Origin of the sequence: Arthrobacter sp. NPDC093125 (assembly GCF_044754225.1) — a bacterium.
Taxonomy (GTDB): Bacteria; Actinomycetota; Actinomycetes; order Actinomycetales; family Micrococcaceae; genus Arthrobacter.
Map to the genome: position 1 here is coordinate 1 of NZ_JBIVOQ010000019.1, position 56,662 is coordinate 56,662.

The window sequence follows — 56,662 nt, forward strand, 5'->3', positions numbered from 1 at the left end:
CGGGCGTAGGAGACGAACGAGCCCGAGGAAGGACGGTGCAGGACGAGTTCGCCCAGGGCGCGCAGGATCAGGAACGCGAAGAACCCGCACACTGCATAGGCGATGACGAGGGAGGGGCCCGCGGCGTTCAGGCGGCCGCCGGCACCCAGGAACAGGCCGGTACCGATGGCACCGCCAATCGCGATCATCTGGATCTGCCGCGGCTTCAGGCTCTTGTGATAGCCCTTATCCTCCGCGTGAAGAAGGGACTCGGTGGCATGCGCCTGGGCGGGGACCGTATGGTCCGTGATGGCCGACTGTGTTGCGGCGCCCTGTTGGGGATTGGACATGGGGGATCCTTTGGTTTCCTGTTGGGGGAAGGAATCTTGCTATTTGCTGAGGTTGGCCAGGCGCTCGGGGCTGAGGAGCTCCTGGAGCTGCTCGGCCGTGAGGAGGCCGTGCTCGAGGACGAGCTCGGCGACGCCCCGGCCGGTGGCGAGGGCTTCCTGGGCGATGGCCGTGGCGGTGGCGTAACCCAGATGCGGGTTCAGCGCGGTGACCAGGCCGATGGACTGTTCCACCGTGAGGCGGAGCCGTTCGGTGTTGGCGGTAATGCCCCGGACGCACCGTGCAGTGAGGGTACGGCAGGCGGCCTCGAGGTGGGAAATGCTCTTGTGCAGGCTGTGCACGATGATGGGCTCGAAGGCGTTGAGCTGCAGCTGCCCGGCTTCGGCGGCCATGGTGATGGTGACGTCGTTGCCGATGACTTCGTAGGCCACCTGGCTGACCACTTCCGGGATCACCGGGTTGATCTTGCCGGGCATGATGGACGATCCTGACTGGACGGCAGGAAGGTTGATCTCGCCGAGTCCGGCGCGGGGTCCGGAGGAGAGCAGGCGGAGGTCGTTGCAGATCTTGGAGAGTTTGACGGCCACGCGCTTGAGCACGCCCGAGAGGTGGACGAACGCGCCCACGTCCTGGGTGGCTTCGATGAGGTCGAAAGCGGTCACGAGCGGCAACCCGGTGATCTCGGCCAGGTGCCGGCAGGCGGTTTCGGCGTAGCCGGCGGGGGCGTTCAGGCCGGTGCCAATGGCGGTGGCGCCGAGGTTGATCTCGTGGATGAGCAGGTCCGCCTCTGCCAGCCGCAGCCGGTCCTCGCCGATAGTCACCGCATAGGTGCCGAATTCCTGGCCCAGGGTCATGGGGACGGCGTCCTGGAGCTGGGTGCGCCCCATCTTCACTACCGTGCGGAACTCCAGCGCCTTATCGGCGAAGGCGTCCTCCAGCTCAGTCAGGGCCTTGAGGAGTTCCCGCGCGGCGAAGATGGTGCCGAGTTTCACCGCAGTGGGGTAGACGTCGTTGGTGGACTGGCTGAGGTTCACGTGGTCGTTGGGGTGCAGCCGCGCGTAATCGCCCTTGAGGTGGCCCAGGATTTCCAGGGCACGGTTGGCGATGACCTCGTTGGCATTCATGTTCGACGACGTTCCGGCGCCGCCCTGGATGACGTCCACGACGAACTGCTCATGGAGCTGGCCGTCCAGAACATCCTTGCAGGCCTGTTCGATGGCGGCGGCGCGCTCGGCGTCGAGCAGCCCGAGCTCCAGGTTGGTGCGGGCGGCGGCCATCTTCACGGCGGCCAGGCCGCGGACCAGGTGCACGTTGGTGGAGAGCGGCTGTCCTGTGATGGGGAAGTTCTCCACCGCGCGGAGCGTGTGCACGCCCCAGTAAGCGCCCACAGGGACGTCGCGGTCGCCGAGCAGGTCATGCTCGGAGCGCATGCCGGACAGGGATTGGGCGTCCGGCAGGGTTTGGGTTTCGGTCATGTGGTGCAGTCCTTAGTTGGCGTCGTTGACAGGGACAGAAGGAAGGAAATCAGCGGCCTGGAGAAGGCCCACGGGTTTGCCGCCGCCCAGGACCGCGCCGGTGGCGATGCCCGCGAGGGGCGCGGTGTCGACGTCGAGCGCTTCCAGGGCGCGGACGGTGACCGGCATGCGCGCGCGGTCGCCGCCGTCGGAAATCTTAATAACGACGGCGCGGCCGTCCGGCAGTCCCACGGCCTGGACGCCCTCAAAGCCGTCCTTCGCCAGCAGGCCGGGCATGCGGCGCATGAGCTCGGTGACATCGCGGCCTTCGCCGGCAACCATCGCCGGGTGGCGCCGCATGGCGTGCGCGACGGCGGCTTCCGGGCTCATCGGGGCGGCTGAGCGGCTGTCGTGGATGCTGATGTTGTCTTCCAGAGGCTCAGCCGCGGCGAGCCTGCCGAAGGCGCGGGCCATTCCTACCAGCGTCAGGGCGAAGAGCGGAGTGCCGCAGCCGTCGGTACTGATGCCGGCCGGCTCCTCGCCGGTCAGCTCCGCCACGGTTTCCGCGACTAGCTGCTGCAGGGGGTGCGACGGGTCCAGGTAGCCCTGCACCGGCCAGCCGTTGATGATGCAGGTGGCGGCCATGGCGGCGTGCTTGCCGGAGCAGTTCTGGGTGATCTGGGTGGCCCGGCCGCCGGCGCGCAGCCATTCTTCGCGCTCCAGGACGCCGTAGGGCAGGTCGGTGCTGTTCTCGAGCGCAGTGTCCGTGAGCCCGTGCATTTCAAGAATCCGGGCAGCGCCGTCGCGGTGTTCCGCAGCGCCCGAATGGCTCGCAGCGGTAAGGGCCAGCAGGTCAGCCGGAAGGTCCAGCCCGGCCCGGACCAGTGCCACGGCCTGCAGCGGCTTGAGCGAGGACCTCGGATAGAACGCCGCCTGCGGCTCGCCGGCGGAAAACAGGATACCGCCGTCCGGCGCCGTGGCGATGAGCGATCCGTAGTGGATGCTTTCCACGAGGCCGTCACGGGTCTGAACGGCAAGCGGTTCGTGCCGCGGGAGCCGTGCGGCGGAAGCGCTGGCTTCGCTTTCGGCGTGCACGGCACCGGCAGGCGCGGTCAACGGAGGGCTTGCGGGCATGGCGGGGGAGGGCATGGAGTCCTTGGGTGATGGGTTGCTGCTGGCGTTTACTGCTTGAGAATGGAGTCGAGGGCGTCCGCGACCGCGCGGAGGTGGGCGCTCATGGCGGTGCTGGCATCAGGGGCCGAGCCGGATTCGATGGCATCAAGGATGCGCTGGTGTTCCTCGTTCGAGGCGTGCTGGCGGTCCTCCGTGACCAGGTTCAGGGTTTCGGACTGGTGTGTCAGGGCGTCGCGGATGTCAGCGACGACGCTCTCGAAGACCTTGTTGCCGCTGGCACGCGCGATCGCCGCGTGGAAGCCGGAATCGAGCACCACCCAGGCTTCGGGGTCGGTCTCGACGACCATCGAGGCCACCATGGCGCGCAGGATGTCCAGGTCTTCGGCAGTACGGCGTTCGGCCGCCAGTCCGGCGGCCGGGACCTCGATGTGCGGGCGTGCCTCATTTAGATCGCGCGCCGAGAATTGGCCAAGAACGAGGTCGTTTGCCACATGGTCAGCGACGACGAAAGTGCCGCGGCCGGTGCGGGTCACGGTCAGGCCCAGGGCGTTGCAGGAGCGGAGAGCCTCGCGGATCACGGAGCGGCTGACCCCGTACTCCTGTGCGAGGGCAGCCTCGGAGTTGAGCTTGTCGCCGACTGCCAGCTTGCCGGATTCGATGGCGCCTCGGATGGCGTTGAAGACAGCCTCGGCGGCGCTGAGGCGGGCGAGCGGCGAAGGAGTTGCTCCTTGCTGTCCGGCTGTCCGGCTGTCTGACAGGTTCACGGTTAAAAATATGGCACGGGTCACAGGGTGTGTCAACTTCTGCCGGCGAATGCCAGGACGGTGAACTTTTGGTTTATGAGCCGCCGGGAGCTACGCGCTGCCACCACTGCCCGATACCCTCCTGCCATGGAGGAATATTCAGAGGAACTTGTCCAGCTTGCCTTCACGGCCCTTGATCACGCCATCGGTTCCGTCGTCTCATCGGGCGCGGACCTCGTACCTTTTGTTATTCGGGAGAAGGGCGATCAACGGGATCTGCAGCGCTACCTCGCCGGACAGCTTCAAGAAAGCGTCGCCGCAGCCCGGCAATCGGTCCGCGAAGAGCCCGTTCCTGACCGGGTGGCCGTTGCCTGGGATGGTTTTGTGACCACGGAGGACGGGCGGCAGGAGGCTGTCTTTGTTGAATCCTACGAACAAGGCACGCCCGCCGGTTTCATTTTGGCCCAGCGTTATCAGCGGGCCGGGTTCCTCAAGAAGAAGCGGGAATCGCTGGGGAACCCTGCCCTGGTAGAGAAGAATACGGCGCCGCTCTTTTGATGTGATGGCGCCCACCGCTGGGGGGGTGCGGTCCGACCAGCGGCCGGACAGAACCTCCGGGGACCCTCGTTGGCAGCGAGATTCAGGTCTTTCGGCGAACCACAGACAGCGGCACCGGTACGTACGTTCCGTTCTTCTTTGCCTGGCTTCCTGCATGGAAGCGTACGATGGGGATTGAAGGTGGGAACGGCACGATCGTACCGGCAAGAGGAGCGGAAATGGCTCAAGAGTTTCCCCTGCAGCTAGCTGAGAAGGTCCGCGCCCGCAGGACCTCGCTGAAACTAAACCAGCAGGACGTGGCGGATATGGCCGGGGTCTCGGAGCGCTTTGTCCGGTTCGTGGAGCAGGGCAAGCCGAGCATCCAGCTCGACTCGCTGCTGGCTGTGCTGGAAACGCTTGGCCTCGAGCTCAAGCTCGCCACCCGGTCCCGGGAAGCCGCCCACGCGCTGGTGCCCCACGCGCTGGTGCCCCAGCCGCCGTCGGCTGTCCAGCAAAGGGGCGCAGCGGAAGACAGTAAAGGCGTCCCAGGGGATGACCTGCCATGAGGCACCGCGTCGCCGACATCTACAAGCGGGGCGTCCTGGCAGCGCGGCTGGAACGGCACGACGGCGGCACGAAGTTCAGCTATCTGCCGGCGTACCTGCAGAGCGGCCGCCCCGCCGTCGCCAGTTCATTGCCGCTGTCACCGGAACCGATGCTATCGGGGGCCGGAGCCGCCCCGCCGTACTTCACCGGGCTGCTCCCGGAGGGGCGCCGGCTGAACGCCCTGCGCCGGTCCATCAAGACCAGCGCCGATGATGACCTTTCCCTGCTGATCGCCGCGGGCGGCAACCCGGTGGGGGACGTGCAGATTGTGGGCCACGGCGAACTGCTGGACCCGGAGGAGCACGCCGTCGAGGTGGACCCCCGCAAGCCCGTGGACTTCGACGAGCTGCTGGGGGACTCGGGCCTGATCGATCCGGTGGCGCTCGCGGGCGTACAGGACAAGCTGTCCGCGGGGATGATCTCCATGCCCGTGGCCAGTGCCGGCCGGCGGTTCATCCTCAAACTCAATGCCCCGGAATTTCCTCACGTGGTGGAGAACGAGTTCATCATGTTCCGGTATGCGGCCAAGCTGCGGATTCCGATGAGCCGCGTGCAGCTGATGCGGGACGTCGCGGGCCGGCCGGGGCTGCTCGTGGAGCGGTTCGACCGGGTGCCGCTGGGGGACGGCACGGCAGGCGATGGTGACCGCGTGGCCCGGCTCGCCGTCGAGGACGGGGCCCAAGTGCTGAAGCTGTACCCGGCCGACAAGTACAACGTGGGGTTCGGAACCGTCTGCCGTGCGCTGGCAGAGTACTGCGCCGCTCCGCTCCCTGCGCTGCGGAACCTGGCCATTCAGGTGGCCTTCGCATGGCTGAGCGGCAACGGCGACCTGCACGCGAAGAACGTGTCCATGGTGCAGCAGCCGCACGGCGAATGGTCTGTCGCGCCGGTGTATGACATCCCCTCCACAGTGGTTTACGGGGACAAGACGCTCGCCCTGACACTCGGCGGCAAGCGCAGCGGCATCTCCCGGAAGCATTTCCTGGGCTGGGCCGCCGGCCTGGGGCTGCCCGAACGCACGGCGGCCCAGGCGGTGGAGCTCGCGCTGAAAGCGGCCGGACCGCTGCTCGCGGACCTGGAGGCCGGCACGGCGTTCGCACCAACAAACGACGACGGCGGCTCGCCCTTCCCGGACATGGTCACCAGGGCGTGGGTCAAGGAGCTCAGGCACCGGCGGAGGCTGCTGGAGGGGTAAGCCGCCCACACGGTTGAGCCGCCCACGCATGTGAACCACGCCGTGCGGAGGGCTGCCCACGCAGGCGGCCCCGCCGTCGTCCTCTTCAGGTGGATTAAAGGTGCTGGATGCCGGCCCGCTGCATGGCGTCTTTGTAGATATCCACGCTCTTGGTGAGGAGCTCTTCCTGCTTGGCCTCGGAAACAGCAAAGGCCCGCCCGCCGAGCGCGCTGGCCTTATAAATTTTGATGCCGCTGTTCTTCAGCGAGGAGTGGTACGTCTTCTCGAAGAGGGTCAGGAAGGTGGAGGCATCCGTGCCGTGGGCGATGATGGCCGAGACCCGCTTGTTGATTTTCAGGAACTGACGGAAGGGGCGCAGCCCGTCGGTTTTTTCCTGAACGCTCAGCGCGGACGGCATGTCCGGGTCGCGCACCCAGGGGTAGGCGTTCCACGGCATGACGTAGCGGGGGTCGAGCTCCGCAAGCTCATAAATCTGCGTGGCCCGGCGCGCGGCTTCGTCGTCATTGAAGTGGGACACGAACCCCGACTCGGTGCCCTTCCCTGGGCTGACGTGCAGGCTCACAATCCGGCACTCGTCCTCGTCGTGGATCGGGTCGATGTAGGGAACGACGGATCCCGGCTTCTTTTCCATGAGTTCGTCGCACAGCTGCGTTACTGCAGCGATGTTCGGTTCCTGTAGCAGGGCCTTTTTTTCGTCCCAGTCAATCGTCACGATCTCTCCCTCTGCAGCAAGGCGTCCAAAATCAGGCGTCTTGTTCCACTGTACGCTTTTGCCGGTTGGGGTGCGCGGGGAGATTCCTCCCGCTGCTTCTGCAGGCGGTCTGTCAGTGCCCGCTGAGCTTGCCGGCGAGGCGTTCGCGCATCTGGAGGCTGGCCTCGTTAAGTCCGATTATTTTCACGTTCTTGCCGTGGTGGTGGTACTTCTCGGTGATCGCATCCAGAACGGCGATCGTGGAGGCGTCCCAGAGGTGGGAGGCGTGCATGTCGATGATGACGTGCTCCGGGTCCAGCGCATAGTCGAACTGGGTGTAGAGGTCGTTGGACGAGGCGAAGAAGAGTTCGCCGTCCACCACGTAGATGGCCGTTTCCTGCCCGTTGAGTACCTTGACGGTGCGCTTGACGGTGACGAAGTGTGCCACGCGCCGGGCGAAGAGGTCCATGGCGACCAGGACGCCGACGCCGACGCCGATGGCCAGGTTGTGGGTGGCGACGGTGACGGTCACAGTGGCGGCCATGACGATGGTTTCGCTTTTGGGCATCATCTTCAGTGTCCGGGGGTGGATGCTGTGCCAGTCGAAGGTGGCCCAGGAAACGAAGATCATCACGGCGACCAGTGCCGCCATGGGGATCACCGATACGAGGTCGCCGAGGGCGACGACGAGGATGAGGAGGAAGACGCCGGCGAGGAAGGTGGAGATCCGGGTGCGGGCGCCGGAGGCTTTGACGTTGATCATGGTCTGGCCGATCATCGCGCAGCCGCCCATGCCGCCGGTGAAGCCGGTAACGATGTTGGCCACGCCCTGGCCCCAGGCTTCCCGGGACTTGTGCGAGCGGGTGTCGGTGACGTCGTCGACAAGCTTGGCGGTCATCAGGGACTCCAGGAGTCCGACGAAGGCCATGGCTAGCGCGAACGGGAAGAGCACCTGCAGGGTCTCGAGAGTGAACGGGACGTTCGGCATAAACAGCGATGGCAGTGACTCCGGCAGGTCACCCTTGTCGCCGACCGTGGGGACCGCGATGGCGGCGAACACCGTGAGCAGGGTCAGGGCGACGATGGCGACCAGCGGCGCCGGTACAGCATTCGTCAGCTTGGGCAGGCCGAACACGATCACGAGGGCCAGGCCCACCAGCGGGTAGACCAGCCACGGGACGTTAATCAGTTCGGGGACCTGGGACATGAAGATCAGGATGGCCAGGGCGTTGACGAAGCCCACCATGACGGAGCGCGGGATGAACCGCATCAGTTTCGCGACCCCGGAGACACCAAGGATGATCTGGAAAATCCCGGCCAGGATGACCGCGGCGATGAGATAGTCGACGCCGTGTGACTTCACCAGCGGGGCGATGACGAGGGCGACGGCGCCGGTGGCCGCGGAAATCATGGCAGGGCGGCCGCCGACGAAGGCGATGGTGACGGCCATCGTGAAGGAGGCGAACAGGCCAAGCCGAGGGTCCACACCGGCGATGATGGAAAAGGCGATGGCCTCCGGGATCAGGGCCAGCGCGACCACCAACCCTGCCAGGACCTCAGTCTTCAACCGGCGCGGTGACATCAAGGTGCCCCGCACGGACTGCAGTTGTTCGGGAGTGTAGGCAGGGGCGTCCGCGGCGGTTTTGACGGCCATTGCTGGCTCCGTTCATGGTCAGGAAGGCGCGCGACTGCGCCTTCGCAATTTGAAGAATGAGGGGGCGCAGCGCTGCACGAGCGATGTGGGGCGCCGGAAGACTCCCGACCACCAGCGTTAATCGTACCGGAGGGGCCCGGAGGTTCTTGTGCTCCTCCGGGCCCCTCCCGGGACCGGTACCTGTGTGTCTGCGGCTCAGTGAGCCTGTGCCGGGTTCAGCTTCAGCCGCCGCAGCAGCTGGGCGTTGAGGGCGACGACGATCGTGGAGGCGGACATCAGCACCGCGCCCGCCGCCGGTGAGAGCACGACGCCGGCGAAGGCCAGGACGCCGGCGGCCAGCGGGACGGCGAGGACGTTGTAGCCCGTGGCCCAGATCAGGTTCTGCCACATCTTCCGGTAGCTGGCCCGGGACAGGTCCACCATGGAGAGCACAGCCCGCGGATCATTGCCCGCCAGCACCACTCCGGCCGACTCCATCGCGACGTCGGTCCCCGCACCAATGGCGATGCCCACCTCTGCCCGGGCCAGGGCGGGGGAGTCGTTGACGCCGTCGCCGACCATGGCCACTTTGAGGCCGCGGTGCTGCAGCTCGGTCACTTTCTTGTCCTTGTCCGCGGGCAGGACTTCGGCGAAGACCTCGTCGATGTTCAGTTCGTCCGCGACCGCCTGGGCCACCTGCCGGGCGTCGCCGGTGACCATGGCGACCTTGATGCCGCGGTGCTGCAGGGCCGCCACGGCCTGGCGGGATTCCGGCCGGATGGCATCTTCGAGGCTGACGGCGCCGAGCACCTGACCGTCGGCCAGGACGTGGAGCACCGCCGCGCCGCGTTCCCGCCAAGCCTTTGTGGTCCCCGCCAGCGCAGGAGGCTCGCTGATGGCCAGCTCCCGCAGCAGTGCCGGTCCGCCGACCTGCAGGGTCCGGCCGTCAACCCTTGCGCGGACGCCCCTGCCGGTCATCGAGGTGAAGTCCGATGCGTGAGGGATATGCAGGTCCTGCGCCTTGGCGGCGCGGACGATGGCTCGCGCAACAGGATGTTCGCTGTCCGATTCGACGGCAGCGGCGAGGGCGAGCAACTCCTCGCGGCTCATGCCGTCGACGGCGGCGGCGTCCTTCAGTTCCGGTTCACCCTTGGTGAGGGTGCCAGTTTTGTCGAACAGCACGACGTCGACGGTGCGCATGCGCTCCAGCGCCATCCGGTTCTTGATCAGTACGCCGGCGCGGGCTGCGCGCTCAGTTGAGATCGCGATAACGAGCGGGATGGCCAGGCCGAGGGCGTGCGGGCAGGCGATGACCAGGACGGTGACGGTGCGGGTCACGGCCTCGGGGACACTGCCCAAGAGGGTCCAGGCGATAAACGTCAGGACGCCCACCCCCGCGGCGAAGTAGAAGAGGAACGCAGCGGCCCGGTCTGCAAGGGCCTGTGCTCTTGAGGACGAGGCCTGGGCCTCTGCAACCAGACGCTGGATGCCCGCCAGCGCGGTGTCATCCCCGACGGCGGTGATCCGGACCCGAACCGTATTGTCCGTTGCCACCGTACCCGCGATAACCGGGTCACCGTCGGAACGGAGCACCGTCTTGGATTCCCCGGTGATCATGGACTCGTCAAACTCGGCCTGACCCTCGGTTACGGTGCCGTCCGCCGGCATCCGCGCCCCGGAGCGGACCAGCACCACGTCCCCGGCCCGAAGCTCGGAGACGCTGACCGTTTCGGTGCCGGAGCCGGTAATCCGCTCGGCCTCGTCCGGCAGCAGCGCGGCGAGGGCATCAAGGGCACCCTGCGCGGAGCCGAGGGCCCGCATTTCCAGCCAGTGGCCCAGGAGCATGATGGCCACGAGCAGGGCGAGTTCCCACCAGAAGTCCAGGTCGAAGCCGCCGATGCCCAGACTGGTCACCCAGGACGCGATGAACGCGACCGTGATGGCCATGCCGATCAGCAGCATCATGCCGGGGCGCCGCGCCTTAAGTTCATTCAGGCCGCCCTGGAGGAACGGCTGGCCCCCGTATAGGAAGATCACCGTGCCGAAGACGGGCGGAATCCATGATGACCCCGGAAACTGAGGCGGGGCGTAGCCAAGCAGATGCCCGAACATGGGGCTGAAGTAGACGACGGGCACCGACAGGGCCAGCGTTAGCCAGAACCTGTCCTTGAACATGGCCGTGCTGTGCCCGGCCTGTTGGCCGTGCTTGTGCACAACGTGGTCGTCATCCACGTCATGACCGGCATGCGCACCGTGACCCTGAACCAGTGCCGGTGCCTGTGTGGTCTCCGCTGTGTCGGACAATCCGGCCGCGTGTTCGCCGTGGCCGTGTTCCCCGTGGATGCGTCCACCGGAAGATGTGGCCATCGGCAGATCAAATCGCTTCTGTGAGTCACGCATGTCAGTTCCATTCCACGTAAACGGGTAGGTGCGCTGGGGTTGAACGGCTGTGACGGGGACAGGTCCCCTGGACATACCACTTCACTGACAACACCAAAAATATACCCCCAGGGGGTATTTCCGTCAAGGGGTGCTGGAGGCCCTGGTGGGCAGCGTTGGGTAGTAGCCGGGGCTTTGTTGCGCGTCTGTGGAGGTGGCCGTGACGGTGCGATCAGAAGGCGCGGCAGAGACCCTGTGCGGCTGGAATGGGCAGCCGCTGGAACAGCCAATGGTGGGGAGGAGCGAGCAATGGAGGGGAGTACCTAAAGGCGGGACGCAGGTCCGGCGCTGCGGTTTTCGTCCATAACCGGATGGTCTGACAAGCCTCGATGGGAAGACAGTGCACCGTTTAGCGCCATGACGGCCTGCCGAGTGTCGTCGGAGACCAGGTCTGCGTTTACGGCGCTGGCCGCTTTGACCCCTGAAGCGGCAGCTGTGATTACCTGCGCCTCTGGGTCCGTGATGTTGCCCGCCGCCCATACTCCGGCTACGGCCGTTCCGCCGCTTTCGTCCGTTTTCAGGTACTGGTTGGAGGGGCCGTCCTCCTGCTGCAGGCCGAGGGACTGCAGCAGGGGAGAGTCTGTGACTGGCTTCGGGCTGACCACCAAGGCCTCGCAAGGGATCACGCGCCCCGAATCCAAAGTGACGCCGGTGAGCGCGTCCCCCATGATGCGAAGGCCTTTCACCCCGCCCTCAACGATCCTTATGGACCGGGCAGCGAGCTGTTCGCGCTCCAAAGCGCTTGGCTCAGGCATGGTGTGCTGGAAAAGAGTGATGTTCTGACTCCACTGCCGAAACAACAGCGCCTCCTGCACTGCTTCCGGTTCTGTGGCCAAAACGCCTACGGCCCGATCGCGAAGTTCCCAGCCATGGCAGTACGGGCAATGCACCACGTCCCGGCCCCACCGCTCCTTGATCCCGGCAACGTCCGGCAGCTCGTCGCCGAAGCCGGAAGCGATCAGTAGCCGGCGTGCGCTAAGCGCCCGCCCATCCTGCAGATGCACCGTGAATGCGCCCGCATGGCCGCTCGCCGCGACCGCCGTGCCTTCTGCAAGCCCCCCGCCGCGAGCCCGGAGTTCCTCCCGACCTTCGGCAAGCAATTCCAGCGGTGACGTTCCCTCGCGGGAGAGGAATCCATGAACTGCGGACGACGCAGCGTTGCGGGGACTTCCGGCGTCGACGACCAGCACTGAGCGACGTGCGGTGGCGAGAGTGACAGCTGCACTCAACCCTGCTGCTCCGCCGCCGACAACGACCACGTCATAGATGTGCGGCTGATTCTCGGACATATGCACTCCAGCGTTTTCGCCCCAGGAACCGCAAAGCCTTTACGGCCGCGCCTTTCCTGATCGGGGACGATTCATGGACGGATTCTGCATACCGCCGGATCTACATCATAAGCAGGCTTAGTACTGCGTGCAAAAGGGTGCAGCGGACATACCCTGGCAGGGCTCAGCTCTACGGGACTCAGCTGGCTGCCCGGCGCCGGCGGACTTCGATCTGGCCGTCATTCACCCGTGCTTCGTAGCTTGGCTGCCGATTGCTTGCGGGGCCCCGGACTATGCCGCCGTCCTCGAGCCGGAACGTGCTGCCGTGCCAGGGACAGATGACGCAGCCGCCGTCGATCTTTCCCTCTTCCAGAGGGCCGCCCATGTGGCTGCAGACACTGTCCAATGCCAGGATGCTGGAGCCTGTCCGGTACACCAGGACGGTGACCTTGCCGGCGCTTACCTTCCGGTGCTCGCCGTCGGCGAGTTCGGACTCAGCCAGGACAGGCGTCCACTCCTTCGGCCCGATCCTGCCGGCCGTTTTGTTGATGTTGACCGCGTTGCTGTAACTGAGATGGCCGCCCAGGAAACCGCCAAACATGAGGATGCCGAAACCCGCCAGCCCCAAGGCTTTCCCCACAGAGCGGCTGCCCGTGGCCCGTGCAACTGCCGAGGACGTAAAGAGGCACAGCGCCGTGCTGTTCGCGACCGCATGAACCGTGCCCACCCGCCGCGCTTTCCCCGTCGTGTCTGACCAGTCATTGAGCCCGGAGGCGGCTGTCGGAATGGCAGTCGCAATTCCCACCGCCACCAGGAGGTCGGCAGCCGGCTCGGAAGCCTTCCCGCCTATGGTGTCCAGCACGGTCGACATGCTCCAGGCTCCAATAGGCAAGTCAGTCATGATCGGATGCAGGGGATGGCCGATGGGCGTGCCGCTCAACAGGTTGCGGACGAATTGCGGCTGTACCGCCCATCCCACGGCCTTCGAAACGGAGGATGCGACCCCGTCGAAGCGGTCGAACCGTTCAATGGCATCCACTAACGCGAGCAACGGGTTCATGGCGGACTCCTTCGTCCCAGTCGTCAGGAAGTACAGCGTTAAATTCAGTTGTTGTGCGGGGAAGCAAACAGGGCCGGCCGCAATAGGCGGCCAGCCCTGTCAGGACGGCGGTTACCGGTGGGCGTAGGTGAGGCAGTCGGCGTTGTCGCGGCCTGGGCCTACGTGTACTTCGGGGGCTCCGCACATGAGGTGGTCGTTGTGGACGCACTCGGTGCGCTGGCAGGCTCCAACGTCTGCGAGGACCTTGGGGAGTCCGCCGTGGGAGCCGGTGTCGATGAAGGTGGCGCAGTGGGCGTGGTTTTCGTCGCCGCCGACGGTGATGGCGGCTGCGTTGCAGTTGGTGTGGTCGTTGAAGGAACAGTTCGTTACGCTGCAGTCTGCGACGTGCGTTGTCATGGGAGATTCCTCCTGGTCCCGGCCGCCCGGACGGGCAGCGCCTTGCGTCCACGGTATGCCGGTCCGCGCCGATCAAAAAGACCCAATCGTGTGCCCTAATTCTGCTTAGGGCCACCTTCTCCCGGCACTCCTTCCCGCAGGTACCAGTTATCCCGCGAGCAGGCTGCTGGCTTCCTGGCGGGTGGTTCCGGAGGATTCGATGTGGGCGAGTTCGGCGGGGATTTCCCGGCCTTTCTTGCGCATCGCGGTGGCCCAGAGCCGGCCGGCCCGGTAGGAGGAGCGGACCAGGGGGCCGGACATGACGCCGAGGAAGCCGATCTCGTCCGCTTCCTGCTGCAGTTCCACGAATTCCTGCGGCTTGACCCAGCGGTCCACCGGCAGGTGCCGTTCGGAGGGGCGCAGGTACTGGGTGATGGTGATCAGGTCACAGCCGGCCTCGTGCAGGTCCCGGAGGGCCTCGGAGATTTCCCCGCGGGTTTCGCCCATGCCCAGGATCAGGTTGGACTTGGTGACCATGCCCAGGTTCCGTCCCTGGGTGATGACGTCCAGGGAGCGTTCGTAGCGGAACGCGGGGCGGATGCGCTTGAAGATCCGCGGCACGGTCTCGACGTTGTGGGCGAACACCTCGGGTGCGGAGTCGCAGATCGCGGCAATGTGCTCGGGCTTGCCGGAGAAGTCCGGGATCAGCAGTTCGACGCCGGTGCCCGGGTTCAGCTCGTGGATCTTGCGGACCGTTTCGGCGTAGAGCCAGACGCCCTCGTCGGCGAGGTCGTCGCGGGCCACGCCGGTGACGGTAGCGTAGCGCAGCTGCATCGCCTGCACGGAGCGGGCCACCTTGGTCGGTTCGAACACGTCCACCGGGGAGGGCTTGCCGGTGTCGATCTGGCAGAAGTCACAGCGCCGGGTGCATTCGGAGCCGCCGATCAGGAAGGTGGCTTCCTTGTCTTCCCAGCACTCGAAGATGTTCGGGCAGCCGGCTTCCTCGCAGACGGTGTGCAGGCCTTCCTTCTTCACCAGGTTCTTGAGCTGGACGAACTCCGGGCCCATCTGGACCTTGGCCTTGATCCATTCCGGCTTGCGCTCCACCGGGGTGGCCGCATTGCGCTGCTCGATACGCAGCATCTTCCGGCCTTCTGGTGCCAGTGTCACAGGAGAACTCCTTCGAGGGTGAAATGCTTTTTCTTGTTTAGGCACGGCAACAGCCGCAGGGGGCGGCGGGCTTCGGCTAGCACGCGACGACGTTGACGGCGAGGCCGCCCATGGCGGTTTCCTTGTATTTGGAGCTCATGTCCTTGCCGGTCTCGCGCATGGTGATGATGACCTCGTCCAGGGAGACGCGGTGGGTGCCGTCACCCCAGAGCGCCATTTTCGCGGCGTTGATGGCCTTCGCCGCGGCGATCGCGTTCCGCTCGATGCAGGGCACCTGCACCAGGCCCCCGATCGGGTCACAGGTCAGGCCCAGGTTGTGCTCCATCGCGATCTCCGCGGCGTTCTCCACCTGCGCCGGGGACCCGCCCATCACCTCGGCCAGGCCCGCGGCGGCCATCGACGACGCCGACCCGACCTCGCCCTGGCACCCGACCTCCGCACCCGAAATGGACGCCTGCTCCTTGTACAGCACCCCGACCGCGCCGGCCGCGAGCAGGAACCGCACCACCACATCATCCCGGTCGGCCTGGCTGGCCCGGTCCATGCCCGGGGCATAATGCAGCGCGTAGTACAGCACCGCAGGAATGATCCCGGCCGCCCCGTTCGTCGGGGCCGTCACCACCCGCCCGCCCGAGGCGTTCTCCTCGTTCACCGCCAACGCGACCAGGTTCACCCACTCCTGCCAGTACATCGGGTCCCGGCCCTTGTCCTCCTTCAGCAGCCGCTCATGCCAGTCCGGAGCCCGGCGGCGGACCTTCAGCCCGCCCGGCAGCAGCCCCTCCCGCTGCAGGCTGGCCTGCACACAGGCCTCCATCACCGCGTAAATGTGCAGCAGCCCCGCCCGGATCTCCTCCTCGGACCGGGAGGCACGCTCATTGAGAAACATGATCTCGCTGATCGAGAGCCCCAGGGCCCGGCAGTGCTCCAGCAGCTCCACCGCGGTCCGGAACGGCAGCGGCAGCTCCTTCTTGGACTCCTCCAGCTCCTGCTGCGCCGCGTCCTCCTCACCCTCCCGGACAATGAACCCGCCACCGACGGAGAAGAACGTCGCCTTATGGATTTCGTCCCCGGCCGCGTCGGAGACGGTAAACGTCATCCCGTTCGTGTGCCGGGGCAGCACCGTCAGCGGCCGCAGCACCATATCCTCCACCCCATACGGCAACGGCACCCCGCCCCCGTCACCCGCGCCCGCCAGGCGCAGCGTCCCGGTCTCCGCGATCGACGCCAGCCGGGACTCCACCTCCTCCGGCAGGATCAGCTCAGGATGAAAGCCCTCCAACCCCAACAGGATCGCCGTCATCGTCCCGTGCCCGTGCCCCGTCGCGGCCAACGACCCATACAGATCCACCCGCAACGACGCCACCCGCTCCAGCACGCCCGAAGCCCTCAGCTCCTCCGCGAACACCGCAGCAGCCCGCATCGGCCCCACAGTATGCGAACTCGACGGGCCAATCCCGATTGAGAAAAGGTCAAAGACACCAACAGCCATGCGCTTGGTTCCTAACTAGATGATTGTTGTGGTCGGGTTTGGGGCGGTGCGGCCCCCTCCGGGGGCCGCACCATGGTGACGTACGCGGCCCCAACGGGCCAAAAGAGGCAGTTAGCCGAGGTTGGTCATGCCCGGGTAGAGCGGGTGCGCGGCGGCGAGAGCCTCGACGCGGGCGCGCAGGCCCGAAAGGTCGGCACCGGCGTCGGCGGTCAAAGCCTCGGCGATGATGTCCGCGACCTCTGCGAACGCGGCTTCGCCGAAGCCGCGAGTGGCGAGCGCCGGGGTGCCGATGCGGAGCCCGGAGGTGACCATCGGCGGGCGCGGATCAAACGGCACGGCGTTGCGGTTGACCGTGATGTCGATCGAGGCGAGGCGGTCCTCGGCCTGCTGGCCGTCGAGCTCACAGTGGCGGAGGTCCACGAGGACGAGGTGCACGTCGGTTCCGCCGGAGACCACGGAGATGCCCTTGGCGGTGACGTCCGGCTGGACCAGGCGTTCGGCCAGGATCCGGGCGCCGGCGAGCACGCGCTCCTGGCGCTCCTTGAACTCTGCCGAGGCCGCGATCTTGAATGCCACGGCTTTGCCGGCGATGACATGCTCCAGCGGTCCGCCCTGCTGGCCGGGGAACACGGCCGAGTTGATCTTCTTGGCGATGTCGGCGTCGTTGGTCAGGATGATCCCGCCGCGCGGACCGGCAAGGGTCTTGTGCGTGGTGGAGGTGGTGACGTGCGCGTGCGGCACGGGGGACGGGTGCAGCCCCGCAGCAACCAGACCGGCGAAGTGCGCCATGTCCACCATCAGGTACGCACCGACCGATTCGGCGATGCGGCGGAACTCGGCGAAGTCGAGCTGGCGGGCGTAGGCGGACCAGCCGGCAACGATCAGCTGCGGCTTGTGCTCCTGGGCCAGGCGCTCCACCTCGGCCATGTCGATCCGGTGGTCCTCCTCGCGGACCTGGTACGGGATCACGTTGTAGAGGCGGCCGGAGAAGTTGATCCGCATGCCGTGCGTCAGGTGCCCCCCGTGGGCCAGGTTCAGGCCCATGATGGTGTCCCCCGGCTTGATCAGCGCATGCATCACCGAGGCATTGGCCTGGGCGCCCGAGTGCGGCTGGACGTTGGCGAATTGGGCACCGAACAGGGCCTTCACCCGGTCGATTGCAAGCTGCTCGACGACGTCCACGTGCTCGCAGCCGCCGTAGTAGCGCTTGCCCGGGTAACCCTCGGCATACTTGTTCGTCAGCACCGAACCCTGTGCCTGCATCACGGCGGCAGCGGTGTGGTTCTCGGACGCGATCATCTCCAGGCCGTCGCGCTGGCGGGTGAGTTCGGCGTCGATCTTCGCCGCGATCTCCGGATCCAGCTCGCTAAGCTCAGCGTTGAGGCTGGGGGAGACGACCTGCTGGAAGGCCATTGTCTCTATGCCTGCGGCACGGGCGGCGCTCACAGCTCGCCGCCGTTCTTGGACGCGTATTCCTCGGCCGAGAGCAGTGGGCCCTCGGACTCGACGGCAACCTTGAAGAGCCATCCTGCACCGTACGGGTCGTTGTTGATGACCGCCGGATCGGAAACAACAGCGTCGTTGATTTCTGTGATCTCGCCCGTCACCGGGGAGTACAGGTCAGAGACCGACTTGGTGGACTCCACCTCGCCGCAGGTCTCCCCGGCGGTGACAGCGGAGCCAACCTCGGGAAGGTCCACGTAAACAATGTCACCGAGGGCATCAGTGGCAACAGCCGAAATACCGATGGTCGCCGGTCCGGATCCGTCAGCAGCAACCCATTCGTGCTCAGCGGAGTACTTCAGTTCAGAAACAACTTTGCTCATGTGATCTTTTCCTTTTACGTTCGAAATCGTGTGGTTGCGTACAGGGCTGCTGAGCGCATGCCCCGATTGGCCTAACAGCTACTTGGCGCGCTTGTAGAACGGGAGGGCCACCACTTCGAAAGCTTCCGCTTTGCCGCGGAGGTCTACCTCCAGGACGGTGCCGATTTCGGAGAGGGCGACGTCGACATAGGCCATAGCGACCGGGTAGCCCAAGGTGGGGCTGGGCTGGCCGGAGGTCACTTCGCCGACGACGTTGCCGTCCTTGAGTACGGGGTAGTGGCCGCGGGCGGCGCGGCGGCCCAAGCCCTTGAGGCCAACGAGCTTGCGGCCCGAGGTGGAACCGGCTCCGGCTTCCTTTTTGGCGGCCAGAGCGGCCTTTCCGACGAAGTCGCCTTCCTTGGAGAGTGCGACGACGGGACCCAGGCCGGCAGCGAACGGGTCGCCTTCGAGCGACAGTTCGTTGCCGTACAGCGGCATGCCTGCTTCGAGGCGGAGCGAGTCGCGGCAGGCCAGGCCGGCCGGGATGAGCCCGTGCGCAGCGCCCAGGTCCAGCAGCGCTTCCCACAAACCGGGGGCATCGGCATTGGGCACGTAGATCTCGAAGCCGTCTTCGCCGGTGTAGCCGGTGCGGGCCAACAGCAGGGTCTGGCCATTGATTTCCACCTCCACCGCAGCGTAGTACTTAAGGCCGGTGACCAGCTCGTGCTGCCCGGCCGGGACCAGGCCCAACAGGATGGCCTCGGCGTTGGGTCCCTGGACAGCGATCAGGGAGGTCTCGGCGGAGACATCGTCCACGACGACGTCGAATCCTGCTGCCCGCTCGGCCAAAGCTGCGGCGACCGTGACGGCGTTGCCCGCGTTCGGCACCACAAGATACTTTTCATCGCTCCGGCGGTACGAAATCAGGTCGTCGATGATGCCGCCGTCCTCGTTGCAGATCAGCGAGTACTTGGCCTTGCCGACGGCAATCGAAGACAGTTTTCCGGCCAGTGCGTAGTCCAGGAACGCTCCGGCGTCCGGCCCGGTCACCCAGACTTCACCCATGTGGGAAAGGTCGAAGAGGCCGGCGGACTTGCGGACGGCGTGGTGCTCGGCCAGCTCAGAGGTGTATTTGAGCGGCATCTGCCAGCCACCGAAGTCGGTGAAGGAGGCGCCGGCCTTTTTGTGCTCGTCATAGAGTGCGGTGTAGTTCTCAGTCATGGGAAGTCCTTAGTTTTCGAATGCTTCGATTGGCGGGCAGGAGCAGACCAGGTTCCGGTCGCCGGCTGCGCCGTCGATGCGGCCCACGGGCGGGAAGTACTTGTCCTGCTTGAGCGAGGACACCGGGAAGGCGGCCTGCTCGCGCGAGTAGGAGCTGTCCCAGTCAGAACTTACGACGGCGGCAGCGGTGTGCGGTGCGTTGCGGAGCGGACTGTTCTCCACGGTGAAGTCGCCGGCAGCGACCTGTTCGATCTCGGCGTGGATAGTGATCATTGCGTCGATGAAACGGTCGATCTCGGCCAGGTCCTCGGACTCGGTCGGCTCCACCATCAGGGTCCCGGCCACCGGGAACGCCAGGGTGGGGGCGTGGAAACCGTAGTCGATCAGGCGCTTGGCCACGTCCTCGGCGGTGACGCCGGTCCGTGCGGTGAGTTCGCGCAGGTCCAGGATGCACTCGTGGGCCACGAGGCCGCCCTCACCGGTGTAGAGCACCGGGAAGAACTCGTTCAGGCGGGAGGCGACGTAGTTTGCGGCGAGCAGCGCGGACTTGGTGGCCTCGGTCAGGCCCTCGCCGCCCATGAGCTTTACATAGGCCCAGGAAATCGGCAGCACACCGGCGGAGCCGTAGCGCGAAGCACTGATCGCAACGCCGTGACCGGCCTCGTGTGCTGCCTTGTTCGCGTCACCGGGCATGAACGGCGCCAGGTGGGCCTTGGCCGCGACCGGGCCAACGCCGGGTCCCCCGCCGCCGTGCGGGATGCAGAAGGTCTTGTGCAGGTTCAGGTGGGACACGTCCCCGCCGAACTTGCCCGGCTGCGCCAGCCCGACCAGGGCGTTCAGGTTCGCACCGTCAACGTAGACCTGGCCCCCGGCGGCATGAACTGCGTCGCAGACCTCGCGGACGTCGGCGTCGTACACGCCATGGGTGGAGGGGTAGGTGATCATGATGCAGGACAGCGCGTCCTTGTTGGCCTCGATCTTGGCGTACAGGTCCGCGTGGTCGATGGTGCCGTCGGCGGCGGTGGCCACCACGACGACCTTCATCCCGGCCAGCACGGCGGAGGCAGCGTTCGTGCCGTGCGCCGAGGCAGGGATCAGGCAGATGTTCCGCTGCCCCTCCCCGCGGGAGCGGTGGTAGCCGCGGATCGCCAGCAGGCCCGCCAGTTCGCCCTGGGAGCCGGCGTTGGGCTGGATGGAGACCTGGTCGTAGCCGGTGATCTCGGTCAGCTGCGCCTCCAGGTCCGCGATCAGCTCACGCCAGCCCTCGGTCTGGGAATCCGGCGCGAACGGGTGGATCGAGGCGAATTCCGGCCACGAGATCGCTTCCATCTCGGCGGTAGCGTTCAGCTTCATGGTGCACGAGCCCAGCGGAATCATGGTGCGGTCCAGTGCCAGGTCCCGGTCCGAAAGCCTGCGGATGTAGCGCAGCAGCTGCGTCTCGGAGCGGTGCGTGTTGAACACCGGGTGCTGCAGGTAACCGGAGGTGCGGAGGACAGACTCGGGCAGGTCAAAGCCTGCTGCGTCACGCACGGGACCGGCACCAAAGGCGACGGCAACGGCGGACAGTGTCGCCGCCGTCGTCGTTTCATCAACGGAGACGCCCACAGTGTCCTCGTCGATGAGGCGCAGGTTGATGCCGCGGGCTTCCGCTGCCGTGATGACCTTCCGGGCCTTGCCCGGGACGCGCACGGTGAGGGTGTCGAAGAAGGACTCGGCGACCAGTTCGCGGCCGGCTGTTTTCAGTGCGGCTGCCAAAACACGCGTGTTGTTGTGGACCGTTTCGGCAATCGCCTTCAGGCCGTCGGGGCCATGGTAGACGGCGTAGAAGGAGGACACGATGGCCAACAGCGCCTGCGCGGTGCAGATGTTGGAGGTGGCCTTCTCGCGCCGGATGTGCTGCTCGCGGGTCTGCAGTGCCAGCCGGTAAGCGGTGGCGCCGGCGTTGTCCTTGGAGACGCCGACGATGCGGCCGGGGAGTGTGCGCTCCATGCCGGTCCGCACGGCCATGTAGGCGGCGTGCGGTCCGCCGAAGAACAGGGGCACGCCGAGGCGCTGGGTGGAACCGACGGCGATGTCCGCGCCCTGCTCGCCCGGAGGCGTGATCAGGGTCAGCGCGAGGAGATCGGCAGCAACGGTGACGAGCGCGCCCCGTTCCTTGGCGGCGGCGATCACGGCTGACTGGTCCCAGACCCGGCCGGAAACGCCCGGCTGCTGCAGGACGACGCCGTTGATGTCGCCGTCGGGCAGTCCCTTGGACAGATCGGCGACCTCGACCTCGAAGCCGAGCGCCTCGGCGCGGCCCAGCACGATGGCGATGGTCTGGGGAAGGCAATCGGCGTCCAGGACCGTCTTGCCGTCCTTGGCGTCCTTATTTTTGTTGGCCCTGCGCATCAGCAGCACCGCTTCAGCCACGGCGGTGGCTTCATCGAGCAGCGAGGCGTTGGCCACGGGCAGGGCGGTCAGGTCCTGGACCATAGTCTGGAAGTTCAGCAGCGCCTCGAGGCGGCCCTGGGAAATTTCGGGCTGGTACGGCGTGTAGGCCGTGTACCAGGCCGGGGACTCCAGGATGTTGCGGCGGATCACCGGCGGCGTCACGGTGTCGTAGTAGCCCTGCCCGATCATCTGGACCGCAGTCTTGTTCTTCGCTGCCAGCCGGCGGAGCTCAGCGAGGACCTCGACCTCGCTGAGCGCGGCGGTGAGCTGCAGGGGGTTCTCTTGGCGGATGGAGGCCGGAACGGCGGTTTCAACGAGGCCATCGACCGTGTCGTAGCCGATGCTCTTGAGCATGATGTCGACGTCAGCCTGGCGCCGGGCACCGATATGCCGGTCAGCGAAAGTTGACGGAAGCGATTGAATCGTCATGAGGAACTCCAGGTCTGGCCGGCCTGAGGGGCACGGCATGGGTTGGGTTCCTCCCCGCTCTGTATTGGACCTGAGAGATTCCGCGGACATGGTCTTCCGCTTGCACCGTCGGTGAGCCAGGACGTTGCCTGACTACTTTCCAGAGTTGCCTCGCCGCAGCGGTACTTGGGCCTGAGAGATTCCTGGGGAGGATTTGCTCCTACGGCGCCTGCCCGGTGAATGACTGGGAGGACTCTCCCGCCACGGCTCGAAAGGCTATAAAAATGTGGGTGATTCGGCTCACAACTTACAGGAAAACTCCTTGCAGGCCAAATTGGGGCCGCGGCGCCGGTTCTTCAAGCGCTCGTTGTGAAGGCAGCCAGGGCGCCTGAACCAGGGCGCCTGAAAAGGGGTCGGTTTGACTTTTGCGCGTGACCAAGACCACACTGAACCGGTGGCTCGCGGGGCTCGAACCGGCTCAGCTAATCTTGGGCGGTACGCCCCCAGACAGCCCGATCTGCGAGATTTGAGATGGTGACGGCAGAGCCAGCCACCATCGCACGCATGATTCTTATCCCCTACACAACTGAAAAATGCTTACGACCTGCGGCGGGAGAGTCCTGCCGGTACATTCAGCAGGGCGCCGTAGGAGCAAATCCTCCCCAGGAAACTCTCAGGCCCCCGTACCGCCGCGGCGAGGCAACTCTGGAAAGCAGCCGGGCTGGTACCGGCTCACCGACGGTGCAAGCGGAAGACCATGTCCGCGGAATCTCTCAGGTCCAAGACAGAGCGGGGAGGAACCGAATCCTTGTGGCAATCGGATGCCACTTGAACGATGGAGTTCCTTATGACGATTCATCCCCCTGCTTCCTCGACCGGCGAGGCTCCCCGCCTCGAGCGGCAGCTGAGCAACCGGCACATCCAGCTGATCGCAATCGGCGGTGCCATCGGCACGGGCCTGTTCATGGGCTCCGGCAAGACCATCTCGGCTGCCGGTCCGTCCGTCATCTTCGTCTACATGATCATCGGCTTCATGCTTTTCTTCGTCATGCGCGCCATGGGCGAGCTGCTGTTGAGCAACCTGAACTACAAGTCCTTCAGCGACTTCGCCGCTGACCTGCTGGGCCCATGGGCCGGGTTCTTTACCGGATGGACGTACTGGTTCTGCTGGGTGATCACAGGAATTGCCGATGTGATTGCCATCGCGGGGTACTCCCGGGAACTCTGGCCCGGACTGCCGCTCTGGATCCCGGGCCTGGCCACAGTCGCCATCCTGCTGCTGCTGAATCTCACCACTGTCAAGGCATTCGGTGAAACAGAGTTCTGGTTCGCCCTCATCAAAATCATCGCCATCGCTGCCCTGATCATCGTGGGCATGTTCATGATCTTCAGCGGGTTCCAGAGCGACGCCGGCACGGCCAGCTTCACCAACCTGTGGAGCCACGGGGGCTTCTTCCCCAACGAATTCATGGGCTTCGTGGCCGGTTTCCAGATCGCCGTGTTCGCCTTCGTGGGTATCGAGCTCGTGGGCACAACGGCCGCCGAAGCGAAGAACCCGGAGAGGAACCTTCCCAAGGCCATCAACTCCATTCCGATTCGCGTGCTGCTCTTCTACGTGGGCGCCCTGATCATCCTGATGTCCGTCACGCCCTGGACCCAGTTCGCCGCCGGGCACAGCCCCTTCATCGCCATGTTCTCGCTGGCCGGACTCGGAGCCGCTGCCACGGTGGTAAACCTCGTGGTACTGAGCTCGGCAATGTCCTCCGCCAACTCCGGCATCTACTCGACCTCGCGGATGGTCTTCGGCCTGGCCGAGGAAGGGGACGCGCCCGCTGTCTTCAGCAGCCTGTCCCGCCGTAAGGTGCCCCAGAATGCACTGTTCCTTTCCTGCGTGCTGCTGCTCTCGGGTGTAGTGCTGATGTACGCCGGGCAGGATATCGGCAAGGCGTTCGACATGGTCACCACCGTCTCTGCCGTGTGCTTCGTATTCGTCTGGTCGATCATTCTCGCCAGCTACATCGCATTCCGACGCCGGCGCCCGCACCTGCACGCCGCCTCGAAGTTCAAGATGCCAGGCGGCATCCCGATGGTCTGGGTGGTCTTCGGATTCTTCGCCTTCGTGCTTTGGGCGCTCACCACCCAGCCGGACACCCTGGTTGCATTGCTGGTGACACCGGTCTGGTTCCTCATGCTCGGTGCGGCATGGCTCGTCCTGCGCCGCCGGCCGGCCCACCTGGCCCGTTTTGCCGCCTTCCAGGACGCTTTGCGAGCGGAGGAGATTGCCGCCCGCGAGCAGTCCGGCCGCCTGCTGCAGGAGAAAGAGAGCATCAAGGGATGATCGGGACCAAGCCGACACCGGCTTCCATCGCTCAAGTGCCTGACTCACGCGGGTCCGGCGGGGAGTTTGTACTCACGTTCCGCTGCACGGATTCGCTGGGCATCGTCCAGGCCGTCTCGGAATTCCTGCTGAGGCACGAATGCTACATCGTCGACATCAAGCAGTTCGGGGACCGGAGCGAGGGGCACTTCTTCATGCGGGTGCACTTCACGTCGACAGCCGGCACCGCAACCAGCGAGCAACTGCGCCAGGATTTCACGCCGTTGGCTGAGGAGTGGCGCATGGACTGGCGCCTGGAGCGCCACGGCCGCAAGCAGCGCATCCTGGTGATGGTGTCCAAGTACGAGCACTGCCTTAACGATCTGCTGGTACGCGCCCGCAGCGGTGAGCTGCCCGTTGAGATAGCGGCGGTGGTGTCCAACCACGGAGACCTGGAAGGTCTTGCCGCCTGGCACGGGATCCCGTTTCAACACATTCCCGTCAGTCCTGAAACCAAGCCCGAAGCGGAAGCCCGCCTCCTCGAGCTGGTGGACGCCTACGACGTCGAACTGGTGGTCCTCGCCCGCTACATGCAGGTTCTCAGCGATTCCCTGACGGCCCGGCTTGCGGGGAAGGCCATCAACATCCACCATTCCTTCCTGCCCAGCTTCAAGGGTGCCAAACCGTACCATCAGGCTTATGAGCGCGGCGTGAAGACAGTCGGAGCCACGGCCCACTACGTCAATTCAGAACTTGATGAGGGCCCGATCATCGCTCAGCAGGTCATCGAAGTCGACCACACCTACACTCCCTCCGATCTCGTGACCGTGGGCAAGGACGCCGAGTGCAAGGCACTGACGAACGCTGTGCGGTGGCATGCTGAGGGAAGAATCATTCTTTCCGGGAACCGGACGGTCATCCTTCGCTGACACGTCTTCTGATGCGGGGCCGCTGCAACAGGCGGTCCCGCATCAGAGACCAACCCGTGCCGTGCGCCGTTAGGGCCGGCCAAATTTGGAGTTTCCTCATGACGATTCAATCTCTTCCCTCACGCCATGCCGGCCCTGAGGCCGCCCATTCAGCATCCGGAGCCCGGACGCAGCTTTCCGCGCGGCTGGAGATCATCCCTACGGACGGCATCGTCTCCAAGGTCCAGGCCCACGTTCCCGCCGGGTCCACGCTGACCGTGACCTGCCTTGCGCATCACGGCGTCAGGGCCACAATGGAGGCGTCAGTCCAGCTTGGCCGCCGCGGCTACAACGTGATCCCGCATCTCGCCGCCAGGAGCCTGGAAAGCCGGGCGCAGCTGGAGGGGATCCTTCGTGACTGTGAAGCCTCCGGCATCACGGAAGTCTTCGCCATCGGGGGCGACGCCCCGCATGCCGCCGGCCCCTACAACAACAGCGGCCGGCTCATGGAGGACATCGCGGACATGACCGGCGGCAATTTCGCCGTCGGTGTCGCCGGATACCCGGAAGGGCATCCACGCCACAACGAGCTGCATATGCTCGATGCCCTGCTGGAGAAACAGCATCTGGCGTCGAACGTGGTGACGCAAATGTGCTTTTCGGCCCAGAGGATCAGCTGGTACGCCGAATTGCTGCGGCGCGAAGGCGTCGACCTTCCGATCTGGGCGGGAGTGGCCGGAACAGTCCCACGCGCGAAGCTCATCGCGCTTGCCACAAAAATAGGGGTTGGCCCGTCCCTGAAGTTCCTGAACCGCAAGGGGCCGCTCGCCCGCAGGCTCCTGAACGCAAGCAGCTATTCTTCCCAGTCCCTTATCGCCGAGCTCTCCGCCGCCCGGCCGGCCCTGGCAGGCATCCACCTGTACAGCTTCAACAACATTGCAGGGCATTCCGCAACACTCGGAACGGACTCGGCAGACTAAGCCGTTGGTTCACTCCGGAATCTCCAGCCGGAAGCCGCAGCGGCAGCCGAGTATCTGGATGGGCAGTAAAACCCTGCGCAGCCGGCCGGGAGAAGGGCCGTTGCTGAACCAGTAATGAAGGGCCTGGAATTCGTGGCCCGTTGGTTCCATCGGGCGTCCGCAGTGGATGTACTCGTCACCGAAGATGAGGAGGTCAGGGGTCCAGAGCACTTGCCGCAGAGCAGCGGTGACGTCACCCATATAGGCGGTGTGTTCATGAAAGCGCAGGCAGTCCATGCAGGTGTAGGAGACCGTGACCAGGTCGCCGTCGCCGGCAGCCAATGCCGTTATCGCACGGATGGCCAGGTTGTGCTCGGTGCCGCATTCTTCGCAGCGGAGGCGGTGCGGCTTGGGCTGCCGGCGATCTCCCGGCCTGTGGCCGCTGGGCGTGAAGGACATGCTACGCTGCACAAACAAGGCGGGACGCTGGCCGGCGGCTTTCGGCCCGTCGGTCATATGGGGAGTGTGTGGCGCCGGGGCCCGCTGTTCTGGCCGCCGATGCATTCTGGAAAAACTGTTGCTGCGATGAGGCCATGGGTGGCGCTTTCCGCGAGGTGCATCTTTGCCGCCGTTTTGCTGCAGCGGCCGTAGTCCCGGCCATGCACTTGGCCTATCGGAGTTCTAACTCCGTCGAAGGAGAAATTTAACTCTACGACGGGCAACACCGGGTGTACAGGCGCGCGGTCAGTGAGCGCTACCGGCTCAGGGCGGGTCATCCTGCTGCATGCCGGCACAGTCCGGCGGCGTTTGGGCACGGGACTAGTCACCGCCCGTGCCTATTTTGTTACGGCGCGGGAACCATCCAAAAACCCGCCACAGCAGCAGCCCCCGGGTCGGTGGTCATGCGATTGCCCTGGGCGAAGACGGGACCTGCTTCAAGGGCGACTTTGAGGCTCGCTTTGGCTCCGCACTCCATGGGCAGCGTGTGCTCCGTCCCTCCCCTGTGATCGGGCTGAGTGATGGAGAGCGATGCGGAGGACACCCCGATGCAGGCGGCGGTAACCGTATACGTTCCCTTTGGTATTCCTGCCAGGGACCCACGGAACCCGCTGCCGCTTATTCCGCCTGAGCTGGCAAACACGAGGTTGCCCGGCTTCGACCCCAGCAGGACTTCCAGTTGGGACTGATTTCTTGCCTGGGCTTCGGCAAGGCCAGGGTCGGCGGTTGGTGGGGGAGGGGGTGCAGTCCGGGAAGCACTTGGAGGCTCCGTCACCGGAACAGGACTGTTATCCGCGTACTCGCACCCGCTGATGGCCATCCCGGCACCAGCCATGACCAGCAGCAGCACGGTGCCCGCGACCGGACGTTCTCCCCCAAGAGTTGCCATCCCGAAATCCTACAAGGCGGCACCGGACCCGGTCGCCTCGGACCGGCCCCGGGATAGTGGCAGGCGGGACAGGCAGAGGCTACGACACCGGATGCATTCGGTGTCGAGTGAGCTAGGGGCGGACCGCCCCGGCAACAATTCAGGCCCCCTCTTCCCAGCAAGGGCGCAATCGTGCATTCTGGACACGGACGCGGTTCCGACTAAGAAGTCGGGGGAGGGGCCGCGGTTCGTGGCTGACCGGTCTCGCCATAGTTGGGGAATCGCGTGGCTGCCCGGGCCGTTTCCCGCCGGGCAGCAGGAAATGGGGATCCAGCCGTTATGCACAGCACCCTCAATACTCAGGCCGACCTTCCGCCGCAACCGGCCGGGGTGTGACGGCCGTGGACCGTACAGTCATCCAGCACCGGCTCAAAATCCACGTCCACATCGATGACCATCTGCAGACCGCCAGCATCGAGGTGCGCGGCACCCTGACGGTCGCCAACCTGCGCGCTCTGTACGTTATCGCGCGCAGGACCAGTGCGCTCCTGCCCGGGCGGGAAATCGTCGTTGACCTCACCCATGCCCGGGCTGCAACCGAAGCCGTCAACGTTCTCCACGACCCGGTCCAGCTCAACAATCTCGCCATCACGTCCGGCAACAAGGGGCTGCTGTGCCCGCTGCGGATCCTGGATCCGCCGCACTCGCATGGCAGCCACACCAGCGGCGGCCACGCACCCGCGGCCGCTGACCACTCGCGCAAGAACCCGCCGCTCAAAGGTGGGCGCCTCAAAGGTGAGCTGCTCAAGGGTGAGCTGCTCAAGGGTGAGCTGCTCAAAGGTGAGCCGCTCCAAGCCCAGCCCGTGAAGGGCGAGCAGACCAGAAAGCGCTCCAAGACGCGGCTGCACGAGAGCCAGGAGACGGTGTGAAAACCGGCCGCATCGTGATGCTCGTCCTCGGCACGCTCCTGGGACTGCTGGGCCTGGGGTTCGTGGCCGCCGCTGCCGGAACCGGCTGGCTTCACTTCCAGCAGCGCGACGAAGGCTTCTTCACCTCGTCAACAGAGCGTTTTGAAACCAGCTCCAACGCCATCACCTCGTTGGGGCTGGACGTCATGGTAGGCCAGCGCCTGCCGGACTTCATCCCCTCCGACAGCGCAGGCAGCATCCTCGTCCGCGGCGAGTCCGCCACAGCGGGCAAGGACCTTTTCCTCGGAGTCGCACCGCAGCAGGAAGTTTCGCGGTACCTCGAGGGCGCCAGGCGTTCGGAGATCACGGAGCTTGACCTCCGGCCCTTCCGGGTCGAGTACCGCGAGGTCCCCGGCACCAGAACCCTCGCCCGCCCCGGAGCCCAGACCTTCTGGACGGCAACCGCCACAGGTCCCGGCGCGCAGGAACTCCGGTGGGACCTGCAGCCCGGCAACTGGGCCATCGTGGTGATGAACGCCGACGGCAGCGCTCCCATCGCCGCCGACCTGCAGGGAGGAATCCGCTCCGACCTGCTCTGGCCTCTCTTCCTGGGTCTGCTGCTGGCCGGGATCGTGCTGCTTGCCGTCGGCGTCCCGCTGATTGTCGCGGCGGCCAGGGGCCTGGGCCGGCACGGCCCCCCGCCCGAGCGCCCGACGACGGCGGGACCTCCCTCCGTCGTCCCGGGTGCCAGTGCATCCCCCTATTACGCCAGCCCCGCAGGCGGCAGCCCCGCAGGCGGCAGCCCCGGCGGCGGCGGGGCCGGCCCACCGCCCCCGCCGCCCGCCGTCGGCCTCTTCTCCAACGCGCCGTACCCGGCCCGCCTCGACGGATACCTGGACCCCGCGCTGTCCCGCTGGATGTGGCTGGTCAAGTGGTTCCTGGCCATTCCGCACTTCATCGTGCTGTTCTTCCTGTGGTTCGCCCTGATTGTTACTTCCATTGTGGCGTGGTTCGCCATCCTCTTCACAGCCCGGTATCCGCGCTCGCTGTTTAACTTCAATGTGGGGGTCCTGAGGTGGAGCTGGCGGGTGTCCTTCTACGCGTTCTCCGCCATCGGTACGGACCGCTACCCGCCCTTCACCCTTGCCCGCACCGACTATCCCGCGGATTTCGACGTCGACTACCCGGAGCGCCTCTCGCGCGGCCTGGTCCTGGTCAAGTCATGGCTGCTGGCCATCCCCCACCTGCTGATCGTGGGGGTGCTCGCCGGCATGACGCGCACCTGGGCGGCGTCCGACGACGACTGGTCAGGTTACGGGACACGGTACGCCGCCGGGGGGACGATATCCCTGATCGCTCTCCTGGTCCTCATTGCCGGGTTGATCCTGCTCTTCACCGGACGGTTCCTCCCCAGCCTGTTCGACCTCCTGCTCGGCCTGAACCGCTGGGTGTACCGGGTGACCGCCTACGTGGCTCTGATGCGCGACGAGTATCCGCCCTTCCGCCTGGACATGGGCCCGGCCGATCCGCACGGGAGCCAGCCCGTCAATCCACCCGTGGCCCCGCCCGCCAGTCAACCGAAAGGTCAATCATGAAACTCACCGTCCACACGTTCGTGACCCTTGACGGCGTCATGCAGGGTCCCGGCGGCAGGGAAGAGGACACCAGCGGCGGGTTCGAATTCGGCGGCTGGCTGGTGCCGTACGTGGACGACGACTTTGGCCGCCTCGTCGACGGCTGGTTTGCCGGGGCCGACGCGATCCTGCTCGGCCGCACCACGTACCAAATGTTTCAGCCGTACTGGGAACAGGTCACCGACCCGGAGGACGCTGTGGCCGCCGCCCTCAACTCGCTGCCCAAGTACGTGGTCTCCAGCACCATCAGCAACCCGACGTGGAACAACACCAGCGTCCTCCCGGCCAATTTCCTCGAGGCGATTGATGACCTCAAATCCGGACCAGGCCGGGAACTGCAGGTGCACGGCAGCCATCGCCTGGCCCGGGCGCTGCATGACGCCGGCCTGGTGGACGAATACCGGATCTTCGTCTTTCCCCTCGTGCTCGGCCAGGGCAAACGGCTCTTCGACGGCGGCGCCATGCCCTCCGCCTACACCCTGGCCGGGCACAAGGCCACGTCGGCCGGGGCCGTCCATCTCACCCTGGTGCCCGCGGCCTTCGGTGCCGCGGAGTTGGAAGTGGGGGAGTTCGAGGTGCGGGAGGGGCGGGAACAGATCAAGGAGTAGGCCCGGCGGCCGGGACCTCTTGTCGGTTCACGCGACGTTCCCCAACTCCGGCGAAGCCGTTGAATCCCGCGCAGCCGTTAACTCCGGCGCAGCCGTTCCATCTCCCGCCGGTCCTTCTTGGTGGGCCGGCCGGCGCCGCGGTCGCGCTGCGGCAGGCCGAGTTCGGCAGCGACAGGGCGCGGAGGCGTGTGATCGGTAAAGCAGTGGGAAGCGGCCTCGGCACCCACCCTCTTGGCGATCAGCCGGCGTACTTCAAGGATCCGTTCGTACCCCGGTTGGCGTACCCGGACCGTGTCTCCCGGCACGAGAGACTGGGATGCCTTGGCCGGGTTGCCATTCAGGCGCACGTGCCCCGCCCGGCAGGCCGCGGTGGCTGCCGACCGGGTTTTGTAGGCGCGGATTGCCCACAGCCAGGCATCGATCCGGACGGTTGCGGGGGCTGAAGGAAGACTGCTCATTCTGTTGCCGAGTATATTCCCCACCGGCGTTGAGGGGCGCCCTCAACGGACCCTGCACGGAACGCCCGGCTGCCAAGAGCGGGCGTTCCGTGCGGGGCAGGGCTGGGTGCTCAGTGCCTAGGAATCCGAGATGGCGGAACTGACCGCCGTCGGGCTGTCGTATTCCTTGTCCGGAAGGTTTTCAAGCGCGCTGAGGACTTCCCCGTCCGCGCCGGACTCCTGGGCACGCTCGACGAGGGTGTCGCGGGTGGCCGGGTAGTCGATGCCGCCGAGGAATTTCTGGATCTGGATCGGGTTGGGGGTCTCGCTCATGTCAGTTCCTTTTCCTAGTGATGGGTCAGGCCATTTTCGTGCGGGGAATCAGAGAGGATTACCTCGAAGGCCTCCACCCGGCGGTCCGGGACCGTGGTGGGAGACTCGAGGTGTACGGCACCTGCAGGAAGGATTCCGGCGCCGCCGAAGGATTCCATGACGCGCCACTGGGCCACCACGTCTTCGCCGCAGTGCTCGGGCGGCAGCTGCTCCCAGAAACGGAAGCCGCCGGTTTCCTCCAGCGCCTGGCGGCGGAACATGGTGCAGCCGCCCAGCCATGCGATCTTGTAGGGCAGCCATTGCCCGGGCTCGAGGCCCAGCTCGGCGCTCACATGGCTCAGGTTGGCCGCACTGTGCAGCGGCCAGCGCTGGAAGGCGGGCTCCTTCGGCCGGATCCGTTCCGGCGTGACGGGCCCCTCCCAGGGCTCGAAGACTTGGGTCTGTTCAGGCCTGCGGTCGGCAAGGTAGGAGAGGCCCTGCGGTGCCATGCCCACGAAGCCGCAGCCGAGCTGGTCCAGGGCCTCACTCATTCTGGCCAGAGCGCCGGGCTCCAGCCACACGTCGTCGTCCAGGAAGAGCACATCGTCTGCGCGGGCCTGGTCAAGGAGGAACTGGCGGTGTTCTGCCATGCCCCGGCGCGGCAGATGCTGGAGCAGCTCGACTTCCGTCCCCTGCGCCCGGAGTACGCGCACCATGGCCGAGATCGGAGCCAGCTCCCAAGCGGGCGCTCCGTCTGACTGGTCGCTGACAACGACGCGGAATACCGGGCTGTCCTGGGCCGCGAGGCCAGAGAGCGTGACGGCGAGTTCTGCGCCCCTGTTGCGGGTGGGGATGAGGACGTCAACGGCGGGATTCTCGGGCGTTTGTGCGGTTGCCCACCGGGCAGATGTGCGGCGATTCACGGTTCACCACCTTCCAGGGAGATCAGGTTGTCCATGCCGTGCACAGCTTTCCGTACCCACCCGGGCGAAGGGCTAAACGAATGCCGGACCCGGAGGTCCAGGCGACAGGGAGGCCTACGCCACCAGGACGGCTGCGGCGGTGTCCATGTGCTCGCGGATGGTCCTGCGGGCCAGGGAAGCGTCACCGGTTTCGATGGCCGCCACGATGTCGTGGTGGCGGGCAACGCTCATGTTCTTGACGCCCTTTTCCAGCCCGGCGAACATGATGGACATCCGGATGGACCCCTCCAGTGACTCCCAGGAATGGAGCAGAGTCTCGTTGCCGGTGAGGCGGCACATGGTGCGGTGGAATTCGAGGTCGGATTCCACCCGTTCCTCGAGGGTGCCGTGGGTGGCCGCTTCCATGGCATCGATGGCGGCCCGGAGCGATTCAATGACGCGATGGCGGTCCGGAAGCTCGCAGAGGGTTCTTGCGGCCAGGGATTCCAGCGCAGCCCGGACAGAGTAGATGTCGCGGATTTCCTTGGCGTCCAGGTGCCGGACGGAGAGCCTGCCGCGGGGGCCTGCGGATACGAGGCCTTCCTGCTCGAGCTGGCGTAGGGCCTCGCGGAGGGTTCCGCGGCTGATCTGGAGCATCTCGGAAAGTTCGGTTTCCACCAGATGGCGGCCGGGCTCCAGGGCCCCGCTGGTGATGGCGGTGCGCAACGCGGCCAGCGCCTGCTCGCGGAGGCTCTTTTTTTGCAGTCCCAGCAGGGATGCTGTGGTTCCGGCCATCGGAGGTTCTCCCCTTATTCAGCGGTCGACTGTTTACAGCCGCAGTGTTAACAATGATGCCACGGCAGGAGCGCGGACGGGAGGGCCCGCCCGCGCTCCTGCGAGGCCGGTCAGCCGAGTTCGGCGAGGACCTTTGCCACGATCCGCTGAACGGACAGGCCGTAGCGTTCGTGCAGCGTGGGCAGGGCGCCGGCGTCGAGGAACTCATCCGGCAGCGCCACCGGCACCACACGTTTCCCAAGGCCCGCGGTAACGACGGCGGAGGCCACGGTTTCGAACAGGCCGCCCACCACGCTGTGGTTCTCCAGCGTCACGGCCAGCCGGTCGGTGTTGATTTCGGCCAGGACTGTGGCGGCGTCGAACGGCTTGATGGTGGGGGTGTGGACGACGGCGACGTCCACGTTGTGTTCGGCCAGCGCCTTGGCTGCCTGCAGGGCCCGCATCGTCATGAGTCCGCTGGAGACGAACACGACGTCGTTGCCGCCGCGGAGCACCTTGGCCTTGCCGAGTTCGAAGGTGTAGTCGTACTCGTCCAGGACCGTGGGCACGTTGCCGCGCAGCAGCCGCAGGTAGGTGGGTCCTTCGCTGGCGGCGAGCTGGGGCACGGCCTGCTCGATGTCCAGGGAGTCACAGGGGTCAACGATGCTCAGGTTGGGCATGCCGCGGAAAATTGCCATGTCCTCGGTTGCCTGGTGGCTGGGCCCGTAGCCGGTGGTGAGGCCGGGCAGGCCGCCGACGATGTTGACGTTCAGGTTGGGTTCGGCGGCGTCGAGGCAAAGGAAGTCGTAGGCGCGGCGCGCAGCGAACACGGAGTAGGTGGAGGCGAAGGGCACCAGGCCCGTCTCGGCGAGGCCGGCCGCTGCGCCGAAGAGCAGCTGTTCGGCCATGCCCATCTGGAAGAAGCGCTCCGGGAAGGCCTTCGCGAAGATGTGCATGTCCGTGTACTTGCCCAGGTCCGCGGTGAGGCCAACGATCTTGTCGTTTTCCTGCGCGGCCTTCACCAGGGCGTGGCCGAACGGTGCTGAGGCAGTCTTCTGGCCGGGATCGGCGAAGGATGCGATCATGGCGGAGGTCTTGAGCTTGGGGGCGGGTGCTGCGGTGCCGGCTGGGGCCGTAGTGGTGGCGCTCATCGGGCGGCCTTTCCTTCGTATCCTGCGGTCAGCTGCTCGCGGCAGAGCTGCCATTCGTGTTCTTCGATGCGCATGAAGTGCGCCTTCTCGCGTTCTTCGAGCAGTGGCACGCCGCGTCCAACTTTGGTGTCGCAGAGGATCACGGAGGGACGTCCCGAGGCGGCGGCCTGGGCGGCGGCGTTGTCGAACGCCTCCAGCAGCGCGCCCATGTCGTTGCCGTCCACCCGCTGGGTGTACCAGCCGGCGGCTTCCCATTTTTCGGTGATCGGCTCGGTGCGCAGCACGGTGTCGGTCTTGCCGTCGGCCTGCAGGGCGTTGATGTCCACCATGGCGGTGAGGTTTCCGAGCTGGTGGTGGTGGGCGCCCATGGCCGCTTCCCAGGTGGAGCCTTCATCCAGTTCCCCGTCGGAGAGGAAGTTGTAGACCCGGGCGTCGGAGCCCTGGTAGCGCAGGCCGAGGGCCATGCCGACGGCGATGGTCAGTCCGTGGCCCAGCGAGCCGCCGGAAATTTCCATGCCCGGGGTGTACGTGGACATGCCGGACATGGGGAGGCGGGAATCGTCAGACCCGTAGGTTTCGAGTTCCTCGACGGGTACGACGCCGGCCTCGGCCAGGGCTGCATAGTGGCCGATGGCGTAATGCCCGGTGGAGAGCAGGAACCGGTCGCGCTCCTCCCACTCCGGGTCCTCCGCCCGGAAGCGGAGCTGGTCGGAGTAGACGGCGGCGAGCATGTCGGCTGCACCAAGTGCCTGTCCCACATAGCCCTGGCCCTGGACCTCGCCCATGGTGAGGGCGTGATGCCGGATGCGGTAGGCGGCGGCACTGACCCGCGCGAGGCGTTCGGCGGCTGTTTCCTGGGTCATTCTTTCCTTCTCAGAGAGTTCGCGGGAGCGAAGTTCCTGCGGGCTGATTTCGTTGGTGGCGGTCATCAGGCGTTCACCGACTGCGTAGTGCTCTTGGTGACTTCATCGGCGAGCTGGCGTTCCCGCTTGCCCCAGGTTTCCCGGGTGACGACGGCGGCCCACAGGCCAACTGCCGCGTACAGGCCGAACAGCATGGCCGGGCCCATCCAGCCGAGGCTGACGAACAGGAGGGTGGTGACGAAGGGGGTGAACCCGGAGACCATGGCGGAGATCTGGTAGGCCAGGGAGGCGCCGGAAGCGCGGGTCCTGGCCTGGAACAGCTCCGGGAACCATGCGCCCTGGGCTCCGGCGAGGGAGTTCTGGCAGACAGCGTAGGAGATGACGATCGTGGCGATGATGAAGATGAACATGCCGGTGTTGACCAGCAGGAACATCGGAATGGCGAACAGCACAGCAAACAGGCAGGACCAGATGTAGACGGGGCGGCGGCCGATCCTGTCGGTCAGGCGGGCCCAGGCTGCGGTGGCGAAGATGCCCACGGCCGAGGCGATGCAGAGGGCCACCAGGGTCTGGGTCTTGTCAGCCAGCTGCTCGGTGTGGAGGTAGGAAATCATGTAGGTGATGGATACGGCGTAGCCGGCGGTCTCGGCCACGCGCAGGCCGATGCCCTTCACGATGTTGCGCCAGTCCGTCTTGATGACCTCGACGATCGGGGACTTCACGATGTCGCCGCTGTCCTTGACCTCGTCAAACACGGGGGACTCGGGGACCTTGGAACGGATGATCAGGCCGACAACCACCAGCACGATGCTGGCCAGGAAGGGAACGCGCCAGGCGAGCTCGCCGCCGAGGTTCACGCTGACGAGGAACACGAGGTTGGCCAGCAGCAGTCCGACCGGGAAGCCGGCCTGGACGATGCCGGTGTACTTGCCCTTGGACTTCCACGGTGCGTGCTCGTAGCTCATCAGGATCGCTCCGCCCCATTCCGCGCCGAAGGCGAGGCCCTGGACGATGCGGACGAAGACCAGCAGCGCCGGAGCGAGCAGTCCCACCTGGCTGTAGGTGGGGAGCAGGCCGATCAGGAAGGTGGCAACACCCATGAGGATGAGCGAGGTGACCAGGACGGGCTTGCGGCCCACCTTGTCGCCCAGGTGCCCGCCGATGATGCCGCCGAGCGGACGTGCGGCGAAGCCGACGCCCAGGGTGGCAAATGCAGCCAAGGTGCCGGTGACGGGGTCGCCGGTGGGGAAGAACGCTGTTCCAAAGTACAGCGCGGCCGCGGTGCCGAAGCCGATGAAGTCGTAGGTCTCAATGACTGCGCCGACACCCGAGCCGATGGCGACCCGCTTTGCGTCTTTGGTGCCGTGGACCGGCCCGCGCATGTTCAGAGCTTCGTTGCTCATGGTGTTTCCCTTTCTAAGAGCGGCTGAAGGAGTGTCAGCGCTGTCGACTGTTAACAAGATATGTCCCAGTGTGACCGAGGTCATCTCCAGTGTCAACAGTCAACCTTGGAGGTTGACTGTTGACAGTTAACCCGGCTACTGTGGTCCTCATCACTACCGCCTGCCGGGCACGACAAGAGGATCAACGACGATGTTCCATTCCCGAATCGGGTGCTCATCCATTAGCTTTAGGCACCAGGACCTGCCGGCCGCCCTGCGGACCATCGGGGCCCTTGGTTTCGAAGAGATCGACCTTGGCGCCCTCCCCGGCGTCTGCGATCACGTTCCTTATGAGCTGGACAAGGACGCGGTGACGGCAGTGGCGGCAGACGTCGCTGAATCCGGATTGCGCGTCCGCTCAGTCAACGGGGACATCGGGGACCTCAATGCTGTGCTCGACGGCGGCCGGCAGGCCGCGCGGGACCGTCACCTTGACGCCCTGCTCACCCTTACGGCCACAACCGGAGCCAAGGCATTGGTTCTTCCCTGCGGCCGCCTCAGCCATGAACCCGTCCGGAGCCTCGAGGAGGATCTGGACGAAATAGCAGCCCAGCTGATCCGGGCGGGCCGGCGGGCGGCGGAGTTCGGCGTCGGGCTCTGGACCGAATCGCTGCACTTCCTGCGGTTCTGCTGGAACCTGGACCGCGCGGAACTGCTGGCACAGCGGCTGGCAGGCTCCGGCGTCGGGATCGTCATGGACTTCAGCCACATCGTGGCGGCCGGCGAGGATCCGCAGGAGTACCTGCGGCGCCACGACGGCCGGATTGCCCATGTGCACCTGCGCGACGCCGTGCCGGGCAACATCAACCTCAGCATCGGCAACGGACAGGCTGATTTCGCCGGCGGGGTCCGCTCGCTGGCCGAGCAGGGCTACGCCGGCAACTTCAGCCTGGAGCTCGAAACCCGCGACGTGACCCACGCCGAACGTCCGGCCGTGGCAGCCAAGGCAGCCAGCTTCATCACTGACCTCATCTGAACCCACCCAAACTCACCTCACGCACTACAAGGAGCATCATGACCACCATCGTTCAGCGCACCGCCGTCCTCACCGGGGCAACCTCCGAGCGGGGCATCGGACTCACCACCGCCCGCCGCTACGCCAGCCAGGGCTGGGGCGTGGTGATCCTCGACCTCGACGGCGAGAAGTCGGCAAAGGTCGCCGCCGAAATCGGCAACGAATTCAACGTCCCGGCATTCGGCTACGAGATCGACGTCGCCAACGAGGCGTCTGTGAACGCCGCCTACAAGGCCGTGGCCGCCGAGGTCAGCTCCGGCAGCCTGCCCGCGGTCGGCGCCCTCGCCAACATCGCCGGCATCACCTCGCCGCTGCCGTTCCTGGAAACCACCCTGGAGCTCTGGCACAAGGTGATGGACGTTAACGCCACCGGCACCTACCTCGTCACCAAGGCCTTCCTGCCGGACATGATCGACAACGGCTGGGGCCGGATCGTCAACATGTCCTCCGTCTCCGCCCAGCGCGGCGGCGGCGTGTTCGGCAAGGTCCCCTACTCCTCAGCCAAGGCCGCCATCCTCGGCTTCACCAAGGCCCTGGCCCGCGAGCTCGGCAATACCGGCGTGACCGTCAACGCCATCACCCCGGGCGCCGTGGACACCAACATCCGCGTGGGCAGCACGGAGGAGCAGGAAGCCGCCATCAACGCCGGCATCCCCCTCGGCCGCAACGCCACCACCGAAGAGGTCGCCGCCGTGATCACCTTCCTGTCCTCCGAGGACTCGGCGTACCTGACCGGCACCACGATCGACATCAACGGCGGAAGCCACATGCACTAACGGAGACTATTCAACGGTGACGCGGATGCAGTGGGCCACGTTGTTGCCCATGCCCTGGTAGTTCCAATGCTGCTCGAGCGGCTGGACGGCTCCGGTGGCGTCTCTGGCCCGGCAGACCAGCTCGTGCTCGCCCGGATCGGCCACCCACGGGAAGGTCCAGGCAAGCCAGGCAAAGGCGCCGGCCGGCTTCTCCAGCTGGGCGGGCGCCCACTTGCCGTCGATGCCGACCTCCACAGCGGTCACGGCACCTTCGCCTGACCAGGCGCGGCCGTGCAGCATGACCGGGCCGCGGGCCAGATGCCGCCGCCGCGTGTAGAAGTCCGGAATGCCCGGCGGAACCATCAGCGAACGGACCCTGATCCGCGTCACCGGTGTGCCGGCGTCGTCCGCATTGTGCTGGTAGCGGTACGCAACCGGCTGCTGGAATCCGCCGAACGGCGCCGTCACGACCTGGATGGACTGCAGCCACTTGACGCTGGCCATTCCGTACCAGCCGGGAACCACCAGCCGCAGCGGGTAGCCGTGCTGCGGCGGCAGCTCGCTGCCGTTCATCTTGTACGCCACCACAACGTCGCCGCGCATTGCCTCTGCGATCGGCAGGCTGCGGGCATACTGGTGCCGGACACCGCCCTGGATTCCCTCATCCACGCCTGTAAAGACCACCTCGACGGCTTCGGGTTCCACCCCTACCTGCGCCAGCAGGTAGGCCAGCGGAACCCCCGTCCACACTGCCGTACCAACGCCCTCGAGCGTCCACGGCTGGCTGAGCGGCCTCGGCTTCAGCAGCGACCGCCCGTTGCCTGCGCACTCGAGCGTTACCTGAACGCTGATGGCGGGGTCCCGGATAAGCGCGCCCATGCCCAGTTCCAGTGACCGCTCCACGGCGCCGCCGATCCTCAGGTGCCAGGCCGACGTGTCAATGTGCGGAATATCGAAATGCGTCAGGACATAGTGCAGCCCGGGCGGCGTGACATCGTACCGGAGCGCTTCCAGGGGCAGCGAGTGGTTCCGCACCGCGAGCTGCAGCTCCTCCGGTGTGAGCGGCCCGTAGGTGGGTTCCCCGGAATGCGGGGCGGGCCTGGCGGATTGGCGGCGTCGGTAGGTCAGCTTGGACATGGCATTGCGATTCTGCTCGGTGCTGCGGACGGCGTGCCCCCTCGACACAGGTTTACGCCGCGCTCCGCTACGCCGTCAATGCTCAGGTGGTTACAGCTGCGGCTGCTTCACGAACTCCTTGGCGACGGCAGCCATGACGCCGTCCCCAGCCGGCCCGCGGATCACGTCGTCCTCACCTGTCAGCATGGGCAGGAAGTCCAGGTAGAAGTTGTCGCGAAGAGCGTCTTGGTACCTTGCAGCGCAGAACGCGAACCCGCCGCATCCGCATAGCCGGCAACGACGGCCGGCGCGTCCGGCAGCTGAGGCGCCCGCCCGGCGTCGCGCACCAGCAGCCGCTGCGAGAAGCCAGCCTCGGCGAGCCCTCGCGCCACCATTCCACCGGGCACGCCGGTGGAGCCTGTGACGGCAAGGTCCGGAAGATCTGCCACGGCCGCTCCTATGCCTCGCGCTTGGCCGGGGACTTGGTTTGGGCGGGGTCGCGCTCGGCCAGGGAGCCTACAGCGTCATCGATCTTCTTCATGATTTCCGGCTCGAGCCTCACTCCGGCAGCCGCCACGGTGTCCGCGATCTGCTCCGGACGGGAGGCGCCGATGATGGCCGAGGCCACGTTGGGGTTCTGCAGCACCCAGGCGACCGCGAGCTGGGGCATGGTCAGCCCGGCTTCCTCAGCCACCGGACGCAGTTCCTGCACGGCGGCCAGGACGTCGTCGCGCATCCAGCGCTCGATCATCTTCGCGCCGCCCTTGTCATCGGTCGCACGGCTGCCCTCCGGCAGCGGCTGGCCGGGCAGGTACTTGCCGCTCAGCACGCCCTGCGCCATGGGGGACCACACGATCTGGGAGACACCCAGCTCCTCCGACGCCGGCACCACCTCTTGTTCGATAACGCGCCAGAGCATGGAGTACTGGGGCTGGTTGGAGATCAGCTGGAATCCCAGCTCCTTCGCCAGCGCGTGCCCGTTCCGGAGCTGCTCTGCAGTCCATTCGCTGACGCCGATGTAGAGCGCCTTGCCCTGCCGCACAATGTCCGCAAACGCCTGCATGGTCTCTTCCAGCGGCGTCTCGAAGTCGTAGCGGTGTGCCTGGTACAGGTCCACGTAGTCCGTCTGCAGCCGGCTGAGCGAGCCGTCGATGGACTCCATGATGTGCTTGCGGGACAGCCCGACATCGTTCTTGCCCTTGGGGCCGGTAGGACCGTAGACCTTGGTGAAGATCTCCAGGGACTGGCGGCGTTCGCCCTTCAACGCTTCGCCCAGGACCGTCTCGGCGGCCGTATTGGCGTAGACGTCGGCGGTGTCGAAGGTGCTGATGCCGGCGTCAAGAGCAGCACGCACACACTGCGCTGCGACGTCGTTCTCCACCTGCGAGCCGTGCGTCAGCCAGTTGCCGAACGTGATTTCCGAAATCTTGAAGCCGCTGTTTCCGAGGTATCTGAAGTCCATGGGTTTCACGCTAGCGGACATGGTTGCTCAGGGTAAGGGATTCCTGGGCATCACCTTGCGGCGCCTGTCTGCCTGGCCTTCACCTAAGAACGGACGCCGGCTTCCCTGTGCTGGGCGAGCGAGACCATGGAGCCCGTGTCCAGAATGGCCATGTGTCCGGCGTTTGCCGCCTTCGTGGCGGGCCCCGCCGGCTCGGCCGTCTTCGCGAGCGAAGAGCTGACGGGCTGGGCCTGCTTCGGAGCCTGGACGTCCTTTGACGCGCCCGCTGCGGGGACGCGGGCCGGGCGCGGCGGCACTTGAACGAGGGGCGCGCGGCCGTCGTCGTGCAGACCCTTGTGCAGGGCGGTCTCGACGAGCGGCGCAACCTTCACCACATCGCCCACCCCTGTGACGGGGGCCTCGGGCACCGGGATGCCGAGTACGGGGGCAGCCGCCCTGGCCCGTGCCACGGCACGGGCGTCGGCAGCGGCAACCGCCTCTGCCCAGTCCTTGGCCAGGACAGGGGGCACGGGTCGCGCCGCTGTCAGCAGGGGGTGATGTGCGACGGCGGTGTGCAGTGCCTCCCGCAGACCGGCCCGGGTCAGCAAGGCCTTCCAGTCCACAGCAGGCCGGGGCGCCCGCACCGGCCGCGGAGCGCGTGGTTTCTTAGCAGTGTGTCCCTTCTCAGGCCGTTCTTTTGCCGGCGCAGACTGGCCGGCATCCGGCCCCGCCGCAGTTTGCTTGCCGGCGGCCGGCAGGCGGACAACTTCGATGGTGTCATTTTTGGGGAGCCTGCCGAACAGGGCCATGAAAACCAATGCGAGCAGCCGGCCCACACCGGCGAGCACCAGCATCACGATGAAGGCGATGAACAGCCCAAGAAACATGACGAGGGCAACGAACACGGTGCCGAAAAAGGTCAGGTTGAGTGCAATTGTTGCTGGATCTTCCACTTCACCCTCCTAACAGCCGCCCGCTGCCGCTTCCCGCTGCAGTCCCGGCGGCCAACAGCCCCTTACCACCATACGGACTATTTACTGCCGGCATGCACGTATTCCAAGGTCCATCAGGTGTTGTTCTGAACCTGTTACAGGATGCGCTGTCCGTCGGAAGCCTATAGTCGGAAATAGCAAGTAACCTCCACAATTTCAGGGGAGTCAGTGACCCACCTCCAGTCCTACTCGGGCAACTGTCCGTGCCTCTCGGGCGAGCAGTATGTTAATTGCTGCGGGCGCTTCCACAGTGCATCCGCCAGGGCAGCCACCGCAGAACAGCTGATGCGTTCCCGCTATAGCGCCTTCGTGCTCCTGGACTCCGCGTATCTCCTGGAGACGTGGCATCCGGACACCCGGCCCTCGGAGCTTGACCTTGATACCGGCATCGAATGGCGGCGGCTGGACGTCGTGTCCACCCAGCGCGGCGGGCCGCTGGACAACCAGGGTGCCGTGGAGTTCAAGGCACATTTCAGGCAGGGCGGCGAACGGGGCGTCCACCACGAAACCAGCCGCTTCATCAAGGCGGAAGGCCAGTGGTACTACCTCGACGCCGTCGCTCTTCACCAGAGCTGAACGGCACCAGAGCTGAACGCTGCCTGAGTTCAACGGTGCCCCGCGCCCCGTGTCGGCAACGGCCCTAGTGCTGCTCGTAGTCTGCTGTCGGCGTGAAGCCCGCGCGGTCCACCTTCCGGTGGAAACGCATGCCGGCCATTCCTCCGACGACGGCGCCCACGAGCGCCACTGCCGCCACGACAATGGCCGCGATGATGCTGGTGGTGGTGAGCTGGCCTTCGTTGACGGGAATCCGCGGGAAACTGTTCAGCTGCGCCAGGATATTGAACTGTTCACCGGCGATCATCCCGAGAACGGCGATGATGACCGCGGCGATAAGCGCCCAGATCCAGACCATCATGCCCTGCTTCGCACCGTTGAACCTCGCCATCCGCCCGGCCACGTAGCCCCCGCTGTAATAGGACACGAAGAGGATCACGAGAAGCAGGATGATGCCCACCAGTCCGACCGTCTGATTCGAGGCCGCCTGTCCGATCGCTGCGTTGACGTCGGGGTTGGTGGCCAGTCCCACGGCCGTTCCCGCAGCCGCCACGAGGGCTGTCAGCAGGACGGCCATGCCGGTGGCCGCCAGCCAGCCGAAGAATGCCGAGCCCACCTTGACGCCGCCGAACGCCTCCTTCTCACGGGCGATCGCGGTCTCGCGTGAGGCGAGATTGGGGTCGGAGTGCGGCCGCGTGTCATCACTATCGGTGGCGGGAGTGTAGTCCCGCTCGGCCGTGTACTCCTTCGCCGTGTGCTCCTTCTCGGCGCCGTACTCCCGCTCGGAGCGGGGAACCTCGGTGGTCATGGCTCTGGTGCTTGTGTCAGTGTCCCGTGCGCTGCTGCCGCTGTTCCGTACATCCGCATCCCGTGACTGTGTGGCGTCGTACACGGGAGTGTCCTCGGCGCTGTGCTCGGGCTGGCTATGCCGGGGCCGTCTTTCCCCGGAACCGATTGGGCTGCTCATGAACATCTCACTTTCATTGAACGGACCTGGCTTACGGTCTAAGCCGGGCAACGCAATGCTGGGGCCAAACTGCGGCCTCACTTCTAGCTAACTCCGTTCAATCCCTGATAGCAAGGATGCTTACTATTTAGGTTTTCGTGCCGTTTAGGGTGCAGGCGGGCGTGCTGCTTCCCCGAATCAGCGGTATTTCCGGTGCAGGTTCTCCTTGTTAGACGAGCGGGGAGTGGTGTCCGCAATCCATGGTCCGGTGCCCTCGGACTGGTCCAGCACGCCGGCCTCCAGCCAGACGTAATCCCCGGCGAGGACCTTGCGCGATAGCCCGCGGTCGCCGTCGTCCGTGTTGCGCCACAGCTGGTCGAAGTATTCGTCCACCCGGAGGCGGGCCTGCTCGCAGTAGGCATCGGCAAGCTCGAACGCGGTCGCGCCGCGCCCGGGTGCCGTGCGCAGCAGCATCTCGGCCCGTGAGCAGCACGCGGCCATGGCGAACAGCTCCGCGCCGATATCCACGATCCGTCCCAGGAATGCCTGCTTGTGCTCCAGCGCGGCCTGCCACCGCCCCATGCCGTAGAACGTCTGGCGGGCCAGCCGCCGGGAGGACCGCTCCACGAAACGCAGGTGCCTGGCCAGCCGGCCGAACTCGCTGTAGGAGCGGGGGTCCATGCCCGGCCCCGCCACCAGCTTGGGGAGCCACTTTGCATAGAAACCTGAGGCCCCGACGGCGGCCCGGGCCTTGTCCTGCAGGCTGGCTTCCGCCGATGCCAGGTCGCCAGCCGCAGTGAGGTGGGCGTCCACGGCTTCCCGGGCGATCAGCAGCCTCATAATCTCCGAGGAGCCCTCAAAGATCCTGTTGATCCGAAGATCGCGCAGGAGCTGCTCCGCGGGAACGGCGCGTTCGCCGCGCGCCTCCAGCGAGTCGGCGGTTTCGAAGCCGCGGCCGCCGCGGATCTGTACGAGCTCATCGGCAATCCTGCAGCTGATCTCGGTGGACCACAGTTTGGCCAGGGCGGCTTCGATCCTGACGTCCTTCTGCCCGGCGTCAGCCATCTCGGCGGACAGCTCAAAAACGGCGTCCAACGCGAAGGCCGAGGCAGCGATGAAGGCGATTTTCTTGCCCACGGCCTCGTGTTTGCCCACCGGCCTGCCCCATTGAGTGCGCGCGTTGGACCATTCCCGGGCAATTTTCAGGCTCCAACGGCCCGACGCAACGCAGAGTGCGGGAATGGAGAGTCGCCCGGTGTTAAGGGTGGTGAGGGCGATCTTCAGTCCCTGCCCCTCGCGGCCTAGCCGGTTGGCTGCCGGGACCCTTACCTGGTGGAAGCGGGTGACGCCGTTCTCGATGCCGCGCAAGCCCATGAAGGCATTCCTGTTTTCCACGGTGATGCCCGGCGAATCCATCTCAACGACGAAAGCTGTGATGCCTCCCTTGTGCACGACGCCGGCGGCATCGGTGTGGCGCGGCACCACGGCCATCACCACCACAAGTTCGGCGATCACACCGTTGGTGGTCCAAAGCTTCACGCCGTCCAGAAGGTACGCGTCGCCGTCGTCCGTGGGCACTGCTGTGCTGCCCATCCGGGCGGGGTCGCTGCCGACGTCGGGTTCGGTGAGGAGGAAGGCAGTGATGGCACCGGCCGCGCAGCGCGGCAGATATTCCCGCTTCTGTTCGTCGGTGCCGAAGACCTTGACCGGCTCGGGGACGCCGATGGACTGGTGCGCGGAGAGCAGGGCACCCAGGCTGGGATGCACCGAGCCCAGCAGCCCAAGTGCCCGGCCGTAATACACCAGCGACAGTCCCAGGCCGCCGTATTCCTGCGGTATCTTCATCCCGAAGACGCCGAGGTCCGCCAGCGCCTGGAGGTACTCGTCCGGGATCGTGGCGTTCCGTTCGATCGTCCGGCCGGACATCGTCCGGCACACAGCGGTGAGCCGCTCCATGAAGGCTTCGCCGCGCTCCACGTCGTCGGGCTTGGCGGCGGGCCAAGGGTGGATGAGGCCCAGGTCGAAGTTGCCGAGGTACAGCCCCTTGGCAAAGCTGGGCCGCTCCCACCCGGTTTCACGGGCCGCCTCGGCGACGGCCCGGGCATCCTCCGCGGAAGCACCCGACCCGATATTCTCAGCGGCTACCGGCGTCTCGGAGGCCGGGCTGTCGATGGGCGGGATGGTCCGGGTCTGCCCGGCCTGGTCTTCAGTGGAGGGACTCTCGGTGGCGGAGCTCATGGGACATCTCCTCTAACCGCTTAACGGCTCGAGCCCTGGGTCCGCCGCGGGTGGAGAACCCTTCAGCTGTCCCTCAATGCTACCCGCGGGTAAGTACCCGTGCTAGGGGAAGGTTGCCCCTGAAAATCACCCGGAAGCTCCACCGCGGAGGCGTGGTGCACCAGCCGGTCCCACAGATGGTTGATGCCGTGCACCAGACCCAGCAGCGTGCCCGCGACGATCAGCCAGGCCAGCCGTCCGATCCCCACCAGGACAAGGGCGGCCATCGCCGCCACTGTCACGAACAGGACCAGGGCCAATGCGCACACCAAGGTCCCGATAAAGACCAAGGTGGCTGTCTCCACTGCACTAAGGTCAAACTCCATGCTTCCCCCTGCGCCGTTGCTGCGGTTCGATCAGTAGCACGAGCCTAGGGCGGCTGACCCGGGTGCAGCCACAGGTCAACACGCGTGCCGGGCGGGTTGATACGGGATCGAAATCATACTCCTTCGTAGGTCACGGGCCGGTCACATCATTCTCACCAGTCACAGAGGTTTTGTTTCTTCCCAGGCAAACAAGACTGCTTCGTTGCGGATCGAGGCGGGCGACCCAGCTTCCTGCGAGTGCACAGGTGGAAAGTGGCTCTGCGTTAACCTTGTATCTGGCAGTTTTCGGGTTTCCCGCTGCCTTAACCATCCCCAACGCCTGCCCAAGGAGAGTGTGTGCGCCGGTCTGCTCCGTCCTCCGCCGACGCCATCAGCGCACGGCTCCGGGACCTCGAGCTCCTGACCAAGGGCCCGGCCTGGGCGCTCACCCGGTCCGCCCCTTGGGTGATCGCGGTGCTTCAGGCCTCCTTCACCCGCATCCGTCCGCAGCTTCCGCTGGAAGAGTTCCACGCCGACGTCGACTCCTTCCTTGAGCAGCTCCGCCGCCAGGAGCCGGGGCTGGGTGGCGGCGCCAACGGCAAGAGCTTCGGCGATGAATGGACGCGCAAGCAGTTCCTGACGCGGCGGAACCAGTCCGGGCAGATCGTCTACGAAGTCACCGAGCCCGCCGCCCGCGTGCTGGCCTTCCTGGACAGCCTCTCGAGCGAACGCTCCACGCTCAACGGATCCCGTCTGGGTACGCTGCTTGGCGATGTGGAAAAGCTCGCCAATGAGACCAATCCCGATCAGAGTGCGCGCCTGGAGGCCCTCGAGGAAGAGATCGAGGAGCGGCAGCAGCTCATGCACGACATCAGTTCCGGTGGCTTCGACGGGCTGCTCGATGACGACGAAGCCGTGGAAGCCGCCGGAAACATCCTGGATCTCGCCGCCAGCCTCCCGGCCGACTACAAGAAGATGCGTGACCGCATCGAGGAGCTCGTGGGCGAGCTGCGCAACCAGATCATCGAGGAATCCCTGACCAAGGGCGCGACCATGGCCCAGGTCCTTGAAGCCGACAAACGGCTGCGGCAAAGCCCCGAGGGCAGGACCTTCCGCTCCTTCACGGCCTTCCTTGAGGACCCGCAGCAGCAGTTGCGTTTCCGGTCGGCCATCGGGGAGGTGCTCAGCCGGCAGTTCGCCGACGATCTCTCCCCGGAGGACCGGGAGACGCTGAAAAACCTCGTCGCTGAGCTCCGCCAGCAGCACAGCCAGATCCAGCGCATCTACGGCAAGCTCAGTGAAAGCCTGAACACGTACGTTCAGAGCGACGACTTCCGCCAGTCAGTCCGGCTCCGCAAGGTACTGCGTGAAGCCGAGCAGGCTATCCGCTCCCTGCCGTACGAGCGTGAACGCTCCGGCCTGGTCCCGGGTCCGGTGCTCTTCAACGCCGGCTTCGAATCCCTGGCCATGGTGAAGCTGTTCGATCCCGATGAGTTTGCGGCCCCGCCCAAGCTCGCCGATCCGATCGCCTTTAGCGACTCCGACCGGGTGCGCTCCCCCCGCACGTCAAAAGCCCGCCCCGAGGCCATCAGGGCAGCCATGGCCGGAGCCTCGACACTCGCCGAGGCCTGGCAGCAGCTGCCTCCAGAGGAACGGCACATCAACTCCATCCGCGCACTGCTCTCGCATGCCCTCCACGACGGCGCCGGCTTCGACCGCGAAACCTGGGACCCCGTCGAGTTTGAACAGATCGACGGAACCACGCGCAAGGCCTACCTGCCGGCGATCACCCTCACGAAGGACCCTGATGACTGAAGAAACCCCGCTGGCTGAGCCTGCCGGAACGGAAGCCCCGCTGGTCGAGCCTGCCGAAACCAGGACCGACCCCTTCCCGGTCCGCCCGAAGGACACCTTCGTGGACGGCGCTGCCTTGTTCCCAGGGGACACCGGCGTGCTCCCGATGAAGGTGCGCCAGGCACTTGTGAAGTTGCTGAAAGGCCCGTACGTCGACGGCGGCCGCGACGAAAAGCTGTGGACCACCCTGCTGGACAACCAGCTCATCCTCCGCAGCCGTCTCTCCGAACTGTTCCTCACCCTGCACCTGGACCATGAGCGCAAGATCGCCGTGCTGCGGCCGGTTGACCCCGAGGCCATCGGCGGCAGCACCCGCTCCAGTATCCTGCGCCAGCAGCGGGCCCTGAGCCGGGTGGAAACCATCGTGCTGCTCCGCCTCCGGCTGCTGCTGGACCGCCATGTCACGGCCCAGACCGACCCGACGATCACCCGCGAGGAGATCGCAGAGCTCGTGGCGCACTACCAGCCTGCGGGCCAGCAGGACGCGCTCCGCGACACCGACGTCGTCAACCGGGCAATCGCCAAGCTCCTGGCGCGCCAGCTCCTGCTCACGACGGGCCTGGACGACGTCTACACAATCTCCAACGCCCTCCCACTGGCCCTCCCATTCGAAAACATCGGCGACATCCCGTCCCAAATCGAGGCCTTGGTTGCAGCCACGGCGGACCAATCAGGGACAGAACCGCTGATTGAGCTCGACGGCGACACCTCGGACGCAGCGGAAGACACCGACGACGACGCCCAAGGTGACGGGCCCACCGCATCGGCTGCGGAGTCGAAGGCGCCCACGGCAAAGGAGGCGGCCAAGTGAGTATTGCGAGCATGCTTCCACTTGGCGACGTCGTGAACCCTGGCCAAATGCGCCTGGCCCTGGTCCAGGTGGTCAACTGGGGCACATTCCATGGGGCGCACACTATGCACGTGGACCGCAACGGCACGTTGCTGACGGGCAACTCGGGCGTGGGCAAGTCGACGCTGTTCGACGCCATGCTGCGTGTCTTCGACGCCCGGCCGCGCTCGAACGAGGCCGCCGCGCAGCGTTCCGGCGGCGCCGTGGAGGACAAGAGGACCACGTTCACCTATATGCGGGGGAAGGTGGGCGACAAGGCCGTGGGCGAAGGCTCCGCCAGTGCCTTCCAGCGTCCCGGGGCGACCTGGTCCGCCGTCGCCCTGACGTTCGATAACGCCGCCGGCACCAAGGTGACGGTTTCGGCGCTGTTTGACCTGCCGAAGAACGGGACGGAGTCGAGCGTCGGCAGGTACTACCTGATCGACAACAAGCCGCTGGACCTCCCGGCGATTGAGGGTATCGCCGAGAAGCGGTTCACCAAGGCAGCCCTGGAAGGGATCTTCCCGGAGGCGCAGGTCTTCGACGTGCACAAGGCCTTCGCTGAACGGTTCCGCCGGCTTCTTGGCATTAACTCGGACCAGGCGCTTCCGCTGCTCCGCGTGATCCAGGCCGGCAAGGGCCTGGGCGGCAGCGTCAACACCTTCTTCCGCGACCAGGTGCTGGACGCGCCGGCGACGCTGGCCGCCGCGGACGACGTGGTCGAGGAATTCAGCAACCTGATGTCCATCCGGCAGCGCCTCGAGGACGTGCGCCAGCAGCGCGACCAGCTGGCTCCGGTGCCGGAGCTCAACCGCGAGTACGCGCAGTCGTTGCTGGATGCCAACCGGCTCCGGGAGCTCGCCGGCGAGGAATTCGAGGCGTACCGGCAGCAGCTCGCCGTCGGGGTCCACGAGAAGACGCTCGCCCGGTTCAAAGTGCTGGCGCAGGCAAAAGCGAAGGAGCTCAGCGCCGAACGGGCTGTCCGGGACGGCCTGGCCAAGGAACTGCGCCAGCTGGAAGCCGAGTACAACAACCAGGGCGGCAACGCCATCTCCTCCATCGAGCAGTCGCTGGAGAACGCTCGCGTCGGCCTGAAGCTGAGGCAGCAGGTGGAGGACGCGGCCCGGCAGGCGCTCGCGGAGGCCGGGCTGCAGCTGGACTGGACGGCCGCGGGCTGGGAGCAGGCACACGAGCAGGCGGCTGCCCGGTCGGCGGAGCTCCAGGACGACTCGGAGGCCTTGAAGGAGCTCCGGTTCGAAGCCTTCGACGTCCACGCCACGAAAAAGCGCGAGCTGGCAGCTGCGGAACAGGAACTCGTGTCTCTCAAGACTCGTAAGTCTCTGCTGCCGCCGTCGAGCATTGAAAACCGTGCCGCCATCTCGGCTGCCACGGGTGTACCGGAAGAACTGATGCCCTTTGGCGGCGAGCTCATCGACCTTGCCGAGGGGGAGGAGCGGTGGCGGCCCGCGGCCGAGCGTGCGCTGCGCAGCCTCGCCACCACGCTGCTGGTTCCGGGGGAACACTTCGCCGCCGTCACGCGGTACCTGAACGACCATGCTGTCCGCGGCGCCCTGCGCGCGGTGGACGTGTCCAAGCCGCTCTCCGGAGGCGCGCTCGCTGTTGAGGACGTGGCTGACGGCGACCTGCTGACCAAGCTGGACATCCTCACCACCGGGCACAAGGACGGTTCCGCCGCCCACGCCAGCACCTGGATCCGCGAACGCATCGCCCTGGACTTCGCCTACCCCTGCGTGGAAAACTCCGACGATCTCGCCACGCTCGACAAGGGCCTGAGCCTGGGCGGCGTGGTCAAGCGCAACCGGCATACCGTGGAGAAGGACGACCGGTTCACGAGCCGCCAGGACTATGTCCTCGGCTTCGACAACGCCTCCAAGCTGGAGCTCGTGGCGGCGCAGGTGGCGGACCTGCAGCAGGAGCTCGCCAAAGCCGCCGAGCTGGCCCAGAGCCGGGAGGAATCCCACCAGGGGATGACCCGGCAGCTCGAGGCCCTGCGGCGGGTGGCCGGCGACAACCGGCCCTGGGAGCAGGTCTCTGCCGCCGTCGCCGCGGACGAACTCGCAAGGATCGAACAGCGGCTCAAGGACGCCCTTGCCGCCCAGGCTGATCTCGAACCGCTGCGCGCCAACATTGAGGCGGTGCGCCAGAAGCACCAGTCCAGCACGGAAGCAGCCGCCGTGCTGCAAAGCGAATACAAGGCGCTGGACCACCAGCTCACCACCGCTGATTCCCTGCTGGAAGCGGCGCGGACCCGCCTGAACCAGGCGCCGCCGTCGTCCTCCACAGCCGCCGCGCTGGAGCCGTACTTCGAGGACCTGGGCGACGTGTCCGAGATGCACGAGCTGGATAACCTGGCGGCGCGGGTCAGGACCCGGCTGCTGGGGGAGCTGCACGCGGCGGAATCCCGGGGCCAGGCCACGTCGGAACGCCTGACGCGGATCTTCGAGGGCTTCGTCCGCGAATGGGGCTCGGCAATCTCCGCCGACCACGGCACCTCGATTGGTGCCGCCGGAGAATTCGAGGCCCGCTACCACGCGATCGTCAGCGACGGCCTGCCCGCCCAGGAGGCCGAGTTCCGGCAGTTCTTCAACCAGCGCACGCACGAATCGTTCAGCACCCTGCTGCACCTGCTGGACGAGGAGCGCCGCTCCATCACGAGCCGCATCCTGCCGCTCAACGGCATCCTGTCCGAGGTCAACTTCCACGAAGGCAGCTTCCTGGAACTGGACATCAAGCAGACTCTGCCGGCTTCCGCGAAGCAGTTCAAGGACGCCATCCAGAACGCGCTCAAGACCCGGCACACGCGGCACGGCAGGGCGGACGCCGCTCCGGCCGGCCAGGACGACGACGCCGAGCTCACCGCCCGCTACAAGTCATTGGAGACGCTGGTAAAGCGTCTGGGATCCCAAACGCCGGAGGACCGGAGGTGGCGCGCCGAGGTGTTGGACGTGCGCGGCCACCTGTTTATCCAGTGCAAGGAGCACCGGGAGGTGGACGTACCCGGGGGAAGGAAGGGCGGCAAGCGGACGGAAGTCTTCATGCACGCCGACACCGGCTCCATGTCCGGGGGCGAGCGGCAGCGCTTCACGGCGTTCATCATGGCTGCCGCCCTGAGCTACCAGCTGGGCATCGCCGAACAGGGCTTCACGACGTACGGCACTGTGATGATGGACGAGGCCTTCGTCCTGGCCTCGGAGGAATTCGCCGGTGCCGGCATCAAGGCTCTGCACGAGTTCGGCTTCCAACTGCTCCTCGCCGCTCCGGAGAACGTGATCGACCTGTCCCGGCATCTCGGTTCCGTCACGGAAATCCTGCGGGACAAGCGCACCAACCGTTCAGGAGTACTCACAGCCCCGGTCATATCGCCGAAGTCCGGGCTGGGAGGCCAGTGGCGGTCGGAGGCCAACCCCGTGGACATCGTGTTGCGCTAAAGATGCAGAGGCGCCACCGCCCCGTAACCTTGCGCGTAGCTTTATAACAAATCGATGGATTTATCCTCCAGTCCCTAGTGGGGGCGCATTTGTGCGTGCCAATCTGGTGAGCACCACCACTTCGCCACAGCTCACAGGGTTATCAACACTCCCACGCGGCGGGCCAGAGCCACCCTCTCCCGAGCTTGACGGCGTCCTCACGAAAGGCACCTTCATGCGTTCTGCTCACCGCGCCACGTTCGTCACCGCCCTTGCTGCGGCTGCCGCCCTCAGCCTCGCTGGCTGCGGAGCTGTTGCAGAGTCGGCGTCCAGCAATGCAACACCCTCGGCTGCAGCGGCCGGCGCCACAGGGACAGCAACGGCTAAGCCCGCACCCGCGGCGTCCGAGCCTGCGACGTCCAGCGCGAAGCCGTCAGGGGCTGCTGCGCCGGAAGCTGCTGCTCCGGGTGCCGCCGGGGCGGGCACTGCCGCGCCAGGTTCTACCGGGCTGGCAACCTTCACCTTCCCGGGCGACAAGGTGTCGTTCAAATACCCGTCCTCATGGAAGGTGGAGCTCTTCACCGGGCCGAACACGCCCCCCGTGTCAGGCACGGCGACCGTCTACGATGCCGACGGCAACAGGCAGGCCACCATCTACTCCGGGCACATTGCCGACGGCGTGACCCACCCGGTCACCAGGGACGTCTTCGAAACCCAGGCGGTTCCCGGCCTGAAGCAGCAGCCGGCTCCCGTAGCCCACTACTCCTTCTATGCGGACCGGATGGAGGACAACTCTGTCTACCGCATGCACCTCACGGCCGGGGCCCCGCCGTCAGGCGCCGACATGGCCCAGGACGGCATCATCCGCGTCGGAAAGGATGTGCTCGTGGCGGAGGTCCAGTTCATCGAGAAGCCCTTCGCCAGCGACGCAGCCGCCAAGGCCTGGCTGGCGGGGGCCGAGGGACAGGCCCTGAAGGCACTCCTGCTGAGCATCTCCTACCGCTGAATCATCGCGCGGCTGTCGTCCGCTGGTTGAGCCATCACGCTGGTTGAGCTTGTCGAACCGGGTTTCGACAAGCTCAACCAGCACCTTTTTAACAGCTCAACTGGCGGCTTTTCACGTGCCTACCGCCCCTGGACCCGGTCCACAAACTGTTCCGTCCGCGCCAATAGGCTTTCGATCTGGCGGAGAACCACCGCGGCCGGTTCCGGATTGATCTCGTTGGCCGGAGGCTCGACCCGGACGTTGCTGCAGCAGAGGAAGTCGGCACAAATGAGCGTGCCTACCGTGTTGCCGTCACGTCCTGACTGCCCCGCCCTCCTGGCAACCCAGAGCAGGACGTCCTCCTTGGAGAAGACGTCCCGGCACAGCTCGCAGAGGACGGTACGGTTCTTCTTGGCGCCGCCTTCCGGTGCCCGAAGCATGACCCCCGTCAAGCCCTCGGGGCGCGGAATCACCAGGTAGCCCCGCAGGGGCATTTTTTCGTCGCGCCAACCGAGGAAGTCCATCCGGTCCCAGGTCAGCTCTTCGAAGTTCCGGGGCAGGTTGAGCTTGGCGGCCTCGGAGCGGCTGGCATTGATGAAGGACGCCCGGATCTGCTGGGCAGTGACTTTTTCCATGGCAAAGCTTTCGATTACTCGGCTGGCAAGGCAGTCGGGCAGGGGCATCTCTCGCTCCTCGCCCGCTAGATACGGTAACGCGCCAACAACAACTTCACATGTCACGTTCTGCGGAGAAATAGGCGACGCGAAGCTTTCTTAATTGCAGCGAGGATAGGCTAGCCTTACTCACGTTCGCTTCATTCATCTAAGGAGTTCCGTGATTTCCCCCCTCTTCTCCGGCTCCGGCCGCGTGCCCGGCGCCGCCACTTCCCGCCGCGCCCTGCTCAAGACCGCAGGCAAGGCCACCGCCGTCGCCGCCGCCGCAGCACTGGCCCTGACCGGCTGCTCCACCGGCCCGGCCGCCTCTTCCTCGGCCTCATCCGCCGCAGAGTCCTCCAGCGCGCAGTTCCCCGTCACCATCAAGCACGCCTTCGGTGAGACCACCATCGACAAGCAGCCGCAGCGCGTTGCCACAGTCTCCTGGGTCAATGACGACGTCGCCATTGCCCTCGGCGTCGTTCCCGTGGGTGTCCCCAAGACCGAATGGGGCGGCAACGACAAGGGCTCCACCCCCTGGAAGGACGCCGCCCTTGAAAAGCTCGGCGCCAGCTTCGGTTCTGAGAAGGCCCCCGTGCAGTATTCAGAGGCCGACGGCATCAACTTCACCGAGATCGCCAAGCTCAACCCCGACGTCATCCTGGGCGCCTACTCCGGCCTGACGGCGGAGGACTACAAGAAGCTCAGCGAGATCGCTCCCGTCGTCGCCCACCCCGAGGTCGCCTACGGCACCTCCTGGCAGGACTCCACCAGCATCATCGGCAAGGCACTCGGCAAGGAAGCCGAAGCCGCCAAGCTGGTCTCCGACACCGAGGCCACCATCAAGGAGAAGGCGTCCAAGTACCCGCAGATCGAGGGCAAGACCTTCATCTACGGCAACCTTGAGCCCGCCAAGGGCGACGGCGTCAACGTCTACACCGCCAACGACAACCGCCCGCGTTTCCTGTCCTCCATCGGCATGGAGCTGTCGCCGGTTGTGGAGGAGAAGTCCAAGGGATCCAAGGAATTCTTCCTGCCCTGGTCCGCCGAAAAGGCCAACGAGCTGGAATCCGACGTCTTCGTGACCTGGGTCCCGGATGCCAAGACCAGCGACGCCATCAAGAAGGACCCGCTGCTCAGCCAGATCCCCGCCATCAAGAACGGCGCACTGGTGGCGGACTCGGACAACACGCTGACCCTCTCGATCTCCGCCGCTTCCCCCCTGAGCCTGCCGTGGTCACTGGACACGTTCCTGCCGCAGCTCGGTAAAGCTGCCGACGCGGTCAAGTAGCGGGCCATGACACCAAGTACGACGACGGCGGCCGGCTCCGGGCGCGAACGGACAGCTGTGGCCCCTGCGGCTGCGGCGACACGGCCGCAAGTGCCCGTTCGCGCCCGGCTGGCGGGCAAGGCCCCCGGGCCGCGCACCCTGTGGCTGCTGGCCGCCGTCGTCGTGCTTTTCATCGTCTGTGCAGTGTCGCTGGCCGTGGGCGCCCGCGGCCTGTCGCTTGCCACCGTCTGGCAGGCGCTGACGGAGTTCAACCCGGACGACGGCGACCACGCCGTCGTCCACGCGCGTATTCCGCGCACCGTCCTGGGGCTGCTCGCCGGCGGGGCGCTCGGCCTCGCAGGCGCCGCCATGCAGGGCGTCACCCGCAACCCGCTGGCCGACCCCGGCATCATCGGCGTTAACGCCGGCGCCGCCCTGGCCGTGGTCACGGGCATCTACCTCTTCGGCGTCTCCTCCCTCGGCGGGTACATCTGGTTCGCCTTCGGCGGCGCCGCGGCAGCCGCCGCCGTTGTCTATCTCATTGCCTCCATGGGCAGGGACGGAGCGACGCCGGTCAAGCTCGCCCTCGCGGGCGCCGCCCTGAGCGCGGGACTGTACTCGCTGATGAACGTCATCCTGGTCTCCAGCCAGGACACCCTGGACCGCTTCCGTTTCTGGCAGGTGGGCGGCATCGCCGGGCGAGACTGGTCCGTCATCCTGCCCGGCCTGCCGTTCCTGGCCGCCGGCGCGCTGATCGTGCTCTGCACCGGCCGTATCCTGAACAGCCTGGCCCTCGGCGACGACCTTGCCCGCGGGCTCGGCCAGCGCGTTGGCCTGACCCGCGGCGTGACGGCGCTGGGCATCGTGCTGCTCTGCGGATCCGCCACCGCCCTCGCCGGGCCCATTGCCTTCGTTGGACTCGTCATCCCGCACGCCGTCCGCTTCCTCACCGGGCCGGACTACCGCTGGATCCTCCCGTTCTCCCTGGTGCTCGCCCCGGGCCTGCTCCTGCTGTCCGACGTCGTCGGGCGCGTGGTGCTGCTCCCGGGCGAGGTCCCTGCCGGCATCATGACCGCCCTCGTCGGCGCCCCGGTCTTCGTGTGGCTCGTCCGCCGCGGCAAGGGGGCCGGGCTGTGACAACCCCCCGAACCCCCACCGCCACCGACCAGCGCGAACGGACATTTGTGGCCCCCCGCCTCGAGCGCCAACGGGCAGATAACGCCCTCAAAACGGCGCAAACAGGGCCTTATCTGCCCGTTCGCGCACCGTTGCTGCGCCGGACGCTCCTGAACCGCACCGCATTCCTGGCACTCGCCGTCGTTCTTCTGCTGGCCGCAAGCATCCTGCTGGGCAGCTACACCGTGACCATCCCCGACTTCTTCCGGATCCTCACCGCACACTTCACCGACGGCGAGAAAATTCCCGGCGCCAGCTTCATTGTCATGGAGAGCAAACTGCCGCGCGCGGTGGTCGGTGCAATGATCGGGCTGGCCTTCGGCCTCTCCGGCGGCCTGTTCCAGACCATGCTCCGCAACCCTCTGGCCAGCCCCGACGTGATCGGCATTAGCAACGGGGCCAGCGCCGCCGCCGTCACGGCCATCGTGATCTTCGGTGCCACCGGGCCGGCGGTATCAGCCGCAGCCCTTGGCGGAGCCCTGGCAGTCGCGGCCCT

Annotated in this window: 51 protein-coding genes, 1 pseudogene and 2 riboswitches (1 of these 54 cut by a window edge); of the genes and pseudogenes, 19 read left to right on the top strand and 33 right to left on the bottom strand. The window is 66.2% G+C overall.

All coding sequences use genetic code 11. The annotated features are described in order from the left end of the window. The 4 genes and pseudogenes from ACIP9X_RS20660 to ACIP9X_RS20675 all read right to left on the bottom strand — a co-directional run. Nucleotides 1–329: pseudogene (locus tag ACIP9X_RS20660) on the bottom strand (L-asparagine permease); the annotation flags it as partial. 39 nt (nt 330–368) lie between these two features. After that, on the bottom strand, nt 369–1,802 hold the full coding sequence (locus tag ACIP9X_RS20665; protein WP_400481618.1) for an aspartate ammonia-lyase: 1,434 nt from the start codon (nt 1,800–1,802) through the stop codon (nt 369–371). 12 nt (nt 1,803–1,814) lie between these two features. Then, nucleotides 1,815–2,930, bottom strand: coding sequence for an asparaginase (locus ACIP9X_RS20670; RefSeq protein WP_400481619.1), 1,116 nt, complete (start codon nt 2,928–2,930; stop codon nt 1,815–1,817). Between the two features lie 32 nt (nt 2,931–2,962). Then, on the bottom strand, nt 2,963–3,679 hold the full coding sequence (locus tag ACIP9X_RS20675; RefSeq protein ID WP_400481620.1) for a FadR/GntR family transcriptional regulator: 717 nt from the start codon (nt 3,677–3,679) through the stop codon (nt 2,963–2,965). A gap of 126 nt (nt 3,680–3,805) precedes the next feature. On the opposite strand from ACIP9X_RS20675, the gene ACIP9X_RS20680 reads away from it, so the two are divergent. The 3 genes from ACIP9X_RS20680 to ACIP9X_RS20690 all read left to right on the top strand — a co-directional run bounded on the left by ACIP9X_RS20680 (nt 3,806) and on the right by ACIP9X_RS20690 (nt 5,996). Further along, entirely contained in the window at nt 3,806–4,216 is a 411-nt protein-coding gene (locus ACIP9X_RS20680; protein ID WP_400481621.1) for a hypothetical protein, read from the top strand. A 218-nt stretch (nt 4,217–4,434) separates the two neighbouring features. Beyond that, the gene (locus tag ACIP9X_RS20685) at nt 4,435–4,761 is read left to right on the top strand and encodes a helix-turn-helix transcriptional regulator (RefSeq protein WP_400481622.1); all 327 of its coding nucleotides are present in this window, start codon (nt 4,435–4,437) and stop codon (nt 4,759–4,761) included. Next, nucleotides 4,758–5,996 carry a type II toxin-antitoxin system HipA family toxin gene (locus ACIP9X_RS20690; RefSeq protein ID WP_400481623.1) on the top strand — a complete coding sequence of 413 codons (1,239 nt, stop codon included), beginning with the start codon at nt 4,758–4,760 and terminating at the stop codon, nt 5,994–5,996. Before ACIP9X_RS20685 ends, ACIP9X_RS20690 begins: the two co-directional genes overlap by 4 nt. A 94-nt stretch (nt 5,997–6,090) precedes the next feature. Here the strand turns inward: ACIP9X_RS20690 and ACIP9X_RS20695 are convergent, their stop codons facing one another. From ACIP9X_RS20695 to gcvP, 12 genes are all read right to left on the bottom strand, one after another. Next, nucleotides 6,091–6,708: a uracil-DNA glycosylase gene (locus tag ACIP9X_RS20695; protein WP_400481624.1), complete on the bottom strand. Its 618-nt coding sequence runs from the start codon at nt 6,706–6,708 to the stop codon at nt 6,091–6,093. A 112-nt stretch (nt 6,709–6,820) separates the two neighbouring features. After that, on the bottom strand, nt 6,821–8,341 hold the full coding sequence (locus tag ACIP9X_RS20700) for a SulP family inorganic anion transporter (RefSeq protein ID WP_400481625.1): 1,521 nt from the start codon (nt 8,339–8,341) through the stop codon (nt 6,821–6,823). A 195-nt stretch (nt 8,342–8,536) separates the two neighbouring features. Further along, complete coding sequence (locus ACIP9X_RS20705) at nt 8,537–10,720, bottom strand: heavy metal translocating P-type ATPase (protein ID WP_400481626.1); 2,184 nt, start codon at nt 10,718–10,720, stop codon at nt 8,537–8,539. Nucleotides 10,721–11,022: 302 nt separating this feature from the next. Beyond that, a complete protein-coding gene (locus tag ACIP9X_RS20710; protein WP_400481627.1) occupies nt 11,023–12,048 on the bottom strand; it encodes an NAD(P)/FAD-dependent oxidoreductase in 1,026 nt (341 codons plus the stop codon). A 178-nt stretch (nt 12,049–12,226) separates the two neighbouring features. Continuing rightward, nucleotides 12,227–13,087, bottom strand: a complete 861-nt coding sequence (locus ACIP9X_RS20715; protein WP_400481628.1) for a Rieske 2Fe-2S domain-containing protein — start codon at nt 13,085–13,087, stop codon at nt 12,227–12,229. A gap of 111 nt (nt 13,088–13,198) precedes the next feature. Next, entirely contained in the window at nt 13,199–13,483 is a 285-nt protein-coding gene (locus ACIP9X_RS20720; protein ID WP_400481629.1) for a DUF1540 domain-containing protein, read from the bottom strand. Between the two features lie 147 nt (nt 13,484–13,630). After that, a complete protein-coding gene (gene lipA / locus ACIP9X_RS20725) occupies nt 13,631–14,632 on the bottom strand; it encodes a lipoyl synthase (RefSeq protein WP_400481630.1) in 1,002 nt (333 codons plus the stop codon). Between the two features lie 76 nt (nt 14,633–14,708). Continuing rightward, the gene (locus ACIP9X_RS20730; RefSeq protein WP_400481631.1) at nt 14,709–16,121 is read right to left on the bottom strand and encodes an L-serine ammonia-lyase; all 1,413 of its coding nucleotides are present in this window, start codon (nt 16,119–16,121) and stop codon (nt 14,709–14,711) included. Between the two features lie 111 nt (nt 16,122–16,232). Beyond that, nucleotides 16,233–17,534, bottom strand: a complete 1,302-nt coding sequence (gene glyA / locus ACIP9X_RS20735; protein ID WP_400481632.1) for a serine hydroxymethyltransferase — start codon at nt 17,532–17,534, stop codon at nt 16,233–16,235. A gap of 29 nt (nt 17,535–17,563) precedes the next feature. Then, the gene (gene gcvH / locus ACIP9X_RS20740; protein WP_400481633.1) at nt 17,564–17,947 is read right to left on the bottom strand and encodes a glycine cleavage system protein GcvH; all 384 of its coding nucleotides are present in this window, start codon (nt 17,945–17,947) and stop codon (nt 17,564–17,566) included. A gap of 78 nt (nt 17,948–18,025) precedes the next feature. Then, the gene (gcvT, locus tag ACIP9X_RS20745; RefSeq protein WP_400481634.1) at nt 18,026–19,147 is read right to left on the bottom strand and encodes a glycine cleavage system aminomethyltransferase GcvT; all 1,122 of its coding nucleotides are present in this window, start codon (nt 19,145–19,147) and stop codon (nt 18,026–18,028) included. A 9-nt stretch (nt 19,148–19,156) separates the two neighbouring features. Beyond that, nucleotides 19,157–22,009 carry an aminomethyl-transferring glycine dehydrogenase gene (gcvP, locus tag ACIP9X_RS20750; protein ID WP_400481635.1) on the bottom strand — a complete coding sequence of 951 codons (2,853 nt, stop codon included), beginning with the start codon at nt 22,007–22,009 and terminating at the stop codon, nt 19,157–19,159. A 149-nt stretch (nt 22,010–22,158) separates the two neighbouring features. Continuing rightward, nucleotides 22,159–22,259: riboswitch (glycine riboswitch) on the bottom strand. Between the two features lie 329 nt (nt 22,260–22,588). Further along, nucleotides 22,589–22,687: riboswitch (glycine riboswitch) on the top strand. Nucleotides 22,688–22,835: 148 nt separating this feature from the next. On the opposite strand from gcvP, the gene ACIP9X_RS20755 reads away from it, so the two are divergent. From ACIP9X_RS20755 to ACIP9X_RS20765, 3 genes are all read left to right on the top strand, one after another. After that, nucleotides 22,836–24,326, top strand: coding sequence for an amino acid permease (locus ACIP9X_RS20755; protein ID WP_400481636.1), 1,491 nt, complete (start codon nt 22,836–22,838; stop codon nt 24,324–24,326). Then, nucleotides 24,323–25,234 carry a formyltetrahydrofolate deformylase gene (gene purU, locus ACIP9X_RS20760; RefSeq protein ID WP_400481637.1) on the top strand — a complete coding sequence of 304 codons (912 nt, stop codon included), beginning with the start codon at nt 24,323–24,325 and terminating at the stop codon, nt 25,232–25,234. The genes ACIP9X_RS20755 and purU overlap by 4 nt, the downstream gene beginning before the upstream one ends. 98 nt (nt 25,235–25,332) lie before the next feature. Next, complete coding sequence (locus tag ACIP9X_RS20765) at nt 25,333–26,193, top strand: methylenetetrahydrofolate reductase (RefSeq protein ID WP_400481638.1); 861 nt, start codon at nt 25,333–25,335, stop codon at nt 26,191–26,193. A 9-nt stretch (nt 26,194–26,202) separates the two neighbouring features. On the opposite strand, the gene ACIP9X_RS20770 is transcribed toward ACIP9X_RS20765, so the two are convergent. Further along, nucleotides 26,203–26,688, bottom strand: coding sequence for a hypothetical protein (locus ACIP9X_RS20770; RefSeq protein WP_400481639.1), 486 nt, complete (start codon nt 26,686–26,688; stop codon nt 26,203–26,205). Between the two features lie 328 nt (nt 26,689–27,016). Further along, entirely contained in the window at nt 27,017–27,559 is a 543-nt protein-coding gene (locus tag ACIP9X_RS20775; RefSeq protein ID WP_400481640.1) for a hypothetical protein, read from the bottom strand. Nucleotides 27,560–27,939: 380 nt separating this feature from the next. Here ACIP9X_RS20775 and ACIP9X_RS20780 point away from each other — a divergent pair, with 380 nt between their 5' ends. The 3 genes from ACIP9X_RS20780 to ACIP9X_RS20790 are packed head-to-tail and all read left to right on the top strand — an operon-like array spanning nt 27,940 to nt 30,688. Next, on the top strand, nt 27,940–28,467 hold the full coding sequence (locus tag ACIP9X_RS20780; RefSeq protein WP_400481641.1) for a hypothetical protein: 528 nt from the start codon (nt 27,940–27,942) through the stop codon (nt 28,465–28,467). After that, on the top strand, nt 28,464–30,041 hold the full coding sequence (locus ACIP9X_RS20785) for a DUF4389 domain-containing protein (RefSeq protein ID WP_400481642.1): 1,578 nt from the start codon (nt 28,464–28,466) through the stop codon (nt 30,039–30,041). Before ACIP9X_RS20780 ends, ACIP9X_RS20785 begins: the two co-directional genes overlap by 4 nt. Beyond that, nucleotides 30,038–30,688: a dihydrofolate reductase family protein gene (locus tag ACIP9X_RS20790; protein WP_400481643.1), complete on the top strand. Its 651-nt coding sequence runs from the start codon at nt 30,038–30,040 to the stop codon at nt 30,686–30,688. Before ACIP9X_RS20785 ends, ACIP9X_RS20790 begins: the two co-directional genes overlap by 4 nt. Before the next feature lie 77 nt (nt 30,689–30,765). Here the strand turns inward: ACIP9X_RS20790 and ACIP9X_RS20795 are convergent, their stop codons facing one another. The 7 genes from ACIP9X_RS20795 to ACIP9X_RS20825 all read right to left on the bottom strand — a co-directional run bounded on the left by ACIP9X_RS20795 (nt 30,766) and on the right by ACIP9X_RS20825 (nt 36,530). Next, nucleotides 30,766–31,146, bottom strand: a complete 381-nt coding sequence (locus ACIP9X_RS20795) for an RNA-binding S4 domain-containing protein (protein WP_400481644.1) — start codon at nt 31,144–31,146, stop codon at nt 30,766–30,768. Nucleotides 31,147–31,263: 117 nt separating this feature from the next. Further along, nucleotides 31,264–31,458 carry a DUF2795 domain-containing protein gene (locus ACIP9X_RS20800; protein WP_400481645.1) on the bottom strand — a complete coding sequence of 65 codons (195 nt, stop codon included), beginning with the start codon at nt 31,456–31,458 and terminating at the stop codon, nt 31,264–31,266. A gap of 14 nt (nt 31,459–31,472) precedes the next feature. Beyond that, nucleotides 31,473–32,360, bottom strand: coding sequence for a glycosyltransferase (locus ACIP9X_RS20805; protein ID WP_400481646.1), 888 nt, complete (start codon nt 32,358–32,360; stop codon nt 31,473–31,475). A gap of 114 nt (nt 32,361–32,474) precedes the next feature. Then, a complete protein-coding gene (locus tag ACIP9X_RS20810; RefSeq protein ID WP_400481647.1) occupies nt 32,475–33,134 on the bottom strand; it encodes a GntR family transcriptional regulator in 660 nt (219 codons plus the stop codon). Between the two features lie 110 nt (nt 33,135–33,244). Next, nucleotides 33,245–34,264: a transketolase family protein gene (locus tag ACIP9X_RS20815; RefSeq protein WP_400481648.1), complete on the bottom strand. Its 1,020-nt coding sequence runs from the start codon at nt 34,262–34,264 to the stop codon at nt 33,245–33,247. Continuing rightward, nucleotides 34,261–35,127, bottom strand: coding sequence for a transketolase (locus ACIP9X_RS20820; RefSeq protein WP_400481672.1), 867 nt, complete (start codon nt 35,125–35,127; stop codon nt 34,261–34,263). Before ACIP9X_RS20820 ends, ACIP9X_RS20815 begins: the two co-directional genes overlap by 4 nt. Before the next feature lie 65 nt (nt 35,128–35,192). Then, nucleotides 35,193–36,530, bottom strand: coding sequence for an MFS transporter (locus tag ACIP9X_RS20825; protein WP_400481649.1), 1,338 nt, complete (start codon nt 36,528–36,530; stop codon nt 35,193–35,195). A 190-nt stretch (nt 36,531–36,720) separates the two neighbouring features. Here ACIP9X_RS20825 and ACIP9X_RS20830 point away from each other — a divergent pair, with 190 nt between their 5' ends. Together ACIP9X_RS20830 and ACIP9X_RS20835 are read left to right on the top strand one after the other, a co-directional pair. Then, complete coding sequence (locus ACIP9X_RS20830; RefSeq protein WP_400481650.1) at nt 36,721–37,545, top strand: sugar phosphate isomerase/epimerase family protein; 825 nt, start codon at nt 36,721–36,723, stop codon at nt 37,543–37,545. A 38-nt stretch (nt 37,546–37,583) separates the two neighbouring features. Then, nucleotides 37,584–38,360: an SDR family NAD(P)-dependent oxidoreductase gene (locus tag ACIP9X_RS20835; RefSeq protein WP_400481651.1), complete on the top strand. Its 777-nt coding sequence runs from the start codon at nt 37,584–37,586 to the stop codon at nt 38,358–38,360. A gap of 6 nt (nt 38,361–38,366) precedes the next feature. Here the strand turns inward: ACIP9X_RS20835 and ACIP9X_RS20840 are convergent, their stop codons facing one another. The 4 genes from ACIP9X_RS20840 to ACIP9X_RS20855 form a co-directional block, all read right to left on the bottom strand. Then, entirely contained in the window at nt 38,367–39,476 is a 1,110-nt protein-coding gene (locus ACIP9X_RS20840; protein ID WP_400481652.1) for a sulfite oxidase, read from the bottom strand. Between the two features lie 179 nt (nt 39,477–39,655). Further along, nucleotides 39,656–39,904 carry an NmrA family NAD(P)-binding protein gene (locus ACIP9X_RS20845; RefSeq protein ID WP_400481653.1) on the bottom strand — a complete coding sequence of 83 codons (249 nt, stop codon included), beginning with the start codon at nt 39,902–39,904 and terminating at the stop codon, nt 39,656–39,658. Between the two features lie 8 nt (nt 39,905–39,912). Then, entirely contained in the window at nt 39,913–40,917 is a 1,005-nt protein-coding gene (locus ACIP9X_RS20850) for an aldo/keto reductase family protein (protein WP_400481654.1), read from the bottom strand. Nucleotides 40,918–41,000: 83 nt separating this feature from the next. After that, on the bottom strand, nt 41,001–41,849 hold the full coding sequence (locus ACIP9X_RS20855; RefSeq protein WP_400481655.1) for a hypothetical protein: 849 nt from the start codon (nt 41,847–41,849) through the stop codon (nt 41,001–41,003). A gap of 192 nt (nt 41,850–42,041) precedes the next feature. On the opposite strand from ACIP9X_RS20855, the gene ACIP9X_RS20860 reads away from it, so the two are divergent. Further along, nucleotides 42,042–42,464: a YchJ family protein gene (locus tag ACIP9X_RS20860; protein ID WP_400481673.1), complete on the top strand. Its 423-nt coding sequence runs from the start codon at nt 42,042–42,044 to the stop codon at nt 42,462–42,464. A 64-nt stretch (nt 42,465–42,528) separates the two neighbouring features. On the opposite strand, the gene ACIP9X_RS20865 is transcribed toward ACIP9X_RS20860, so the two are convergent. From ACIP9X_RS20865 to ACIP9X_RS20875, 3 genes are all read right to left on the bottom strand, one after another. Continuing rightward, nucleotides 42,529–43,410 carry a TIGR04086 family membrane protein gene (locus ACIP9X_RS20865; protein WP_400481656.1) on the bottom strand — a complete coding sequence of 294 codons (882 nt, stop codon included), beginning with the start codon at nt 43,408–43,410 and terminating at the stop codon, nt 42,529–42,531. 177 nt (nt 43,411–43,587) lie between these two features. Continuing rightward, nucleotides 43,588–45,627, bottom strand: a complete 2,040-nt coding sequence (locus ACIP9X_RS20870; protein ID WP_400481657.1) for an acyl-CoA dehydrogenase family protein — start codon at nt 45,625–45,627, stop codon at nt 43,588–43,590. A gap of 62 nt (nt 45,628–45,689) precedes the next feature. Then, entirely contained in the window at nt 45,690–45,992 is a 303-nt protein-coding gene (locus ACIP9X_RS20875; RefSeq protein WP_400481658.1) for a hypothetical protein, read from the bottom strand. Between the two features lie 336 nt (nt 45,993–46,328). Between ACIP9X_RS20875 and ACIP9X_RS20880 the strand changes: the two genes are divergently transcribed. From ACIP9X_RS20880 to ACIP9X_RS20895, 4 genes are all read left to right on the top strand, one after another. Continuing rightward, a complete protein-coding gene (locus tag ACIP9X_RS20880; protein ID WP_400481659.1) occupies nt 46,329–47,786 on the top strand; it encodes a DUF3375 family protein in 1,458 nt (485 codons plus the stop codon). Then, the gene (locus tag ACIP9X_RS20885; RefSeq protein ID WP_400481660.1) at nt 47,779–48,636 is read left to right on the top strand and encodes a DUF4194 domain-containing protein; all 858 of its coding nucleotides are present in this window, start codon (nt 47,779–47,781) and stop codon (nt 48,634–48,636) included. The genes ACIP9X_RS20880 and ACIP9X_RS20885 overlap by 8 nt, the downstream gene beginning before the upstream one ends. After that, complete coding sequence (locus tag ACIP9X_RS20890) at nt 48,633–52,103, top strand: ATP-binding protein (RefSeq protein ID WP_400481661.1); 3,471 nt, start codon at nt 48,633–48,635, stop codon at nt 52,101–52,103. Before ACIP9X_RS20885 ends, ACIP9X_RS20890 begins: the two co-directional genes overlap by 4 nt. A 214-nt stretch (nt 52,104–52,317) precedes the next feature. Continuing rightward, nucleotides 52,318–53,088 carry a hypothetical protein gene (locus ACIP9X_RS20895; RefSeq protein WP_400481662.1) on the top strand — a complete coding sequence of 257 codons (771 nt, stop codon included), beginning with the start codon at nt 52,318–52,320 and terminating at the stop codon, nt 53,086–53,088. 119 nt (nt 53,089–53,207) lie between these two features. Here the strand turns inward: ACIP9X_RS20895 and ACIP9X_RS20900 are convergent, their stop codons facing one another. Continuing rightward, entirely contained in the window at nt 53,208–53,702 is a 495-nt protein-coding gene (locus ACIP9X_RS20900) for an FBP domain-containing protein (RefSeq protein ID WP_400481674.1), read from the bottom strand. Nucleotides 53,703–53,901: 199 nt separating this feature from the next. Between ACIP9X_RS20900 and ACIP9X_RS20905 the strand changes: the two genes are divergently transcribed. The 3 genes from ACIP9X_RS20905 to ACIP9X_RS20915 form a co-directional block, all read left to right on the top strand. Next, a complete protein-coding gene (locus ACIP9X_RS20905; RefSeq protein ID WP_400481663.1) occupies nt 53,902–55,011 on the top strand; it encodes an iron-siderophore ABC transporter substrate-binding protein in 1,110 nt (369 codons plus the stop codon). Between the two features lie 6 nt (nt 55,012–55,017). Further along, nucleotides 55,018–56,127 carry a FecCD family ABC transporter permease gene (locus tag ACIP9X_RS20910; protein WP_400481664.1) on the top strand — a complete coding sequence of 370 codons (1,110 nt, stop codon included), beginning with the start codon at nt 55,018–55,020 and terminating at the stop codon, nt 56,125–56,127. A 113-nt stretch (nt 56,128–56,240) separates the two neighbouring features. Beyond that, a protein-coding gene (locus tag ACIP9X_RS20915; RefSeq protein WP_400481675.1) for a FecCD family ABC transporter permease crosses the window boundary here: on the top strand, nt 56,241–56,662 show its 5' portion. Its footprint extends 637 nt past the window's final position; the window shows 422 of its 1,059 coding nt (coding positions 1–422); its start codon is at nt 56,241–56,243; its stop codon lies off the right edge, out of view.

Bases quoted from the DNA above. Each gene is read 5' to 3' on its own strand.
- ACIP9X_RS20710 (WP_400481627.1), bottom strand. From the start codon at position 12,048: ATGTCCGAGAATCAGCCGCACATCTATGACGTGGTCGTTGTCGGCGGC.
- ACIP9X_RS20765 (WP_400481638.1), top strand. From the start codon at position 25,333: ATGACGATTCAATCTCTTCCCTCACGCCATGCCGGCCCTGAGGCCGCC.
- ACIP9X_RS20875 (WP_400481658.1), bottom strand. From the start codon at position 45,992: ATGGAGTTTGACCTTAGTGCAGTGGAGACAGCCACCTTGGTCTTTATC.
- ACIP9X_RS20705 (WP_400481626.1), bottom strand. From the start codon at position 10,720: ATGCGTGACTCACAGAAGCGATTTGATCTGCCGATGGCCACATCTTCC.
- ACIP9X_RS20795 (WP_400481644.1), bottom strand. From the start codon at position 31,146: ATGAGCAGTCTTCCTTCAGCCCCCGCAACCGTCCGGATCGATGCCTGG.
- ACIP9X_RS20800 (WP_400481645.1), bottom strand. From the start codon at position 31,458: ATGAGCGAGACCCCCAACCCGATCCAGATCCAGAAATTCCTCGGCGGC.
- ACIP9X_RS20825 (WP_400481649.1), bottom strand. From the start codon at position 36,530: ATGAGCAACGAAGCTCTGAACATGCGCGGGCCGGTCCACGGCACCAAA.
- gcvT (WP_400481634.1), bottom strand. From the start codon at position 19,147: ATGACTGAGAACTACACCGCACTCTATGACGAGCACAAAAAGGCCGGC.
- ACIP9X_RS20900 (WP_400481674.1), bottom strand. From the start codon at position 53,702: ATGGAAAAAGTCACTGCCCAGCAGATCCGGGCGTCCTTCATCAATGCC.
- ACIP9X_RS20775 (WP_400481640.1), bottom strand. From the start codon at position 27,559: ATGGCAACTCTTGGGGGAGAACGTCCGGTCGCGGGCACCGTGCTGCTG.
- ACIP9X_RS20720 (WP_400481629.1), bottom strand. From the start codon at position 13,483: ATGACAACGCACGTCGCAGACTGCAGCGTAACGAACTGTTCCTTCAAC.
- ACIP9X_RS20820 (WP_400481672.1), bottom strand. From the start codon at position 35,127: ATGACCCAGGAAACAGCCGCCGAACGCCTCGCGCGGGTCAGTGCCGCC.
- ACIP9X_RS20810 (WP_400481647.1), bottom strand. From the start codon at position 33,134: ATGGCCGGAACCACAGCATCCCTGCTGGGACTGCAAAAAAAGAGCCTC.
- ACIP9X_RS20700 (WP_400481625.1), bottom strand. From the start codon at position 8,341: ATGGCCGTCAAAACCGCCGCGGACGCCCCTGCCTACACTCCCGAACAA.
- ACIP9X_RS20680 (WP_400481621.1), top strand. From the start codon at position 3,806: ATGGAGGAATATTCAGAGGAACTTGTCCAGCTTGCCTTCACGGCCCTT.
- ACIP9X_RS20770 (WP_400481639.1), bottom strand. From the start codon at position 26,688: ATGACCGACGGGCCGAAAGCCGCCGGCCAGCGTCCCGCCTTGTTTGTG.
- ACIP9X_RS20870 (WP_400481657.1), bottom strand. From the start codon at position 45,627: ATGAGCTCCGCCACCGAGAGTCCCTCCACTGAAGACCAGGCCGGGCAG.
- ACIP9X_RS20665 (WP_400481618.1), bottom strand. From the start codon at position 1,802: ATGACCGAAACCCAAACCCTGCCGGACGCCCAATCCCTGTCCGGCATG.
- ACIP9X_RS20865 (WP_400481656.1), bottom strand. From the start codon at position 43,410: ATGAGCAGCCCAATCGGTTCCGGGGAAAGACGGCCCCGGCATAGCCAG.
- ACIP9X_RS20790 (WP_400481643.1), top strand. From the start codon at position 30,038: ATGAAACTCACCGTCCACACGTTCGTGACCCTTGACGGCGTCATGCAG.
- ACIP9X_RS20895 (WP_400481662.1), top strand. From the start codon at position 52,318: ATGCGTTCTGCTCACCGCGCCACGTTCGTCACCGCCCTTGCTGCGGCT.
- glyA (WP_400481632.1), bottom strand. From the start codon at position 17,534: ATGGCCTTCCAGCAGGTCGTCTCCCCCAGCCTCAACGCTGAGCTTAGC.
- ACIP9X_RS20840 (WP_400481652.1), bottom strand. From the start codon at position 39,476: ATGTCCAAGCTGACCTACCGACGCCGCCAATCCGCCAGGCCCGCCCCG.
- ACIP9X_RS20885 (WP_400481660.1), top strand. From the start codon at position 47,779: ATGACTGAAGAAACCCCGCTGGCTGAGCCTGCCGGAACGGAAGCCCCG.
- purU (WP_400481637.1), top strand. From the start codon at position 24,323: ATGATCGGGACCAAGCCGACACCGGCTTCCATCGCTCAAGTGCCTGAC.
- ACIP9X_RS20835 (WP_400481651.1), top strand. From the start codon at position 37,584: ATGACCACCATCGTTCAGCGCACCGCCGTCCTCACCGGGGCAACCTCC.
- gcvH (WP_400481633.1), bottom strand. From the start codon at position 17,947: ATGAGCAAAGTTGTTTCTGAACTGAAGTACTCCGCTGAGCACGAATGG.
- ACIP9X_RS20755 (WP_400481636.1), top strand. From the start codon at position 22,836: ATGACGATTCATCCCCCTGCTTCCTCGACCGGCGAGGCTCCCCGCCTC.
- ACIP9X_RS20850 (WP_400481654.1), bottom strand. From the start codon at position 40,917: ATGGACTTCAGATACCTCGGAAACAGCGGCTTCAAGATTTCGGAAATC.
- ACIP9X_RS20830 (WP_400481650.1), top strand. From the start codon at position 36,721: ATGTTCCATTCCCGAATCGGGTGCTCATCCATTAGCTTTAGGCACCAG.
- ACIP9X_RS20715 (WP_400481628.1), bottom strand. From the start codon at position 13,087: ATGAACCCGTTGCTCGCGTTAGTGGATGCCATTGAACGGTTCGACCGC.
- ACIP9X_RS20690 (WP_400481623.1), top strand. From the start codon at position 4,758: ATGAGGCACCGCGTCGCCGACATCTACAAGCGGGGCGTCCTGGCAGCG.
- ACIP9X_RS20685 (WP_400481622.1), top strand. From the start codon at position 4,435: ATGGCTCAAGAGTTTCCCCTGCAGCTAGCTGAGAAGGTCCGCGCCCGC.
- ACIP9X_RS20910 (WP_400481664.1), top strand. From the start codon at position 55,018: ATGACACCAAGTACGACGACGGCGGCCGGCTCCGGGCGCGAACGGACA.
- ACIP9X_RS20815 (WP_400481648.1), bottom strand. From the start codon at position 34,264: ATGAGCGCCACCACTACGGCCCCAGCCGGCACCGCAGCACCCGCCCCC.
- gcvP (WP_400481635.1), bottom strand. From the start codon at position 22,009: ATGACGATTCAATCGCTTCCGTCAACTTTCGCTGACCGGCATATCGGT.
- ACIP9X_RS20730 (WP_400481631.1), bottom strand. From the start codon at position 16,121: ATGGCTGTTGGTGTCTTTGACCTTTTCTCAATCGGGATTGGCCCGTCG.
- ACIP9X_RS20670 (WP_400481619.1), bottom strand. From the start codon at position 2,930: ATGCCCTCCCCCGCCATGCCCGCAAGCCCTCCGTTGACCGCGCCTGCC.